Annotated in this window: 42 protein-coding genes, 2 tRNA genes and 2 pseudogenes; 16 read left to right on the top strand and 30 right to left on the bottom strand. The window is 68.1% G+C overall.

The features are described 5' to 3' along the window. Positions 1-1,081: pseudogene (locus ASJ79_RS08385) on the bottom strand (hypothetical protein); the annotation flags it as partial. A gap of 229 nt (positions 1,082-1,310) precedes the next feature. Next, on the bottom strand, positions 1,311-1,883 hold the full coding sequence (dcd, locus tag ASJ79_RS08380; protein ID WP_067954246.1) for a dCTP deaminase: 573 nt from the start codon (positions 1,881-1,883) through the stop codon (positions 1,311-1,313). Between the two features lie 84 nt (positions 1,884-1,967). Between dcd and ASJ79_RS08375 the strand changes: the two genes are divergently transcribed. Both ASJ79_RS08375 and ASJ79_RS08370 read left to right on the top strand, forming a co-directional pair. Beyond that, positions 1,968-2,041 (top strand) — tRNA-Gly (locus tag ASJ79_RS08375). 288 nt (positions 2,042-2,329) lie between these two features. Then, positions 2,330-3,436, top strand: a complete 1,107-nt coding sequence (locus ASJ79_RS08370; protein ID WP_156448337.1) for a Fic family protein — start codon at positions 2,330-2,332, stop codon at positions 3,434-3,436. On the opposite strand, the gene ASJ79_RS08365 is transcribed toward ASJ79_RS08370, so the two are convergent. Both ASJ79_RS08365 and ASJ79_RS08360 read right to left on the bottom strand, forming a co-directional pair. Continuing rightward, entirely contained in the window at positions 3,417-4,544 is a 1,128-nt protein-coding gene (locus tag ASJ79_RS08365; protein ID WP_067954245.1) for a zinc-binding alcohol dehydrogenase, read from the bottom strand. The genes ASJ79_RS08370 and ASJ79_RS08365 overlap by 20 nt on opposite strands. Further along, on the bottom strand, positions 4,537-5,496 hold the full coding sequence (locus ASJ79_RS08360; RefSeq protein ID WP_231750783.1) for a Gfo/Idh/MocA family protein: 960 nt from the start codon (positions 5,494-5,496) through the stop codon (positions 4,537-4,539). Before ASJ79_RS08360 ends, ASJ79_RS08365 begins: the two co-directional genes overlap by 8 nt. Before the next feature lie 120 nt (positions 5,497-5,616). Between ASJ79_RS08360 and ASJ79_RS08355 the strand changes: the two genes are divergently transcribed. The 4 genes from ASJ79_RS08355 (at position 5,617) to ASJ79_RS08340 (ending at position 10,478) form a co-directional block, all read left to right on the top strand. Beyond that, positions 5,617-6,804: a glycosyltransferase gene (locus tag ASJ79_RS08355; protein WP_067954243.1), complete on the top strand. Its 1,188-nt coding sequence runs from the start codon at positions 5,617-5,619 to the stop codon at positions 6,802-6,804. A gap of 87 nt (positions 6,805-6,891) precedes the next feature. Beyond that, positions 6,892-8,019, top strand: a complete 1,128-nt coding sequence (locus tag ASJ79_RS08350; RefSeq protein ID WP_067954255.1) for a serine hydrolase — start codon at positions 6,892-6,894, stop codon at positions 8,017-8,019. Positions 8,020-8,084: 65 nt separating this feature from the next. Next, positions 8,085-8,933 (top strand): family 16 glycosylhydrolase, encoded by an 849-nt coding sequence (locus ASJ79_RS08345; protein ID WP_067954242.1) that lies wholly within the window; start codon positions 8,085-8,087, stop codon positions 8,931-8,933. Positions 8,934-9,068: 135 nt separating this feature from the next. Beyond that, a complete protein-coding gene (locus ASJ79_RS08340; protein ID WP_067954241.1) occupies positions 9,069-10,478 on the top strand; it encodes a selenium-binding protein SBP56-related protein in 1,410 nt (469 codons plus the stop codon). Between the two features lie 12 nt (positions 10,479-10,490). Here the strand turns inward: ASJ79_RS08340 and ASJ79_RS08335 are convergent, their stop codons facing one another. Both ASJ79_RS08335 and ASJ79_RS08330 read right to left on the bottom strand, forming a co-directional pair. Continuing rightward, entirely contained in the window at positions 10,491-11,333 is an 843-nt protein-coding gene (locus ASJ79_RS08335) for a cytochrome c biogenesis CcdA family protein (protein WP_067954240.1), read from the bottom strand. Between the two features lie 4 nt (positions 11,334-11,337). Continuing rightward, a complete protein-coding gene (locus ASJ79_RS08330) occupies positions 11,338-11,808 on the bottom strand; it encodes a protein disulfide oxidoreductase (protein WP_067954254.1) in 471 nt (156 codons plus the stop codon). A 230-nt stretch (positions 11,809-12,038) separates the two neighbouring features. On the opposite strand from ASJ79_RS08330, the gene ASJ79_RS08325 reads away from it, so the two are divergent. Next, a complete protein-coding gene (locus tag ASJ79_RS08325) occupies positions 12,039-12,350 on the top strand; it encodes a DUF3303 domain-containing protein (protein WP_067954239.1) in 312 nt (103 codons plus the stop codon). Positions 12,351-12,366: 16 nt separating this feature from the next. On the opposite strand, the gene ASJ79_RS08320 is transcribed toward ASJ79_RS08325, so the two are convergent. Genes ASJ79_RS08320 through ASJ79_RS08295 form a run of 6 tightly spaced genes read right to left on the bottom strand, consistent with a single transcriptional unit; the run spans position 12,367 to position 19,459 of the window. Further along, entirely contained in the window at positions 12,367-13,449 is a 1,083-nt protein-coding gene (locus tag ASJ79_RS08320) for a citrate/2-methylcitrate synthase (RefSeq protein ID WP_197420128.1), read from the bottom strand. 29 nt (positions 13,450-13,478) lie between these two features. Further along, positions 13,479-14,588 (bottom strand): ABC transporter ATP-binding protein, encoded by a 1,110-nt coding sequence (locus ASJ79_RS08315; RefSeq protein WP_067954237.1) that lies wholly within the window; start codon positions 14,586-14,588, stop codon positions 13,479-13,481. Continuing rightward, positions 14,581-16,326 (bottom strand): iron ABC transporter permease, encoded by a 1,746-nt coding sequence (locus ASJ79_RS08310; RefSeq protein ID WP_082753724.1) that lies wholly within the window; start codon positions 16,324-16,326, stop codon positions 14,581-14,583. Before ASJ79_RS08310 ends, ASJ79_RS08315 begins: the two co-directional genes overlap by 8 nt. Positions 16,327-16,337: 11 nt before the next feature. Next, the gene (locus ASJ79_RS08305; RefSeq protein ID WP_067954235.1) at positions 16,338-17,495 is read right to left on the bottom strand and encodes an ABC transporter substrate-binding protein; all 1,158 of its coding nucleotides are present in this window, start codon (positions 17,493-17,495) and stop codon (positions 16,338-16,340) included. Positions 17,496-17,523: 28 nt separating this feature from the next. Next, a complete protein-coding gene (locus tag ASJ79_RS08300; RefSeq protein ID WP_197420127.1) occupies positions 17,524-18,723 on the bottom strand; it encodes a CaiB/BaiF CoA-transferase family protein in 1,200 nt (399 codons plus the stop codon). Beyond that, positions 18,710-19,459 carry a GntR family transcriptional regulator gene (locus ASJ79_RS08295; RefSeq protein WP_067954233.1) on the bottom strand — a complete coding sequence of 250 codons (750 nt, stop codon included), beginning with the start codon at positions 19,457-19,459 and terminating at the stop codon, positions 18,710-18,712. The genes ASJ79_RS08300 and ASJ79_RS08295 overlap by 14 nt, the downstream gene beginning before the upstream one ends. A gap of 122 nt (positions 19,460-19,581) precedes the next feature. Between ASJ79_RS08295 and ASJ79_RS08290 the strand changes: the two genes are divergently transcribed. Next, the gene (locus ASJ79_RS08290; protein ID WP_067954232.1) at positions 19,582-20,814 is read left to right on the top strand and encodes an FAD-dependent oxidoreductase; all 1,233 of its coding nucleotides are present in this window, start codon (positions 19,582-19,584) and stop codon (positions 20,812-20,814) included. Positions 20,815-20,825: 11 nt separating this feature from the next. Continuing rightward, on the top strand, positions 20,826-21,611 hold the full coding sequence (locus ASJ79_RS08285) for an SDR family NAD(P)-dependent oxidoreductase (RefSeq protein ID WP_067954231.1): 786 nt from the start codon (positions 20,826-20,828) through the stop codon (positions 21,609-21,611). Here the strand turns inward: ASJ79_RS08285 and ASJ79_RS08280 are convergent. Beyond that, the gene (locus ASJ79_RS08280) at positions 21,608-21,811 is read right to left on the bottom strand and encodes an excalibur calcium-binding domain-containing protein (protein WP_067954253.1); all 204 of its coding nucleotides are present in this window, start codon (positions 21,809-21,811) and stop codon (positions 21,608-21,610) included. The two genes, ASJ79_RS08285 and ASJ79_RS08280, sit on opposite strands and share 4 nt — an antisense overlap. 176 nt (positions 21,812-21,987) lie before the next feature. Here ASJ79_RS08280 and ASJ79_RS08275 point away from each other — a divergent pair, with 176 nt between their 5' ends. Continuing rightward, the gene (locus ASJ79_RS08275) at positions 21,988-22,698 is read left to right on the top strand and encodes a hypothetical protein (protein ID WP_156448336.1); all 711 of its coding nucleotides are present in this window, start codon (positions 21,988-21,990) and stop codon (positions 22,696-22,698) included. On the opposite strand, the gene ASJ79_RS08270 is transcribed toward ASJ79_RS08275, so the two are convergent. Then, on the bottom strand, positions 22,687-23,640 hold the full coding sequence (locus ASJ79_RS08270; protein WP_067954230.1) for an L-lactate dehydrogenase: 954 nt from the start codon (positions 23,638-23,640) through the stop codon (positions 22,687-22,689). The genes ASJ79_RS08275 and ASJ79_RS08270 overlap by 12 nt on opposite strands. Positions 23,641-23,808: 168 nt before the next feature. Further along, positions 23,809-25,551: an Hsp70 family protein gene (locus ASJ79_RS08265; protein WP_067954229.1), complete on the bottom strand. Its 1,743-nt coding sequence runs from the start codon at positions 25,549-25,551 to the stop codon at positions 23,809-23,811. Positions 25,552-25,623: 72 nt separating this feature from the next. On the opposite strand from ASJ79_RS08265, the gene ASJ79_RS08260 reads away from it, so the two are divergent. Further along, complete coding sequence (locus tag ASJ79_RS08260) at positions 25,624-26,082, top strand: nuclear transport factor 2 family protein (RefSeq protein ID WP_067954228.1); 459 nt, start codon at positions 25,624-25,626, stop codon at positions 26,080-26,082. Positions 26,083-26,085: 3 nt separating this feature from the next. Here the strand turns inward: ASJ79_RS08260 and ASJ79_RS08255 are convergent, their stop codons facing one another. From ASJ79_RS08255 to ASJ79_RS08245, 3 genes are read right to left on the bottom strand one after another with little or no spacing between them, the layout of a single operon-like run. Continuing rightward, positions 26,086-26,784 carry a L,D-transpeptidase gene (locus tag ASJ79_RS08255; protein WP_156448335.1) on the bottom strand — a complete coding sequence of 233 codons (699 nt, stop codon included), beginning with the start codon at positions 26,782-26,784 and terminating at the stop codon, positions 26,086-26,088. Next, positions 26,762-27,577, bottom strand: coding sequence for an SRPBCC domain-containing protein (locus ASJ79_RS08250; RefSeq protein ID WP_197420126.1), 816 nt, complete (start codon positions 27,575-27,577; stop codon positions 26,762-26,764). Before ASJ79_RS08250 ends, ASJ79_RS08255 begins: the two co-directional genes overlap by 23 nt. Before the next feature lie 4 nt (positions 27,578-27,581). Then, the gene (locus tag ASJ79_RS08245) at positions 27,582-28,178 is read right to left on the bottom strand and encodes a helix-turn-helix domain-containing protein (protein ID WP_067954249.1); all 597 of its coding nucleotides are present in this window, start codon (positions 28,176-28,178) and stop codon (positions 27,582-27,584) included. A gap of 63 nt (positions 28,179-28,241) precedes the next feature. On the opposite strand from ASJ79_RS08245, the gene ASJ79_RS08240 reads away from it, so the two are divergent. Further along, positions 28,242-29,729, top strand: coding sequence for a bifunctional phosphatase PAP2/diacylglycerol kinase family protein (locus ASJ79_RS08240; protein ID WP_067954227.1), 1,488 nt, complete (start codon positions 28,242-28,244; stop codon positions 29,727-29,729). Here ASJ79_RS08240 and ASJ79_RS08235 read toward each other — a convergent pair. Next, positions 29,683-30,345: a phosphatase PAP2 family protein gene (locus ASJ79_RS08235; RefSeq protein ID WP_067954226.1), complete on the bottom strand. Its 663-nt coding sequence runs from the start codon at positions 30,343-30,345 to the stop codon at positions 29,683-29,685. The two genes, ASJ79_RS08240 and ASJ79_RS08235, sit on opposite strands and share 47 nt — an antisense overlap. 42 nt (positions 30,346-30,387) lie before the next feature. Here ASJ79_RS08235 and ASJ79_RS08230 point away from each other — a divergent pair, with 42 nt between their 5' ends. After that, on the top strand, positions 30,388-30,870 hold the full coding sequence (locus ASJ79_RS08230) for a hypothetical protein (RefSeq protein WP_067954248.1): 483 nt from the start codon (positions 30,388-30,390) through the stop codon (positions 30,868-30,870). Here the strand turns inward: ASJ79_RS08230 and ASJ79_RS08225 are convergent. After that, complete coding sequence (locus ASJ79_RS08225; RefSeq protein ID WP_067954225.1) at positions 30,861-31,775, bottom strand: NAD(P)-dependent oxidoreductase; 915 nt, start codon at positions 31,773-31,775, stop codon at positions 30,861-30,863. The two genes, ASJ79_RS08230 and ASJ79_RS08225, sit on opposite strands and share 10 nt — an antisense overlap. A gap of 23 nt (positions 31,776-31,798) precedes the next feature. Further along, entirely contained in the window at positions 31,799-32,059 is a 261-nt protein-coding gene (locus tag ASJ79_RS08220) for a hypothetical protein (protein WP_067954224.1), read from the bottom strand. Between the two features lie 443 nt (positions 32,060-32,502). Between ASJ79_RS08220 and ASJ79_RS08215 the strand changes: the two genes are divergently transcribed. Next, on the top strand, positions 32,503-33,015 hold the full coding sequence (locus ASJ79_RS08215; protein WP_156448334.1) for a hypothetical protein: 513 nt from the start codon (positions 32,503-32,505) through the stop codon (positions 33,013-33,015). A gap of 36 nt (positions 33,016-33,051) precedes the next feature. On the opposite strand, the gene ASJ79_RS08210 is transcribed toward ASJ79_RS08215, so the two are convergent. Continuing rightward, positions 33,052-33,402, bottom strand: a complete 351-nt coding sequence (locus ASJ79_RS08210; RefSeq protein ID WP_067954222.1) for a hypothetical protein — start codon at positions 33,400-33,402, stop codon at positions 33,052-33,054. Between the two features lie 146 nt (positions 33,403-33,548). Here ASJ79_RS08210 and ASJ79_RS08205 point away from each other — a divergent pair. Continuing rightward, positions 33,549-33,625 (top strand) — tRNA-Ile (locus tag ASJ79_RS08205). 221 nt (positions 33,626-33,846) lie between these two features. On the opposite strand, the gene ASJ79_RS08200 is transcribed toward ASJ79_RS08205, so the two are convergent. Next, positions 33,847-34,059, bottom strand: coding sequence for a hypothetical protein (locus ASJ79_RS08200; protein ID WP_067954221.1), 213 nt, complete (start codon positions 34,057-34,059; stop codon positions 33,847-33,849). 545 nt (positions 34,060-34,604) lie between these two features. Between ASJ79_RS08200 and ASJ79_RS08195 the strand changes: the two genes are divergently transcribed. Next, positions 34,605-35,615, top strand: a complete 1,011-nt coding sequence (locus ASJ79_RS08195) for a P63C domain-containing protein (protein ID WP_067954220.1) — start codon at positions 34,605-34,607, stop codon at positions 35,613-35,615. Between the two features lie 66 nt (positions 35,616-35,681). Here ASJ79_RS08195 and ASJ79_RS30815 read toward each other — a convergent pair whose 3' ends face one another. The 7 genes and pseudogenes from ASJ79_RS30815 to ASJ79_RS30810 form a co-directional block, all read right to left on the bottom strand. Then, a complete protein-coding gene (locus ASJ79_RS30815; protein WP_231750781.1) occupies positions 35,682-37,049 on the bottom strand; it encodes a phage major capsid protein in 1,368 nt (455 codons plus the stop codon). Positions 37,050-37,319: 270 nt separating this feature from the next. Beyond that, complete coding sequence (locus tag ASJ79_RS08185) at positions 37,320-37,622, bottom strand: hypothetical protein (RefSeq protein ID WP_067954219.1); 303 nt, start codon at positions 37,620-37,622, stop codon at positions 37,320-37,322. After that, entirely contained in the window at positions 37,622-38,023 is a 402-nt protein-coding gene (locus tag ASJ79_RS08180) for a hypothetical protein (RefSeq protein ID WP_067954218.1), read from the bottom strand. The genes ASJ79_RS08185 and ASJ79_RS08180 overlap by 1 nt, the downstream gene beginning before the upstream one ends. A 760-nt stretch (positions 38,024-38,783) precedes the next feature. Further along, positions 38,784-39,080 (bottom strand): hypothetical protein, encoded by a 297-nt coding sequence (locus tag ASJ79_RS08175; RefSeq protein ID WP_156448333.1) that lies wholly within the window; start codon positions 39,078-39,080, stop codon positions 38,784-38,786. Positions 39,081-39,424: 344 nt separating this feature from the next. Next, positions 39,425-39,613: a helix-turn-helix domain-containing protein gene (locus tag ASJ79_RS08170; protein ID WP_067954216.1), complete on the bottom strand. Its 189-nt coding sequence runs from the start codon at positions 39,611-39,613 to the stop codon at positions 39,425-39,427. Between the two features lie 280 nt (positions 39,614-39,893). Continuing rightward, positions 39,894-41,429, bottom strand: a complete 1,536-nt coding sequence (locus tag ASJ79_RS08165) for a recombinase family protein (protein ID WP_067954215.1) — start codon at positions 41,427-41,429, stop codon at positions 39,894-39,896. A 160-nt stretch (positions 41,430-41,589) separates the two neighbouring features. After that, positions 41,590-42,660 (bottom strand): annotated as a pseudogene (locus ASJ79_RS30810) (DUF222 domain-containing protein); the annotation flags it as partial. Between the last annotated feature and the right edge of the window lie 130 nt (positions 42,661-42,790).

The following is a 42,790-nucleotide window of genomic DNA, read 5'->3' as shown; positions in this document are numbered from 1 at the left end:
TCCTCCGCATCCGTGGTCCGGGTCGAGTCCTGCCCGGCCGCGCCTTCCGTGCTGTCCTCGTCGACGGTGGCCTCCGCCTCGGCCGGGTCCTCCTCGGCCGCGTCCTCCGTGATGGCGCCTTCGCCGGGCTGGGCCGCTGGTCGGCGGTGGGCCGGATGCTGATCGCCAGCGACACCACCAGCGCGGCCACGCCGATCACGAACAGGGACGTCAACGCGCTGCCGACGAGCAGGAACGGTTTGCGGCCTTCGTCGGCCGGGCGCATCTCGGTCGGCGCGAACTCGTCGACGACGTCGTCGGTGTCGACCGGGGCCAACTGGGTCTCGGCACCGGCCAGCCCGGGCAGCAGCGATCCGGCCGTCGGGCCGTCGGGGTCCTGCGAGTAGGCCAGCCCGACGGTCGTCGCCTCGAACGCCGGGGCCGCCGCCGACGCCAGCGCGGCGCCGCGCGCGAGCGCCAACTCGGCCTCCTCGGGGGCGCTGACCGGCAACGAGACCAGATGTTCCAGATGCGCTCTGACCGAGCTGATGTCCACGCCGGAACCGACGACGAACATGCCGTCCGGTGGCGACTGCTGCGCGGCGACCGCCTCGGCCATCTCGGTGAGCACGGCCATCGCGTCGGCGCTGTGCAGGCTGCGGCTGAGCACCTTGACCACCGAGCCGTCATCGGTCTGCACGACCGACAGCGTCGCGGCGTCGCGATCGACGAACAGCAACGCGGTGGTGTCGTAGCCGACGGCGCGGCCGACGGCCTGGGCCAGCGACGCGGCGGCGTGGCTTTCGGAGACGAGCATGACGTCGTCGATGCCGTGGGCGGCCAGCGCGTCGCGCAGCGCGGTCGCCTCGGCGTGGTCGCTCCACGACACACCGATGGACTTGAGGTGATGACCCCCGGTGGCGGCGCTTTCCTTGGTGCCGAGCACCGCCGAGACGACCTGCTCAGGAGCGTTTGCTGAGCCCTCGACCGACGTGACGTCGAAAGAGTCGTGGTCGACGGTGACCCCGTCGGCCTTTTCGCCTTCGACCAGCACCATGCGGACCGTCGTAGGTGTCATCGACACACCTAGTACGATGTCCACTGACCCCTCCAAAACGTTTGCTATAGCTTTGCGGTCGGCACTGCTGCATCGGGCACGGCGAGCCGACAACTAGATACTTCATCGGCGCGATCAGCTGACGCGTTACATCCCGCGCTGTTAGCTGACAGCGGTTGAAGACCTGGCCGGAACGCGTCGGCACGAATGACCGGTGGCGCCGGTGTCCACGACCTTACTCGCGTTCCCGGCGATGCGGCGGTGCGGTTTCCGGTCAGCTGGTCCTGAGGAAATTCTGGTACGAGCGCGACGGGGTCGGGCCGCGCTGGCCCTGGTATTTGGAGCCGACCGAGGTGCTGCCGTACGGATGCTCGGCCGGGCTGGTCAGGCGCAGCAGGCACAGCTGGCCGATCTTCATGCCGGGCCACAGCGTGATGGGCAGGTTCGCGACGTTGGACAGCTCCAGCGTGATGTGCCCGGAGAAGCCGGGGTCGATGAACCCGGCGGTCGAGTGGGTGAGCAGGCCGAGGCGGCCGAGGGAGGACTTGCCCTCCAGCCGGCCGGCGAGGTCGTCGGGCAGTGTGCACCGCTCCAGCGTCGCGCCGAGCACGAACTCGCCGGGGTGCAGCACGAACGGCTCGCCCTCCTTGGGTTCGACGAGGCTGGTCAGGTCGTCCTGCCGCTGTGCGGGGTCGATGTGGGTGTAGCGGGTGTTGTTGAAGACCCGGAACAGGTTGTCGAGGCGGACGTCGACGCTCGAGGGCTGGACCAGGCTGTCGTCGAACGGGTCGACACCCAACCTGCCGGCATTGATCTCGGCCCGGATGTCGCGGTCGGAGAGCAGCACCGCACGAGCGTAACGGGATGTGGCCCGGTTGCGGCCACCGCGGCGCCGACGGACGGCGAGGTGTTAGCCTTCCTGATCAAACACGCCGGTGTAGTTCAATGGCAGAACATCAGCTTCCCAAGCTGAATACGCGGGTTCGATTCCCGTCACCGGCTCCACCGAAAGCCGACCTGCTAAGTGCTTGGCCCCGAGCCGCTCCAAGCACAAAGCCTGCGGCGGCCTGACACTTGCGCGGGCCCCACAGCGGCGTGATCGCGCCACCGGCTGCACACTTGCTTATTGGCGATTTGGCCTTGGAACGGCGCCGGTCGAGGACAGGGCCGGCTTAACAATCGGGCACAACAACGGTTGTAGGTTACGCCTCAACCTATAACAAAAACGCCGTTTTGTTATACCTTGTCGGCGTGGACCCAAAGAGGTTTGTAGCTTCCGAATGGGGCAGGGCGGTGTCGACCGGCGGATCTGCTGCCTACCACGCTTTTGACCCCATGCCCGTCCCCCGTGAGCTGGTCCTCAGGCCGAAGACGATCATGCTTTTATCGGAAGCAGACGCCGCCCTCGGCCGGCTGGCCGGTGCAGGTCGGCTCCTGCCAGACCCACATCTGCTCGTCAATGCATATATCACCCGAGAAGCTGTGGCGAGCTCTCGAATCGAAGGCACCCAGGCCTCGGTCACAGAGGTATTTGATGCCGCTGTAACCGGTACCTCCGCACGCGCCGACGTCCAGGAAGTCAGCAACTACATTCTTGCGCTACGCCACGGCCTAGGCCGCCTTGAAGAAGGCTTTCCCATCTCCTTGCGGCTGGTCCGGGAGATGCACGAGATCCTGCTGACCGGGGTCCGTGGCCAAGAACGAACACCTGGAGAGTTCCGTCAGACTCAGAACTGGATCTCGTCGCCGGACAATCAGCCGCGTACAGCGCGCTTTGTCCCTCCGACTGTCGACAACATGTGGAGAGCGCTCGACGATTGGGAGAAGTATCTGCATGACGGCGATCCCAAGCTGCCATTGCTGATTCGATGCGCGCTGATGCATTACCAGTTCGAGACGATCCACCCGTTCCTCGACGGAAACGGTCGCATCGGCCGACTTTTCATCATCTTGTATCTCGTGGACAGAGGACGGTTGCCGACGCCGCTCCTGTATATCTCCAGCTACTTCGACCAACGCAAAGAGGAGTACTACGACCGACTCCAGTTCATCCGCGAGCGCGGAGAGATCGACGAATGGCTCGATTTCTTCCTGCTCGGTATCGCCGGCCAAGCCAGCGACGCTGTCAGCCGTGCCGAGGAACTGGCTGACCTCCGCGAAAAATATCGGCTGGCACTTCAGGGAGGAAGGAGTCGAGCGATTGAAGTCGCAGACCTTCTGTTCGCAAACCCCATCATGACCGTTCGGGAAGTCCAAAAGCGCTTGGGTGTAAGCCAACCCGGTGCCACAAACCTACTTCGGACTCTGACGGCCGAGGGAATAGTCCGAGAAGTTGGCGAAGGACCCGGGACACGACATCGCTGGTTCGCAGACGACGTCCTCAGGGTTCTTGATCCGTAGCCCTCCACTCCGCTCCGGTGAACACCAGCTGGAGCCCGTCATGCCGGCTATCGGCCAGCCGCGTGAGAACTTCCGGCGCCTCGGACAGCGGTGCGTACTCGGTGATGACGTGCTCGGCGATGCCGTCACCCTCGGCGGCCAGCAGATCGAGTGTCTCGGCGCTGAGCCGGTCGCGGTCCCACACATGGCCGGTCCCGCGCGGCACCCGTCCGATCTGCGCGCAGCGCAGGCTCAGGCCGTTGTGGTGGAACTCCTCGCCCAACCGGACGTTCTCGCATCCCGCCGGGTAGAACGCCATGTCGATGACCGTGCCCTGGGGCCGCACGATGCGCAGGGCCAGCGCCAGCGCACTGTCCTGGCCGCGGCACTGGAACACCACATCGGCGCCGCGGTCACCGGCCCCGTGGCGCCACCGGCTTTTCAGCACCACCGCCGGATCCCCGTCGCGCGGATCGAGGGCTTCGAACCCGAGATCGGCCGCGATCCGGCAGCGCGCCGGGGTCGGATCGACCAGCACCGTCGACGCGGCACCGTGCAGCCGGGCGAACAGCGCGGTCAACAGGCCGACGACCCCGGCGCCGGTGACCGCGACGCGGCGGCCCCGGACACCGTCGCCCAGGCCTCGCACATCGGTCCCGTGGATGTCGGCGGCGGCGTGCAGCAGGCCGTTGGCGCAGATGGGTCCCATGTGGGCGGCGTAGATCCCCAACACCGGTTCCAGCGTCTCGGGCAGTTTCACGAAACGTTCGGTCAGCCCGTCGGCGCGGTGAACACTGCGGTGACCGTAGGTCATGGCCACCAGCTCGCCCGGCGCCACGGCGGGGGTGGCGCTGTCGGTGACGCGGCCGACCTGCATGTACCCGAACTTCTCGATCGGGTAGCCGGCATCGGGTTCTCCCGCGGTGAACAGTCCCAGCTCCGCGTCCCACCTGCTGTGCAGCGCCGGGTTCGAGCCCTTCACCCAGCTGAGGTCGGTTCCGGTCGACAGTCCGCTGAACACGGTCTCGACGTCGAACTGACCATCACGTGCGGGCCCCCACGGCGGTTCGTCGCGAAGCGTGACAACGCCGCGGCCCTCGACCACGACGGTGAACCGGCGGTCAGCCATCGAGTCTCACGACCCGGTGCTGCAGCGCCGAAGTCGCTATGGCGCAAGCCAATTCGTGCGTCTTCAGTGCCTCGTCGTAGTCGACCAGGATGCCGTTGCGGGCGGCTCCGTCACCGCGCACCGCGTCGATGAACGCACGGTCGGCGGCGCGCTTCGCGTCATCGGGTTCCACACTGCGCTGCACCGGCCCCTGCGCCGTCCGCGCGACGACGCCGTCCTCGTGAATCGTGACCGACACGTCGTCGGCGTGCAGGTCGAGACCCGCCAGCTGCTTCCAGTTCAGGCAGCACGCCGCCGCCACGGTGCCCACCGCACCGGAGCCGAAACGCAGGATCGCGGCGGTGGCTCCGTCGACATCCGCGCCCGGGGCGCACGGGGGTGCGGCGTTCGCGTACGCGCTGACTTCGACGACCTCACCGCACAGCAGCCGGATCAGGTCCAGGACATGCACCGCCTGCTCGACGATCTGACCGCCCGACAGCGCCCGCGTACTCCACCACGACACCGGCGGCACGCGGTCGATCCAGGACCCGGCGACCAGCCGGACGGTCCGGCCGTCGAGCAGTTCCCGGACCATCTCGATCGCCGGCGAATAGCGCCAGTGATGTCCGACCGCGGTGACGACACCGCTTCGGCGTGCCTCGCCGGCGATGCGCTGCGCGGTCGGAAGGTCCAGTGCCAGCGGCTTCTCGACGAACAGGGCGGTTCCGGTCGCGAGTATCTGTTCCTCGATGGCGCCGTGGGCATGCGGCGGCACACAGACGTAGACCGCGTCCGGCGACCCGGCCACCAACGCGGCGAGGCTGGGAACCGGGGCGGCGCCGGTCGTCGCGGCGAACGCCTGCGCGGCCGCCGTGTCGCGGTCGGTGACCGCGACGATCTGCACGTCGGGAAACCCGGCCAGATGGCGCGCGTGGCGCGCGGCGACGCCGCCCGCCCCGACGAACCCCACTCTGCAGCGCTGCAACGGCTGGTCTCCCGCCTCCCGCGACGGACCACGTGTACCCCCGGCCCGCCACCGTTACGCCGCGCGGCGGGAGATTTGACGCGCCTGCAAGGGGTACTCGGGGTCATGGGCGCCCTGACAGTGCTGATCAACGCCGGTCCGTGGCTGCCGGTCCCACCGGTCGGCTACGGCGGTATCGAGAACATCGTGGCCACGCTGATACCGCAGCTGCGCCGGCACGGGGTCCGTGTCGTCCTTGCCACCGTCGGCCGCAGCACGATCGAGGTCGACGAGCAGATCACGGTGTTCGACGAGCCGCAGTTCGCCCACCTCTCCGAGCCTTACAACGATGTCGTCGGGATCGCCGCGGCACACATGCAGCGCATCGCCGACGAAGTGCGGTGCCGTTCGGACATCGATCTGGTGCACGACCACATGGAGGTCGCCGGCCCGAGTGTGCTCAGCTCCCTGGGCGCCGACCGTCCGCCGGTGCTTCACACGCTGCACTGGGATCTGGCCAAACACCGCGCGTTCTATGGCAATTTCGACGGACGTGGACGCTTCGGCGTCAACGGTGTCTCCGCGGCTCAGATGTGCCGCGCCCCCGAACGGCTGAGCGCTCACAGCGTCGGGCACGTGCACCTGGCCACGCCGCTGGCCGACGGCGCCCACCGAAGACCCCTGCCGGACAAGGACGATCACCTGGTCCTCGTCGCCCGGATCACGCCCAACAAGGGCCAGCACATCGCCGCCCGCCTCGCGCAGCGCCGCGGATGGCGTCTCGTGTTCGCGGGTCCGGTCGGGCCCTACCCGACACTCGAGCGGATCGAGGCCGACCCGAACGCGGATCGCTACGGCGACGTGCGGTACTGGCGCGAGGCGGTCGCGCCGCACGTCGACGGTGATCGGGTGCGCTGGATCGGAAGTGCGACGGGGTCTGAGCGCGACGACGTCGTCGCGACCGCGCGAGCGACGCTGTTCCCGGTCTGCTGGGAGGAACCGGGCGGTACCGCCGTCATCGAGTCGCTGGCCCTCGGCACGCCCGTGGTCGGATTCCGCCGCGGGTGTCTGCCCGAGCTGATCGAACCCGGCACCGGTTCACTCGCCGAGTTCGGCGACGAAGCCACACTGGCACAGCTCATCTCCGAGGTCGACAGGATCGATCCCGTCCGCTGCCGCGAAGCCGCCGAACGCCGGTTCACCCCGGCCGTGATGGCCGCGGCGTACCTCAAGCTCTACGACCGGTGCGTCGCGGGCACCCACCCACGCCGAACGGCCTGCCTGCCCACGGTCGCGTCCACGGCGACCGGCTGACACCCGCGCCTTCCCGGGATATGCTCCGGCACATTCGAAGCCGGAGGGGTCGGGGTGGCCGTGAGCATCGTCCGCACAGTGCTCGCGATGACGTCCGTGATGTTCCTCGTCAGCGGGATCTCCGCGATCCGGGTCGCGGCGCAACCGGCCGACCTCACCGCCCGGCTGGACACCGTGATCGCGGCGAAGGTCGCCGAGATGGGCGTGCCCGGCGCGATCGTCTCGTTCGCCGTGCCGGGACTGCTCGACTACACCACCGCGGTCGGGGTCGCGGACACCGACACCGGCGCCCCGATGACCGTCGACGCCCACCACCGAATCGGCAGTGTCACCAAGACGTTCACGGCGACCGCGGTGCTGCAGCTCGTCGACGAGGGCCGGGTCCGTCTGGACGATCCGATCTCCCGGTACGTCCCCGGTGTCCCGTCCGGTGATGTGATCACCCTCGACCTCCTCGGCCGGATGCGCAGTGGACTGCCGGACTACTCCGAGAACCCGGCGTTCGTGGACCAGCTGTACCGCCTGGCGCCCACCGGCCCCGACGCGTTCGCGTTCACTCCCCGTGAGTTGATCGACGCCGCCTTCACGCAGCCGATGAACTTCGCGCCCGGAGCCGAGTACCAGTACTCGAACACCAACTACGTGCTACTGGGCATGGTGGTCGAGAAGATCACCGGACAGAGGTTGGGTGAGTACTTCGCGCAGCGGTTCTTCGGCCCGGGCGGCCTCACCCGCACCACGTATCCCCGGGACGGGCGGATGCCGCTGCCGTTCGCGCACGGCTACAACAAGGCGCCCGACGGCACCGTCCACGACGCCAGCCTGTGGAACCCGACATGGGCGGATGCCGCGGGCGAGATCGTCTCCACCGTCGGCGATCTCAGGAACTGGGCGCTCACGCTGGGCCGCGGCACCCTGCTGTCGCCGGCGATGACGGCCGAGCGCCTGCAGCGTCTCACGCCGGCGGCGCCCGGGGTGGGCTACGGCTTCGGCATCTTCGACTCGCACGGCTGGATCGGCCACAACGGCGACATCCCCGGCTACGCCACCGTGCTCGTGTACCTGCCGGCGCGGGACGCGACGCTGGTGGTCGCGGTCAACTCCGACGTTCCGGAGCAGCACTCGGCGGGCCAGCTGGCGCAAGCGCTCACGTCGATCGTCACCCCTGAACACGTCTACGACCTCGCCGACGCGTCGCCCGGTCAGCAGGGCTGACAATCCATCGGCGTTTCAGCCACCCAGATCACCGCTGTTCGATTTACCGTTCAAGGGTGCCAAGCATGGATCGCCGACGCGCAATGTTGACGCTGGGGCTCGGGGCGGCTGCTGCCGCACTGCCGATTCCCAAGGCCGGTGCCCAGCCGGTGATCGGGGACGCACCTCCCCCCGCCCCCGCCGCGCAGCCCGCACCTGGACTTTTGTTCGCCGACGAGTTCAACGGGCCGGCCGGTTCACCGCCGGACCCGGCATCGTGGTTCATCGTCCCGGTCCGGGAGACCATCCGGAACCCGGTCGAATGGGACAAGCCCTACAACATGGGCCGTTACGTCACCGACCAGGAGCATGTCTTCCAGGACGGAAACGGCAACCTGGTCATCCGCGCCACCCGCGGTGAAGGCGCGAACATCCAGGAGAAATACGCCAGCGCGAAGATCGTCGGCAACTGGCGCGGCGGTGTCGGGACGACCTGGGAGGCGCGCCTGAAGCTCAACTGCCTGACCGACGGCGCGTGGCCCGCGTTCTGGTTGATCAACGACAACCCGGTGCGCGGCGGTGAGATCGACATCGTGGAGTGGTACGGCAACCGGGACTGGCCGTCGGGCAGCACAGTGCACGCCCGGCTGGACGGCACGATGTTCCAGACCCACAAGCACCCGATCGACGGGGAGTGGCACACCTGGCGGATGACCTGGCAGCCGACCGGCATGTACTTCTGGAAGGACTACCAGCCGGGCATGGAGCCGTTTTTCACGGTGCGGTCGGACTCCCTGCCGGACTGGCCCTTCAACGATCCCGGTTTCACGATGTCCCCGGTGTTCAACATCGCCATCGGCGGCTCCGGTGGCCGCGAACCCGCCGGCGGCACCTACCCGGCTGAGATGCTGGTCGACTGGATCCGCGTCTTCTAGACGCTCATACCTGCGGCCCGCAGCAAACGGCTGCAGCCGATCCGTCATGCCACCGTGGATTTTTCCACCCGAAACCGAGGTTCAGATCAGTCACCGAGACTACGATCTGCACAGGCCCCATCGGGGAGGTGCCACATGGCTCATCCGACCATCGATCCGACGTTCTACCGGACCGCCGCCGAGGCGGCGGCGGCTCCCGACGAAAAGCTCGCCTATGTGGTGGCTTTCGACCGCGCCGCCCGAAAACCCGACGCGATGACCGTTGTCGACGTCGATCCGGCGTCGGCCACCTACGGGCATGTGGTCGGCTGGACCGACGTTCCCGGCCGCGGCGACGAGCTGCATCACTTCGGCTGGAATGCCTGCAGCAGCGCGCTCAAGCACGAAGGCCACGACATGCACGGCCTCGCCCGCCGGCATCTCCTCGTCCCCGGGCTGCGCTCGTCCAACGTCTACGTGTTCGACACCCAGCCGGATCCACGAAACCCCATGCTGGTCAAGACGATCGACGCGGCAAGCCTGTCCGCACAGGCGGGATACTCGCGTCCGCACACCCTGCACTGCGGTCCCGACGGCGTCTTCCTGACCTGCCTGGGCGGCCCGGCCGGCGACGACGACGGGCCCGGTGGGATCGCGCTGCTGGACCACACCACGTTCGACGTCCTGCGCGCCTGGGAGACCGACCGCGGGCCGCAGCACTTCCACTACGACGCCTGGTGGCACCTGAACCAGAACGTGCTGATCTCCAGCGAATGGGGCAGCCCGTCGATGATCGAGCACGGCATCGTGCCGGAACTGTTGCTGGGCAACAAGTATGGCCACGCCATCCATTTCTGGGACCTCGCCACCGGCGAACATCAGCAGCGTATCGAGCTGGGGCCCCAGCACCAGATGGCGCTGGAGGTGCGCCCGTCCCACGACCCGGAGGCGACGTGGGGCTTCGTCGGCGTCGTGATCTCCACCCAAGACCTCTCCGGCTCGGTCTGGCGCTGGTTCCGCGACGGCGACGAGTGGAAGGCCGAGAAGGTCATCACCGTTCCCGCCGAACCCGCCGACCCGGAGCTCCTGCCTCCCGCGCTCAAGCCGTTCGGCGCGGTGCCGCCGCTGATCTCCGACATCGATCTGTCGGTGGACGACCGGTTCCTCTACGTGTCCTGCTGGGGCACCGGTGAACTCAAGCAGTTCGACGTCTCCGATCCCGCGAGCCCGCGGCAGACCGGATCGGTGCGGCTCGGCGGGATCGTGGGCCGCGCCCCTCATCCCGCGATGCCCGACATGCCGTTGGCCGGCGGTCCGCAGATGGTCGAGGTCAGCCGCGACGGGAGCCGGGTGTACTTCACCAACTCGCTGTACGGGGCGTGGGACGACCAGTTCTACCCCGACGGCGTCGGCGCCTGGATGGCCAAGCTCGACGTCGAGCCCGACGGTGGACTGAGCATCGACCCGGCCTTCTTCCCGCACGGCGAGGAGTTCCGTGGCCGGCGCGTACACCAGATCCGGCTCCAGGGCGGCGACGCGTCGTCGGACTCCTACTGCTTCAGCTGAGTGAGGCCGGCGCTACGGGCGTCTGACCCGCCACGCCCAGGCCGAGGCCGCGGCGATCGCGAGAGCCAGCACGGTCAGCCACGGCCACGATCCGTGCGCGTGCACCCAACCGGCGAGCGCGCCCTGTATCCGGCCCGCCGCGGCGATCACCGGGTCGGCGGGGTCGCCGCCCGCGAACAACCGGAGCTCGTAGTAGCCGTAGTACGCCACGTACAGCCCGACCAGAACCAGCACCGCCCCGCCGATCCGGTTGACATACGGCAGGATTCGCCTCATCCGGTCCGCGAGCGCGGAGCCGGCGACGGCTGCCGTCACCGCGAGTGCGCCGACCACCAACGCGAACCCGCCCGCATATGCCAGGTAGATCCACACCGCGGCGACACCCCTGGCAGCGGTGCCGGCACCGGTGAGCGCCAGGAACGGTCCGACCGTGCACGACAGCGACGCCACCGCATACCCCACGCCGTAGCCGAACATCGAACCGAGTCGCGACGTGGGGGCCGACCCCGCGCCACTCCCTCGGCCCGGCCGGACCATGCTCAGCTCCCGCCCGGACGACAACCAGACGCCGAGAAGCACGAGCACGGATCCGATGGTCACCGTGACGTACGGCATGTACTGCTGCACCGCGGAGGCCACCGCGACCGTCAGCAGCCCGAACGCCGCGAACACCGTCAGAAAGCCCAGCGACATCACCACGGTCGCGGAAACGGCGCGACCCACCGCGGCCGGGACCCGGCTGCCGGTTCCCCGCACAACCAGCGCGAGGTAGGCGGGCAGCATCGCGAACCCACACGGGTTCAGCGCCGCCACCAGACCGGCCGCGAAGGCCAGACCGACCAGATCCGGCTGCACCCGGTTACGCGCCCAGCGCGGACACCCGCTCCTGCAGTTCCTGCTGCGGCATCGCCGAGGTCGGATTGTTCACGAACGTCGACGAGCCGTCGGCGCGGTAGAACACGTAGGCCGGCTGCCACGGCACGTTGTAGCGCGCCCAGATCGCGCCGTCGGCGTCGTTGAGGTTGGTGAAGTTCAGGCCGTACTTCGACACGAAGCCCCGCATGGCGTCGACGTCCGACCGGGCGGCGACACCCACGAACGTCACCCCCGGGTTCGCCGCGGCCACCCTGCTGACCGACGGCGCCTCCGCATTGCAGAACGGGCACCACGGAGTCCAGAACCACAGCACGGCGGGCTTGCCCTGCAGCGACGCGCCGTCGAACTGCGCACCGCTGAGCGTGGTCGCGGTGAAGTCGAGCCGGTCGTCGGCCAGCGCCGCCGGTGGGCTCACCGTGACCAGCAGGAGCACCGACGCGACGGTGGCTGTCATCAGACGCAGGAATCGGTGGATCATGAGGGCCTCCTCTTTTTCCACCAAAGCTACGCCCGGCGCCCGGCCCGCAGCGAGTTCACAGCTTTCCTCTCAGCTAAAACCCGTTGCGGCGGCTAACTTTTCAGGATTCAAGCAGCGGCCGGGGAGTCCTCCAATCGCCCTCGGACAGCGAGCGAGGCGAGGACACTGAGGGGCGCCCTTGTTCAGCTACGTGCTAGGAGAACCCCATGAAGTACGCCATGACCTGGACGTCGCGCCTCGGCGCTTCCGGCAGGGACAACGAGGAAGCACTGCGCCGCGCCCTGGAGCTGTTCTCCAAGTGGCAGCCGCCGGCCGGCACGACCTTCCACCAGTTCGTCGGGCGCCTCGACGGCGAGGGCGGATTCGCTGTGGTGGAGACGGAGAATCCGACGGAGTTGCTCACCGAGACAATGAAATTCGCCCCGTTCAACTCGTTCAACATCCACCCTGTCGTCGACATGAACGACTGGGCGCAGGCCGCGCAACAGGGCATCGACTTCCGGGGTTCGATCGACTGAGCCCGCGTCGGCACCCTCAGCCGGTGCGACCGACGTAGAGGTCGTCGGGGCGCAGCAGCGGGCCGCCGCCGGCGACCTGCTCGACGATGTGCGCGCTCCACCCGCCGATCCTGGCGCCGGCGAGGAACGCGTCCATGAACTCGTCCGGCACGCCGATACCGTCGAGCACCACCGGCAGCCACAGGTCCGGGTTCGCCGGCAGGCGGCGGCCAGACCCTTTGCGCCGGACCAGCTCCTCCTCGGCGGAACGCTGGTAGGCCTCCGCGACGGGGATCAACGGCGCATCGACGGCTTCGGCCAGGCCGCGCAGGATCGGGACCCGGGGGTCACGCTCGCGATACACGCGGTGTCCCATGCCGGGAAGACGTCTCCCGTCGTCCAACAGCCGGCCCACATATGCGGGCGCCTGCGTCGGGTCGGCGGCCAGGTCGCGCAGCAGCGCCGTCACCCCGCGTGTCGCCCCGCCGTGGCGCGGTCCGCCTATCGCGCACAGCCCTGCCGTCACGCATGCCGCGGCGTCTGCCCCCGTGCTGGCGACCACCCGGGCCGTGAAGGTCGACGCGGACGTACCGTGCTCGGCGACCGTGGACAGCACCGAGTCCACGACGCCGACCACCCGCGCGTCGACATCGCCACGCCAGGCACGAACCAGCCGCGCGGCCACTCCGGCTTCCGCGTCCCCGTCGCCGCCCGCGTGTGGGGGCCGTCCGCTCCTGCGGGCCAACAACGCACCCAGTCCCACCGCGTAGGCCATCGTCAGCACAGCCAGATCGTCGCGCAGCGCGTCCGGATCAGCACCGGGGGCCGGTTGCATCGCGCGCATGGTCCCCAGCCGAAGGATCATCCGCTGCAGCGCGATTCGGGGCGTACCGGCGGCGTCCAGTTCCGCCATGACCTCCTCGTCGGTGATCTCGGCCAGCGGTCCTGCACCGAAGTAGTCGTCGACCAGCAGGCGCCACACGTCGTCGTAGGGCCGGATGCCCACGAGGTCGACGATGTTCACACCGCGGAAGCGCAGTTCGTCACCGACACTCGACGGCCGGCAGATCTCGGTGGTGAACGCCGAGACACCGACGAAACCGGGGTACAACGTTGTCACGGACACATCTCCTCGGTGGCGCGATCGAATCAGGGGTTGACGCGGTCGAACATCGGCAGTGCCCGCGCGGTGACGCGGACGACGCATTCCTGCCGGTCGATGCGCACGGCGCTGTGGACTTCCAGCTCGCTGTGGCCCGCGGCGAGCCGGTAGAGGTAGCGGCCGCCGAGATAGCACACCGACAGCACCCGGCACAGGAATTCACCGCCGCGGGTGGCGATGTCGGAGTCGACGATCTCGACCTGCTCGGGACGGATCGCGACGGTGACGCGGTCTCCGGGCTGCCACTGTCCCGCGACGGCCTCGGTCCTCAGTTCGGTGCCGGTGCCGTCGTCGCGTCGGTCGGCGCCGTCCAGGGCGACGGCGTGCACGGGGCCGTCCCGATGGGTGACGGTGCCGTCCACGAAGTGGGTGGTCCCGATGAAACCTGCCACGAGCCGCGAATCGGGGCGCTGGTACAGCGTTTCCGGGTCGGCGACCTGCTGGACGGAGCCGTTGTCCATCACCGCTATCCGCGTGCTCAGGGACAGCGCCTCCTCCTGGTCATGGGTGACGTACACCGTGGTGAGCTTGGTCTCCTCGTGGATGTCGCGCAGCCAGGCCCGCGCCTTGGTCCGCAGCTTGGCGTCCAGGTTCGACAGCGGTTCGTCGAGCAGCAGGACCTTGGGCGCGGCGACGATGGTGCGCGCCAACGCCGCCCGTTGCTGTTGCCCGCCGGACAGTTCGTGCGGGTACCGCTGCGCGAGCTGTTCCAGACCGACGAGTTCGAGGGTGTCGCGGATGCGGACCTTCTGCTCGTCGCGCGGCACCTTCTTCAACTTGAGCCCGTACCGCATGTTCTCGGTGATGTTCATGTGCGGCCACAGCGCATACGACTGGAACACCAGCCCACAGTCCCGCTTCTCGGGCATCACGAAGACCTTGGCGGAGGTGTCGGCGACCACCTTCTCCCCGATCGCGATCCGCCCGGCATCGGGTTCGGCGAGCCCGGCGATCATCGACAGCAGCGTCGACTTGCCGCACCCGCTGGGGCCGAGCAGCGTGAAGAACTCCCCGTCGTGGATGTCGAGGCTGACGTCGTCGACGGCGGTGTAGTCGCCGTACCTCTTGTACAACCCGTCGATGCGGATGTCAGCCATGCGCTTTCACTCCTGTCAGGCGCTTACCGATGAGGACGACGACCGTGCCGAGGACGATCTGGATCATGGCGAAGGCCGCCACCGCCCCGACGATTCCCTGGTCCCACAGCTGCAGCATGGATGTGCCGATCACGTTGACGCCGGGCGAGATCAGGTAGACCGCCGCGGCGTACTCGCGCAGAAAATGGGAGAACAGCACGATGTACGCGCCGGCGATCGCGGGCGCCGAGAGTCGGAGCGTCATCGCCGACGTCGCCCGTAGCCACGAGGCTCCCGCGACCCGGGCGGCATTGTCGAGATCGCGGTGCACGCCGATGAAGGCGGGCACCACCACGCCCATGCCCAGAGGCAGGAACCGGATGATGAAGGCGAACACCAGGATCCACAGCGTTCCCCGCAGCGGGTCCATGAACGGGAACAGGAACATCGCCCAGAACACCCCGATGCTGACGACGATGGCCGGGAGCGCCCGTGGGGTCACCGACAGGAAGTCCAGCGCGCGGCGCAGCGGGAAGTCCGACCGGTAGGCAACCAGCCCGATGACCGCGGCCAGCGCGGCGGCGATCGCCGCGCCGACGAGGGCGACGACCAGGCTGGTCTGGATGGACGACATGTAGGACGGCGTGTTGAGGATCTGCTCGAAGTTGCCGGTGGTGAAGGACTCGGCGAGCGGGACGAACGGGCTGAGAATCTGGGTCAGCGACCGCAGCACGATGCCGAAGATCGGGATCACCGAGACGATCAGCACGAAACCGCCCACGGCGAGGGACAACGGCCACCGCAGTCCGCCGAGGCTGAGCCGTCGCGGTTGCGTCGCCTTGCCGGTGACCGTGACGAACCGCTGCCGGTCGCCGAGAATGCGCGACTGCGCCCAGATCAGCACTGCTGCAACACCGATGAGCGCTATGGAGGCCGCGGCCAGCAGGCCGTAGTCCGGGTCGGGCCGGACCAGACCCTCCATGTACAGGTAGCTGGCGAACATCTCGATGCCCGAAGGTTTCCCGAGAATCAGAGGGATGGACAGAGATTCGAGCGCCGCGATGAACACCAGGATGATGCTGTAGAGCATGGCCGGACGCATCAGCGGGAAGGCCACGGTGCCGATCACCCGCCACGGCGTGGCTCCCAACGTCCGGGCCGCCTCCTCCAGCGCCGGGTTCAAGGATTCCAGCGACCGTGCCGCGAACATGTACACCAGTGGCGCTTCGGCGATTCCCGCGACCAGCGCCATGCCGGGCAACGTGTAGAGCCACGCCGGCGCCTGTGACATCCCGAAAAGGTTCGCGATGCCGCTGGAGACGTAGCCGGCCGGCCCGTAGACGATCACCCAGCCGAACGCCAGCACCAGCGCCGACGTGTACAGCGGCCAGTTGAACACCGCCGAGATCACCCGGCGCCCCGGCAGGTCGGTCCGGATCACCAGGAACCCCACCCCCAGGCCGAGCGCCACCGCGATCACCGTCGTCATGACGGCGAACCCGATGGTGTTGAGCAGCATCGTGCGCACCTCACCGGAGATGATCAGCTGCGCATAGTTACCGAGGGTGAAGGAGCCGTCGTCGTACAGCGGTGCGTCCAGGAACGACTGCCACACCACGGGAACCATCGGCCCGAGCACGATGAACCCGGTGACCGCCAGCACCGCCCACTGGAAGAGCCGCTGACGCGGGCCCGGCGGCGACCCCGCGACGTCGGACCGGGGGCGCGGCCGGCGAACCAGAGTGCTCGACGTAGCCATGGCTGTTCTACTCAGCCGCGCTGCAGTTGCGCGAACCCACCGATGATCCGGTCGTACTCACCGTTGACGAGAATGTCCGGCGTGGGGCCCATCTGGATGATCGCGTCCTCGCCCACGTCGTCGATGATCCCCGACAGGTGCCACCAACCGGTTTCCTCGACCGCTGCCTGCACGCTCGGACGGTAGGGCACCCGCTCGGTCAGCGGGATCAGCTTCTGTCCCTCTTCCGACAGCAGGAAATCGATCAGCAGCTTGGCCGAGTTCGGGGAGTTCGCCTTCTTGGTGATGCCCACGATCCGGTCGCTGATCGGCTGGCCGTCGTCCATCAGCGCGAACTTCAGGAACGAATCCGACCCGCGCGGGATGGTGCTCAGCGGGACATAGAACGCGAGCGCATACTCGCCGCTGACCATCTTCTCGCCGATCGCGCCGCCGGACGCCTCGAAGCGCAGGGCCGGGCCCATCGTCTGCATTCCGTCCCAGAACTTCTCGCGCAGCTTGCGGTCGATGAACCAGAACATCCCCCACTGCGCGTCACCCGAATAGGTGGCGACGCGGCCCTGGTAGAACTCCGGGTCGGAGTTCACCATCTCGACGACATCGGCGAAGCTCTCGGGCGGTTCGGTGCCCTCCGGCAGCAGTGTCTCGTTGTAGACGATCGAGAACGGGTCGGCCGACATCGCGTACAGGCCCTTGCCCGCCCACTCGTGGGACCATTCCGGCAGTTCGGCCAGCTCGGGCGATTCGTATGCCTGCAGTTCCCCGCGGTCCATGAAGCGCTGCCACCCGTCTGCGGCGATCGACACGATCGCATCCGCGGTCGGCGCCGAGGTGGCGGACTCGGCGTAGTAACGCTCGAAAACCTCGGTGGTGCCGAGGTCCACGGTGCGCACCTGGACCCAGGGGTAGACCTTGTTGAACCCCTCCAGCAGCGGAGCCCAGTCCTCGGCGGCCATGATGCTGTAGACGTCGAGCGGATCTTCGTCTCGCGACGCTTCGACGATCTGCGAGTATTCGGCCGGATAGTACTCGGGATAGGTGCCCTCGGAGAGATTGGCGCCCGGTTCGGTCTCCGACGACGATCCGCATCCCGCCAGGACGAGGCACAGTGTCGCGGCAGAGGCGATCAGTGGAGTGGTGACTCGCCTACCTGGTGAATGAAGCTTCATTGCTTGTCCTTCTTCGTGATGGGCACACCTAGATGACGCCGCTCTCCCTGAGCCGCTGAAGTTCCTCCTCTCCCAGGCCGAGGGTTTCGCGGAAGATCTCGTCGTTGTATCTGGCCTTGGGGGGACCGGCGTGCGTGATGCCACCCGGTGTCCGGCTGAAGGTGATCGCGACGTTCTGCATTCTCACCGAACCGAGTTCGTCGTCCTCGACGGCGACGACATTGCCCCGGGCCTTCACCTGCTCGTCGGTGAACATGTCGGCCACGTTGTTGACCGGGCCCATGGTGGCCTGGTGCTTGCGTGCCAGTGCCACCAGTTCGTCCCGGTCGCGGTTCTTGATCGCGTCGCGCAGCAGCGCGGTCAACGTCGAACCGTTGGCGATCCGGGCGGCATTGGTGGCGAACCGTTCGTCGGTGATCAGTTCGTCGAGTTGCAGTGCGCGGCAGATTCTTTCGAATGTCGCTTGGGTCGATCCCGAAATCGCGACCCAGTGCCCGTCACGGGTCAGGTACGTTCCCCGGGGTGCGACGAACGGGTTGTCGGCACCGTAGCGTTCCTGGATCACGCCGAGCTGGTCGTAGTTGACCACCTGCGGTCCCAGCATCGTGAACAGTCCCTCGTAGAGCCCGAGGTCGATCTCCTGGCCGCCGTAGCCCTGGTCGCGGTTGTACACGGCGACCATCACGGCGAACGCGGCGAAGATCGCGGCGGAGCTGTCGCCCAGACCGAACGGCTGGATCAGCGGCTCCCGGTCGGCGTGCCCGTTCACGTACGCCGCGCCGGAGAACGCCTCGACCAACGAGCCGAACCCGGGTTCGTGTGACAGCGGTCCGGTGCGCCCGAAACCGGTGAGATGCAACATGATCAGGCCGGGATTGACGGCGACGAGATCGTCGTAGCCGATCCCCCACCGTTCCACGGTGCCGGTGCGGAAGTTCTCGACGACCACGTCGACCTCGGCGGCCAGCTTGCGGACCAGGTCGCGGCCCTCCGGATGACCGAGGTCGATGGTGACCGTGCGCTTGTTGCGGTTGATGACCTTGAAGAACAGCCCGATGCCGTCCTTCTGGAGTCCCCAGCGCCGCATCTCGTCGCCGCGTGCCGGGTGCTCGACCTTGATGACGTCGGCACCGTAGTCGGCCAGATGCATCGTCGACATCGGGCCGGCGAGCAGGTTGCTCAGATCGAGCACCCGCAGGCCCTCGAGGGGGCGTCTAGCTGTAGTCATCATCGGCCTCCGGCGCCTCGTGGTAGAGCTCCGGTGGGACAGGACGATTCAGCGCGATCAGCAGGGTCCGGGCGATCTCGAGCTTGCGCCCCATCGACACCGCACCGGCGCGCTCCCAGTCACCGGCCTTGAGGCAGTCGACCAGCCGGTTGTGGTGACTCGACGACCGGCTCAGCTGGCGGGTGTCGACGCCGAAGATCATCGCGTAGTCGAAATGCCCCTCGGTGAGCTCCTCCACCTCGCGGCGGATGTTGGCGTAGGGGCAGCGCGACAGGATCAGCGCGTGGAACTCCTTGTTCAACGCGACGTAGCCCGCGGTCTCGTCCTGCATCGCGAGCAGTTCCATGTCCTGAGCCAGCGACGCCAGGCGCGCGAGGTCGACCTCGGTCAGGTGCGGCCCCGCCAGCCGGGTGGCCAGCGCCTCCACCTCGCCGCGGAGCAGGTAGTAGCCGGGGATGTCCTCCGCGGTGATCGTGGTGACGCAGGCGCCACGGTTCTTGTTCACCACGCACAACCCGTCGCCCTGCAGCATGCGGATCGCCTCGCGCACCGGCTGGTCGCTCACGTTGTAGGTCCGGGCGATCTCGCGTACGACCAGCCGCTGCCCGTTGATGAGTTCGCCGCTGAGGATGCGTGACCGCAGCGCGCCGTGGATCCGCTCGGCCGCACTCACCTCTTTCGGTGGCTCACCCGCAGCGCCGGATGGCGTGCCACTTTCGATCTGATCGAATTTCACAGCGCAGACTGTAACCCGTATCACAGCGCGATACAACGAATTCGATCAGATCGGATCCATCGCGGAGGCGTCAATTTCAGTGACCCGCCCTACCGACGCCGACGGTCGACCACGATGTCCTCATGAGCACCGACACCACCACCTGCGCGATCGTCGGCGGCGGACCGGCCGGAATGGTGTTGGGACTGCTGCTGGCCCGGGCCGGTGTCCAGGTCACGGTGCTGGAGAAGCACGCCGACTTCCTGCGCGACTTCCGCGGTGACACCGTGCATCCGACCACGTTGCGTCTGATCGACGAGCTCGGACTGTGGCCGAGGTTCTCCGCGCTGCCGTTCAGCCGGTTGCAGCGTGCGACCGTGGACGTGGCGCCCGGCCGGCGGGTCACGATGGTCGATTTCGGCCGGCTGCGGCAGCCGCACCCGTACATCGCGATGGTGCCGCAGTGGGATCTGCTCAATCTGCTCGCCGAGGCCGGCGAAGCCGAACCGGCGTTCACCCTCCGGATGCGCACCGAGGCCACCGGCCTGCTCCGCGACGAGGGCCGCGTCACCGGAGTCCGGTACCGCGGTGACGACGGCCCGGGTGAACTCCGTGCCGATCTGACCATCGCCTGCGACGGCCGCAATTCCGTTCTGCGGCAACACGCCGGCCTGCAGGTGCGGGAGTTCCCGGTCAGCTTCGACGTGTGGTGGTTCCGCCTCCCCCGACCCGACGACGACACGATCTACACGCTGTTCCCCCGGCTGGCGCCGGGCAGGGCCATGATCGTGATTCCGCGCGAGGGTTACCTGCAGATCGCGCTGCTGATCCCGAAGGGCACCGACGCCCGGCAGCGGGCCCGCGGCCTCGACGCGTTCCGCGCCGACGTGCTGGCGCTGCTGCCCGAGGCGGGTGCCGCCGTCGAGACGATCACCAGCCTCGACGACGTCAAACACCTCGACGTGCGCCTGAATCGGTTGCGCCGCTGGCACGTCGACGGTCTGTTGTTCCTCGGCGACGCCGCCCACGCGATGTCGCCGGCCGGCGGCGTCGGCATCAACGTGGCCATCCAGGACGGGGTGGCCGCAGCACGGCTGCTCGCCGATCCGCTCCGCGCCGGCGTGGTGCGGAGCCGCCACCTGGCCGCGGTGCGGCGCCGGCGCGTCATCCCGACCGCGGTGACCCAGGCACTGCAACGCCTGATCGACAAGCGGTTGCTCGGCCCGATCGTGCACGGTGATCTCGCGGGGCCGCCACCGGGGCTGGTCCGCACAGTCGAACGGGCGCCGTGGCTGACGGTCGTTCCGGCCTATCTCGTCGGCGTCGGGGTGCGGCCCGAGCGTGCACCCGGTTTCGCGAAACGGCGGCCCACGTAGGGTCATCTCCCATGACCGACACCGCCTCCCCCGCCAACCCGTTCGACCTGACCGGCCACGTGTCCGTGGTGACCGGCGGCGGCTCCGGCATCGGGCTGGGCATGGCCGAGGGGTTGGCGCGGGCCGGAGCCACGGTCGCGATTCTGGGCCGCTCGACGGAGCGCCTCGAGTCGGCGGCGGCCATGCTGCGCGGTCACGGCAACCCGGTCTTGCCGGTGGTCTGCGACGTCACCGACGAACCGGCCGTCACCGATGCGATGGCCCGAATCCGTAGCGAATTCGGTTATCTCGATTCATGTTTCGCCAACGCCGGGGTCCGTGGCAGGTTCACCCCGGTGCTCGACACCTCGCTGGCGGAGTTCCGCGCGGTGACCCGGGTGGATCTCGACGGCGTGTTCCTGACGCTGCGTGAGGCCGCCCGCCAGATGATCGAGGCCGGACGCGGCGGCAGCCTGGTCGGGGTGTCGAGTCTCGGTGCGCTACAGGGCATGCCGCGTCAGCCCGCCTACGCGGCGTCGAAGGCCGGGGTGACCTCCCTGATCGACAGCATGGCCGTCGAACTGGCCAGATACGGCATCCGCGCCAACACCATCCAGCCCGGCTGGTTCGACACCGAGATGACCGCCGAGGGGCTGGCCGACGAACGGTTCAGCGCGCGGGTGCTGCCCCGGGTACCGGTGCGCCGGTGGGGCGCCGCCGCGGACGTTGCCGGTGTCGCGGTCTACCTGGCCGGGCCGGCCAGCGCCTACCACACCGGCGACGTGCTCCGCCTGGACGGCGGTTACCTGAAGTTCTAACTCTCGCAGCCGATGCCGTCGCGGTCGCGGTCCAGCCAGGGCCCGTAGTACGGCGAGCTCGACGGGATGTCGACGATGCCGGCGGCACGCGCGGCCGAGCAGTTCGGGAACGGCGCGGCCGGTTGTGCACCGGCAACACCCACCGTGACGGACACCGCGGCGGCGGCGAGTGCTGCGGCGGGGAGAAGCCTGCGGAACATCTGGAACTCCATATCGTCGTGAGCTGGTGAAACGTAGCGTCACGACCGTATGGAGAACCCGTGGCCGGACGAATCGGGGGATTCCCTACACTTCCCCCTCGATGGGCGTCAGCAAAGGGCCGCTCGGTGCCGACGTTTGAGCCCGGGGTTCCACGGACAAAAAAGGGACCGTGGGCATGCTGATGACTCCGTTGCCGCCGCCTGATGTGCAGATCACCGACGCCGGCGTGGACGCCGCGCTCACCGAAGCCGTGCGGATCATCAACCCGCTGCTCGACGCGCTCTGGCACACGGATCCGCTGGCGCTGAAACGTCGCGACGACGGCATCGGCCGGCTGCTCAACGCCGTCGACCTTCCGGGCACCGCCGCGTGGGACGACATGGACGCCCAGGACCGGATCGACTGGTGGGTGTGGCGGGTCGGCGCGCTGAACACCGTCGCGGTCGCGTTCCCGGGGGCGCTCGGAATCCTCGCCCGCCGCCTGCCGATCCAGGATCTGCTCGGGTTCGTCAGCCAGGCCACCGTGCTGTGCGCGGTGGCGCGCGAACTCGGCGTCACCGATCACCGCGCCCAGGTGCGCATGCTCGCGTCCGTGTTGTGCGACCGCGACCTGTCGGTGATCGTCTACGAGCCGGCCACGCGACGGCGACTGACCCGGATACCGCACCACCCCGGGGGCGTCGTCAAAGCGGTGTGGAATCTCGTCGGACTCTTCGACGCGATCGGCGACGAGTTGGCCAAGCGCCCACAGCCACGGGCACCGTTCCGAATGGTGGGCCTGCTGCCGGGGCTCGGTGCGCTCGCCGCGTACTTCGGTGAGTGCGGCGCCCTGTCCCGCGCCGCGAAGATGGGCCGGCAATGGATCCAACGGCGGTCACAGCCCTAACGACTGCTGAGCCTCCCGCAGCGTGCGCGCCGAGGCCTGCAGCCCCGAGCGCTCCGCGTCCGACAGCGCCACCTCCAGCACCTGACCCGCGCCGTGCGCTGTCACGACCGTCGGCAGCGACAGCGCCACTCCGGAGATCCCGTGCGCGCCCTGCTGCACGGTGGACACCGGCAACACCCGGTGCTGGTCCCCGAGCACCGCTTCGATGATGCGGGCCGAGGACAGTCCGATGGCCAGGTTCGTCGCCCCCTTGCCGGCGATGATCTGGTGGGCCGCGCCGACCACCTCCGCCGAAATGCGGCGCCGGTTCTCCTCGTCGAACACCAGCACGCCGTCGCGGCGGAATTTCGCGGCGGGTACTCCGCCGATCGACACGCTCGACCACAGCGAGATCTCCGAGTCACCGTGCTCGCCGACGATGAAACCGTGCACGTTACCGACGGCCAGGCCGGCCTGCTCGGCGATCAGATAACGGAACCTGCTGGAGTCCAACAGGGTTCCGGAACCGAACACATGGCCGGGGGCGGCGTCGACGGCGCGGGCCGCGGCGAGGGTGACCACGTCGACGGGGTTGGTGACGAACACGACGACCGCGTCGGGTGAGTGGGCGAGAAGCTGCGGGGTGAGTGTCCGGGCCATCGCGACGTTGACCGAGGCGAGGTCCAGCCTGCTCTGCCCGGGCTTCTGCTTGGCGCCCGCGGTCACGATCACCACCGCCGAATTCGCCGTCACGGCGATGTCGTCGGAGCCGGTCACGCGGCAGTGCGGGACGAACTGGCTGCCGTGGTTCAGGTCGAGCACCTCGGCGCGCACCTTGGCGGCGTTGACGTCGTACAGCGCGAGTGACCCGGCCGAGCCCCGGATCAGGCACGCGTAGGCGATCGCGGTACCGACGCTGCCCATGCCGACGATCGCGACCTTGGTGTTTCGTTCGACTGGCATAACCCGATTCTGGCTTGGCCGGCGCGAGAGGCCGGCCCGATCGGCTGTCCCCTCCGCAGCCGATCGAACCGACGTTGCCAAACATATGTGTGGGGTGCCCCGGGGAGGAATCGGGGAAATCCCTATTTCTTGCCGTGGCAAAAACCAAGATCACGGCGAAGGGCCAGGTCAGGGGCTGTCGGGGACGGGGACCGGGATGGGGATCGGGACGAACGGCACGTCGATGTAGGTGGTCGTCATCGGAGTGGTCGGCGGCACCGTGGGTTGCGTCGTGGCCGGTTGCGTCGTCGTCGGTTGTGTGGTGGTGGTCGTCGGCTCCGTCGTCGTGGTGGTGGTCGGCTCCGTCGTCGTCGGCGTCGTGGTGGTCGTCGTGGTGGTGGTGGTCGTCGTGGTGGTGGTCGTCGTGGTCGTCGGCGACGTGGTCGTGGTGGTCGGGGCCACCGTGGGCGGGGTGGTCACCACCGGCGGGGCCACCGGTTCCGGTGGCGGCGGCTGCACAGGCTGCTCGGAGATCGTGACCGTCTGGGCGGGCGGCGGCTCGGGCGAGGGCACCAGCGCACTGCTCAGCGGAACGTTGCCGGGTGTCGGCGTGGTCGGCTCCGAGGTGTCGACGCTGGTCAGTGCGATCGCCGCGCCGCCGACGGCGAGCAACGCGACCGCGGCGACCACACCGGTGACCGACAGCGGCAGACGCGGTCCGGCCCCGGCCCGGTCGTCGTCGTCCGGTGGAATGACCTCGGTCTCGTACGCCCCGGACAGCGCATACGGGTTGGGCCGCTGCTCCGGAATCTCGCCGGTGAACGGGACGACGTCGTCGGTCGAGTCGTCCTGTGACCACGCCAGCGCATACGTGCTGTCCGCCTCGGGCGTGGCCACCGTGGCCGTCTCGGCGCTACGTCCATACGCGGCCACCAGCGCCGCCCCGGCGGAGGCATCGAGACCAGGCCGTGGAGTCGTCACCACCGGTACCCGCAGTCGCTGCGAAACCTGTTGAGTGACAAAAGGAATAGCGGAACCTCCGCCGACGAGCGCCACCGAGGACACGCTGTTCCAGCCGATGTCGTTGCGGGCCAGAGCGTGCTCGAGAGCGGTGAACAGCCCGTCCAGCGGCCGCGCGAGGAGTTCGTCGAGCTCGGCCCGGGTCAGGCGGATGTCCCCCCGGTAGCCGGGCAGATCGGCGCTGATCTGGGTGACCGTCTGCGCCGACAGGCGTTCCTTGGCGGCGCGGCACTGCTCACGCAGTGCGGCCAGCGATCCGACCGCCGCCGTCTGCTCGGGGTCGACACCTCCGACCGCACCGTCGAGTACGTGGCTGAGGACCGCCTGGTCGATCTGGTCCCCGGCGAACTCGGCGTACCGCTCGGTGCCGCCGATCACCGTCAGCGCTGACGCAGCGTCGGCGAGCGTGATGCTGGTTCCACCGCCACCCAGGTCGAGCAGCACCACCACGCCGCGCCGGTCGAGGCCCGGATCGGCATTCAGCGCGGTGAGCGCGGCCTCGGCGTCGGGGACGAGTCGGGGAAGCGCGCCGGCCGGGGTGAGAACCTCGCTGGCCTGCAGCGTCTCCGCCAGCGCGGCGGTCGCGCCGGGGCCCCAGTACGACGGCACCGAGATCGCCACCTCGCTCGGGGCCTGCGGAGCGGCCAGCCCGGCCATCACCTCCAGCGCCTCGACCACCAGCTGCGCAGCGGGATACGACGAGCCGTCGGCGGCCACCAGCGGTACGGGATCCCCGACACGTTCGACGAACCCGGACAACACCACCCCACCGGGTCGGTCGCCCGCCGCGCCGACCTCGGGGGCGGCGTGGCCGTACACGGTGAGAACCGAACGCCGGATCACCGGCTGCCGGCCGACCGTCGCCGCCGCGAGGTTGGTGGTTCCGATGGACAGCCCCAACGCATCGCTCATGATTCAGGCCACCCTAAACGATTTGGCGGCCGCCGCCACGAAGCAGACGTCTCATGTGCTGCAATGACGCCCATGAGTGACATCGATGACATCAAGCAGGTCAAGTATCGCTATCTTCGTGCCCTGGACACCAAGCACTGGGACGAGTTCGCCGACACTCTCACCGAGGACGTCATCGGTCGCTACGGCGAGTCCATCGGCGAGGAGCACCACTTCACCACCCGCGACGACCTGGTGAACTTCATGCGCAACTCCCTGGGCCCGGAGATTCTCACGGAGCACCGGGTCAACCACCCCGAGATCACCGTCGACGGCGACGAGGCCACGGCCACCTGGTACCTGCAGGACCGCGTGATCGCGCCGGACTTCAACTTCATGCTGATCGGCGCCGGCTTCTACCACGACCGGTACCGCCGCACCGCCGACGGCTGGCGGATCTGTGAGACCGGCTACGACCGCACCTATGACGCGTCGATGAGCCTGGAGGCGCTGAACTTCAAGGTCAAGGCCGGCCGCGCGCTGAACATCTGATCCTCACTCGGTGATGGCGATCATCGCGCCGGGCCGCAACCAGCGCATGATCGTCACCAGTGTGGCGTCGTCGATCGCCACGCAGCCCGCGGTCGGCCCGCCGTCGGTGCTGTGCACGAAGAACGCCCCGCCCTTGCCCGGGATGCGCTCCTTGTTCACACCCATCACCACCGCGTGCGCGTACTGCGGGATGTCGAGGTTCTCGGTGCCCGCGCTCAGCGACGTGTCGAACGGACAGTTCTGCTTGTCGCACACCTGCATGGTGTTGTAGGTGGGGCTCTTCATGTCGCCGTCCCACCAGTGGTTGGGGCCGACCTGGATGTAGCGCAGGCCGCCACCGGGGTCGGGTTGGGTGCCGAACGCGAAGTCGAGCGTGTAGATGCCCTTCGGCGTCATCATCGACCCGTCGAAGTGGTTCGGCGACATGCCTTTTGCGCCGATCTTGGCGGGGATACCGACACCGCCGGCCACCGGTCGCCAGCCCGCCGCGGTGCGTTCCCACACGTCGAGTTTCGCGTCGGAGCCGCCGGTGCCGGTGACCGCCAGCACCTGGGTGGCCGGGCCGACCGAGTTGGCGAACCACGGCGAGAAGTCAGCCGCCGACGGTGGAGCCGCCAGCAGGCCCGCCGCCGCCACGGCCAACGCAACGGTCAGGCGGCGCAGCACATTTCGAAGACGGTCAGGTCGCGGCGCTGTCGGCATGCACCAACTGTGCCATCCAGGACCGCCATCGCGGCGCTTCTGCGGCGGCGGTGTCGGCCGCGGTGTCGCCGTAGAGGTACAGGCTGACCGAGATCATGGCCCGTCCGCCGGGCAGGCACCCACCCACCAGTGCGACGCCGGGGGCCGGGGATTCCAGCCGGACCATGACGTTGCGGAACTCCGCGGTGTGGTGCACGCATTCGACGGTGCCGGCCAGGCTAGGGACGCCCGGCGGCGTCTCGTACCGGTGGCCCACGTCGAGTCCCGTGATGCCCACCGCGGACGAAAGATCGGCCCACGCCCGGACCATGTCCCCTGGATGGCCGGTTCCGGCGAAGACGTTGGCGGCGCTCTGCCCGGGGTGGTCACGCAGGTACACGCGCAGCACATCGAAGAAGCCGGGCCAGCCGGTCTCGAAGGTCTCCATCTCGTCGTCCCAGTCGTCGCGGTCGGTGAACAGGCTCTGCACCATGCGCACCACGCAGCGGTCACCGGAGTGACTGGTGACGACGACCTCCGTGGCCAGCGGCGGTGCGTCGCCGCTCCAGCCGCGCTCTTCGTACCCGAACCGCGCGGGCGGCTGCCATTCGGTGACCACCCCGGAGCTGATGTCACCGTCGCCGAGATCGAACTCGATTGCGCCGCCGACGCGTTCGTCGACCGACGTGGGAGTGAACCATGCGCTCATCCCGGGGCCGGTGGCGATGGCCTGCCACACCTGCTCGGGCGTGCCCGGCACCAGGAACTCCATCTCGACCCAACGGCGTCCGTCGCCGTCCTTCTTCAGCGGCATGTCACTACTCCCTCTCCTGCTCGGTGGCCGGCATCGGATAGGCGGCGAGCACGACGCGGTGCGCCCGGCCGCGGGGGTCGGTTTCGTCGTGATACCGCGCGACCAACGCGGTCACGGCGTCCGCCAGCTCGTCGGTGAACGCGGCGCGGTCCGCGGCGGACCGAAACCTCACGGCGGTGTCGATGGTGAGCGTCGCGAGCCGCTTGCGACTGTCGCGGGCCGCCCGACACAGGTCGCCGACCTCCCGAACGACGCGGGCGGCGACCGCGATCAGGTAGCTCGCCGACATCCGGTCCCGCGTCCTGCCCGGATCGGATGCGACAGGACCGAGTGCGCCGGGCGAGACGACGTAGGACGCGGCCGTCGCGACGAGGAGACGTTCGGTCAGTCCGCCCCAGCGGCGTTCGCCGGCGACCGCCACCAGTCCGTGCTGCTCCAGCGCGCGCAGGTGGTAGTTGACCTTCTGCCTGGCGATACCGACCCGGGTGGCCAGGGCGGCAGCCGAGGCCGGTTCGGACAGTTCCGCCAGCAACCTGCTGCGCATCGGATCCAGCGCCGAGGCCGCGGCGGACGGATCGGCGATCACCTCGACTTCCAGCACGTCCGCCATCGTCACATTGACAAATTTATTTGTCAACGGACGTCGACACGTACGTTGGGCGTCATGGACCTTTCGCTTGGACGACTGCGCGGCCTTCGCCAGATCGGGGTCGGCCTCGGGACGCTGGACCGCGAGGTGTTCGAGGCCGTGGCGGAGTCGCCGAGCCCGTTGATCGACGCGGTGATGCCGCGGTTGACCAAGGCGGCCGACCATTCGAAGCTGTGGTTCGCCATCGCCGCGGGACTGGCGGCGTTCGGCACGCCGGCAGCGCGGCGCGGGGCCACCCGCGGCGTCCTGACCCTGGGGGTGACGAGCCTGGTCACCAATCAGGTGGCCAAGCGGATCTGGAAGCGGGACCGACCGAACTGGATCCTCGTTCCACTGTCGCGTCAGACGCACAGGTACCCGACGTCGAATTCGCTGCCGTCGGGGCATTCGGCCAGCGCCGCCGCGTTCGCCGTCGGTGTCGGGTTGGAGAGCGCCCCGCTGGGACTGGTGCTGGCGTTGTTGGCCGGGCTGGTCGGCATGTCCCGGATCGCGACCGGCGCGCACTATCCGGGCGACGTGCTGGCAGGTCTCGGTATCGGCGCCGGCGTCGCGGTGCTCGGCGCCCGCGTGGTTCCTCCGGTCGTCGAGACCCGACTGCCCACCGCGGAGCCGTTGCGGGTGGACACGCCGGCCCGCCCCGACGGCAGGGGCGTCACGCTGGTGATCAACCCGGCGTCGGGCAGCGGGACGGGAGCACGCGTGCGCGACGAGGTGCGGGAGGCGCTTCCGCGGGCCGAGATCGTCGAGCTCGGTGAGGACGACGACGTGCTGGAGGCGCTGAAGTCGGCCGCGCAGCACGCCGAGGTGCTCGGCGTCGGAGGGGGCGATGGGACGGTGGCCGCCGCGGCGGCGGTCGCGACCGAGGTCGGCATTCCGCTGGCGGTGTTCCCCGCGGGCACGTTCAACCACTTCGCCAAGGACATCGGCTGCGACACCGCGGCCAGGACGGTGGAGGCCATCCGGCAGGGGTGGGTGTCGTGTGTGGACTTGGTGTGCCTGAACGAGAAGCACATGGTGGTCAACACCGCGAGCATCGGCGCCTATCCGCAGTTCGTGAAGACCAGGGAGAAGCTCGAGCACAAGATCGGCAAGCCGCTGGCCGGTATCTACGCGATGTTCCACACGCTGCGCCGTGGAGAACCGGTACGGATCGCGTTCGACAACACGACCCTGCAGACGTCGCTGTTCTTCCTGGGTAATTCGACGTATCTGCCGTCGGGTTTCGCGCCGTCGCGCCGCACCCGGATGGACGACGGTCTGCTCGACGTCCGGATCCTGGAAACCGGCCGTCGGCTGAGCCGGTTGCGCATCCTGACCGCGGTCGCGCTGGGCCGGCTGGAGCGTAGTCCGCTGTATCACGAGCTGCGGGTGCCGGCGTTCTCGTTCCGTTCGGTCGACGGGCCGACGGTGCTCGCGCTCGACGGGGAGATCGGCACGGAGGTGACCGAGGCGACCTTCACCGCGCGGTATCGGGCGCTTCCGGTGTTCCGGCCGCTGGCCTGACGGGCGGGACCAGCAGCAGGCACGCGACGAAATAGGCGTAGCCGAGGGCCCAGCCCGCCACGACGTCCGAGGGGTGGTGCACGTTGAGCACCACCCGGCCCGCGCCGATGGTGAGGATGACGACGACGCCGAGCGCGACCAGCCAGCCGCGCCACGGCGCCCGGACCTTCGGCAGTACGACGGTGAGCAGGGCCGCGACCGACACCATGACGCCGAGGGCGTGTCCGGACGGAAACGACGTCGACAGCGCCCACACCATCGCGGTGTCCGGGCGCGGCCGGTCGGCGATGAACTTGGCGAGTTCGGTGAGCAGGCCGCTGAATTCGACGGTGAGCAGCAGGAACACCGCGAGCCGGAACCGGCGGCGGATCAGCGCGACGACGATGACGACCAGGACCGCCAGCCGGAACGCGCCGGGGCCGAGCACCGTGCAGAAGACGTCCCAGGCGGTGACCCAGCCGGGACGGGTCTCGCCGAAGCGGTACGCGGGGTCGAGCACGTCGGCGTCCACCCCGGCCAACCACGGCCACCCCTGCACGTAGCCGACCCACATGAGCAGGTACACGCCGATGGCCGCCGCGGCGCTGCCCAGCAGCCATCCGGTGTGCAACCTCACCTGACCAGCTGTACCACCGGCGTGCTGAGCTACCGTTCGGACATGGCCGTATTTCTGCGGAAGCTGTTCCGAATCGGCAAGCTTCCCAGCGCGTTGCGCGCGGAGGTCGAGGCCGAGGGGGTGCTGTTCCTCTCGGAGTACGTGGCTGTCACGCGCCGGTTCCGGGGCGCCGTGCCCGGCCTGCGGTCCAGCGGAAGCATCGCCAGCTATGTCGGCTCGCTCGTGGTGACCAACGAACGCGTGCTCGGGACGCTGTCGTCGGTGCCGAAGCTGGCCGGCCGGACCATCGACGTGCGCTGGGACGCCCCGCAATCGGGCGCGGTCAAGGCCGAGCTGTCAGAGGCGGGGCTGCTGCTCGACGTCGACGTGGCCGCCGTGGACCCGCGCTGCTCGGGCGAGCTGTCGCTGCACTACAAGGAGCGCATCCCGCCGGACGTGCTGGCCCGGCTGCCCCGCACGACGCTGGCCTACGACGTGCCGCCGGAGTTCGTGTTCCGGGCGGTCGGCGTGCCGTATCACCCCTGAGCAGTGGCGGCCATCGCCCGGTACCCGTCCCAGACGCTCGGATACCGCGGCCGCCACCCCGCGGCGTCACGGAAGCGGGCATTGTTCACCCGCAGTGACCTCGTCATCGACGTGGACCGGTCGCCCATCAACAGTGCCGCCCGTCCAGGAAGGGCGGCCCACGGTCTGACACCCACGGCGGCCGCCATCGCGGCGCTGTGCTGTCGCGCGGTCACGGGGCAGTCGTCGGTGACGTTGTACGTGCCCGGCGCGACGTCCAGGGCCGCGACGACCGCGTTCGCCGCGTCGGCGAGGTGGATCGAGGACATGTAGCTGTCGGGCCTGCCCGCCTGGAACGCGATGCGGCGGCGGGCCAGCCGCATGATCATCTCGCTGTGTCCGGCGCCGGACCCGTAGAAGAATCCGAACCGCAGAATCACGGCGTCCCCGCCGTTTTCCGCGAACCGCCGGTTGCTCGCCTCGGCGCCGTGATTGCCCACGGCGATCGGATAGTGGTCGACCGGCCAGGTCTCGTCGATCCACCGGGTGCCGCCGTCGCGGTAGACCATCGCCACCGACTCCTGCACCACCCGCCCGACGCCGGCGGCCAGCGCCGCGTCGACGAGGGCCGCCGACCCTTGTATCCGGATGCGGTGGCACTCCTTCCACGCCGATTTCTGCATGAAGCGCGTCGGGGACGGCAACGCCGAGGCCAGGTTCACCACCGCGGCATGGCCACGGAAGGCCTCGCTGAGCGCGGTGCGGTCGAACAGTGACACCTGCACCGCCGCGGCGCCCTGGCGTTGCAGCACCTCGGCTTTCGCGTCACTGCGCGCCAGGGCCGTCACGTCGTGCCCGGCGGCGACCAACGCCGGCACCGCGTAACCACCGATGGCTCCGGTGCCGCCGGTGACGAAGACCCGCATACTCCCCACGCTAGCCCCACCCCTCAGAAGGGCGGATCCTCATCGCGGGGTTCCAGTAGTGCCTCGTTCTCGCGGCGCTGCTCGGCGATGCGGCGGTCCCGCGCCTGCGCGCGGGTCTGGGTGCGGCGCGGCATGCCCAGACCCGAAGGCCGGCCCGGCTGGGCGGGAAACCGTGCGGCGGGATCGACGACGACCGGAGCCGTCGGCCGGCACAGCGCGGGGAACAGCACCCTGCTGCCGGGATGCGTCGTGACGACCTGACCACCCGGGGAGGTCCACACCACCGTGCCGTCCGGGGACTGGACATCACGCCAACCCCAGAACGTCTTGAGTAGGTGATGTCACCGACTGGCTTTATGACGCTTATAGGTGCGTAGACAAATTCTCAGGTTGACCAGCGAGTGCATCTCAAGCCGGGTGTCTGGACGGGGAGCCCCAGTTCCGACGCATCGCGCCGTCGGCAACTGCCTTACCCGCGGCGGTCGGCCGAAGACTTGCCCGCTACTCTGTGCTGCCCGGGGCAGGTTTTGAATGGGAGGTAACCGGCGTGACGCTTCTTCGTAGCATCGCTTCAGTCGGCATTGTCCTACCGCTAGCGGTGGCTTGCGGTAGCTCGGGCGGAACAGGTGCCGAATCCTCAGCCGGCGGGAATTCGTCGACGGCGGCCCCGGGGACGGCCGCGGTGATCGAGCGGTCTGGGTTCGGCGGCTCCGATGACTACCTGTGGGTGACCTCGACCGTCCGCGACGTGCCGGTCGGTCAGTACGCCACGGTGTCCTTCAATCTCTACGGCGCGGACGGAGCGCTGCTGAGCACCGAGTCGCAGACCGAGCAGGGGGTCAATCCGGGTGCCGTCATCACGGTGGGTACCCAGGTCACCGCGCCGGAGGGCGGGCCGGTGACGCGGATTGAGCCGACCCTGGATGTCAGCCAGCACGACCCGGTTCAGACCCCTGAGTTCAGCGACGTTGTGCTCGAGGTGGGGCCAGTGACGGTCGGGCAAGACAGCACCTTCGGCACACCTACCGCTGAGGCGGAGCTAGCCAACCCCTCCGATCAGCAGATCCCCGCCGCTCGTGTGGGTGTCGTCTGCTTCAACCCACAGGGCGACATCATCGGCGGCGGGTCAGAGTTTCCCGATGTCGTGCCCGCCCAGGGCAGAGTCAAGGTGTCGGCACGTCTTGTTGTGACGGGGATACCCGATCGCTGTGAGATGACCGCTCAGCCCTCCGACTTCTGATTCCGATAAACCTGAACGGTTGTCGACCACCGCGCTTTAGATGGCGTCCAGGACAGTTGCAGCAGTCCGGAGTGCGTATGCGACAGCCGCCGGGTGGTCCCAACCACCCCAGGATCCACGGGTGATGGCAGCGGAGCGTTCCCGCAGACCTCGGGCCTCATCTCCCAGGCACACGTCCCACGCGATGGTGGCGGCGACCGTCCGGGCGTCGTTGGCTGTCAGGTCGGCGAACGCCCCGGCGGCCACCAGCCGATTGGCGTAGCCGCGCAGGATGTCACGCACCGCGCCGGGGCGGGTGGCCCCGGAGGTGACGATCAGGTCGGCCGCGATTTGTGACGGGGTGGGATCAGCCGGGTTGAACGGTGGGCAGTAGTTGTTGCTCGTCATGTGGGTGACGGTAACTCGACCGCATCGAAATACCAAGTGGCACAGCCGAATTACGAATACTCGCAACCAGGTGCATATGTGCTGCTCGACGCATATGCGTTAACAGAGGCGGCGCGACGACGACGGCGGTAGGTTCCACCCCGACGGGGGCGGTAGCTCAGTCGGTCAGAGCCACGGACTCATAATCCGGAGGTCGCGGGTTCAAGCCCCGCCCGCCCCACCAACGCACGGCCCCCCGGTGCTGGACCACCCCGCCGATATGACAGAAGCCCGGCCCCACAGTTGGGACCCGGCTTCTGTCATACCGCACGTGTTGCGGGAACCGTTGGACCACAAAGGAGCCCGGCCCCAACGGGACCGGGCTCCTTCGCTAACGCCATCAACTAGAGCCTCACCGACCGCCGAAGCGGAAGCTGAGAAACCTGATGGTAGCGCGCGTGACGCCTACTGCTGCTTGGCTACAAAGTAGTGCCGCGAGTTGGGGTGTTGCCCCCGGCCGTCCGGGGCACCCGGTGGCCGACCCAGTGCCTTGTGCACCCCGGCCGGGCTCAGCCCGACGGCCTGGGCGATGGCCCGGATGGTCCACCCTTTGGCGCGGAGTTGGTGCACCTGGTGCTGCCGCTCCAGGTAGGTCAGGCCGGTGTTGTTGGTGCTCACGGGGTCTCCTCCCGATCGAGGTGGTCAGGGGATGCCGGAAGGACATCACCGTGACGGTCAAAAGGTGAACAGAATGTGTAGCCGCAGGGGTGGTTCCGCGGCGGGGGCGAAATGTTATGTGACCAGCGGCTTTCGGTCGCTCTGGCGGCGATGCACCGAAGGTATTGGGACCGAGGCGAACTCATCCGTTTGGCGGGGTGTTGTGTTCACTTTCGGCGGCGGGGGGAGAAGACCCCTACCGGGTGGCAGGGGCGGCGACCTGGGGTTCAAGAGGCAACACCCCCCCCGGTCAACCTAACCATGATGACGGTGACGATCGTCGTCGCGGCGTCGCTCCCGGCTGCCGTTGGCACGACGCCGTGGCGAGTGTGCGTCCTTTCGGAGAAACTGATGCTAAGCTGGCTACGCATCGCCAGTCGAGCTTAAGCTGCTTAAGGTCGCTTAGCGATACGCCATAGGCGCTGACGTGCTGTTTTGGGGATGTCAGCGGAAGGGTCATCGACCTAAGAGGGGTCGATGCTAAGCGAGTTAGGCATTGAATCGACATGGAGAACGCCTCCAACAATGGCCGCAAGGGCGGCAAGGTCCGAGCCGAGCGTCTGACACCCGCGGAACGGTCCGAATCGGCGCGCCGCGCCGCTGAGAAGCGATGGGGGAGGAACTGGGTGCAGGCAACGCACGCGGGCACGCTGGTGGTCGGCGACATGGAACTGGAAGTCGCGGTGCTGGAGGACGGCACCCGAGTGATCAACCAAAAGACCATCATGGGCGCGCTCGGCAGGTCGCTGTCGACCGGCCGCCACCAACGAACCGAGGGACGCCCACCATTCGTTGCCGCAGGCAACTTGGTCCCCTACTTCCCAGAGACGTTGCCGGACATGTTCCAGCCCATCGAGTTCCGCGTACCGGGACAGAACGTGTCGTCCACGGGTTTCCGTGCCGAAATCCTTCCACTGGTATGCGAGACGTACCTGGCGGCCAACGACGATGAGGCGCTGCTAGATTCGCAAAAGAACGCCGCCGAAGCAGCAGCCAAGCTGGTACGTGGCCTGGCGCGGGTCGGCATCATCGCGTTGGTTGACGAGGCAACGGGCTACCAGGATGTCAGAGCTCGCGACGAACTGGCTGCGATCCTCAACGCCTACATCGCGCCCGAGCTGCAACCCTGGACAAAGAGATTCCCGGACGAGTTCTTCCGCGAGATCTACAAGATCCAGGGCTGGGAGTTCAAACCCGGCACCTCCAGGCGCACGCCCTACGTCGGCAAGCTGATCAACAAGTACATCTACGAACAGCTGCCGCCCGGTGTGCTCGAAGAACTGCAGTCGCTGAACCCCCGTACACCGCAGGGTTACCGACGGCACCACCACCATCAGTACCTGACTGCTGAGACGGGCAACACTCATCTCGATCGCCAGATCTCAACCGTGACAACGCTAATGCGCATCTCCGACAACAAGCAACAATTCGAGCAGCTGTTCGAACGTGCGTTTCCACCGGCACAACCTCAGCTGCCACTCATCGTGGAGTTGGAGGACAGCCCATCGGAGCAGTAGGCGTTCTGAGTCGGTGGCCGCGCGGCATACGACCAGGATGCCGCGCGGCCAACCGTATTCGGGTGGTCAGAAGGTGGGTGCCGTCAGGCCGGTGATCTCCACGATGGACTGCGGGTACCGCTCGGCGGTGAAGGCGATGTAGCCGTACACCTGGAGCCGCACCGTCAGGGTGCCGCTACCCACGTCGGGCAGGACGCGCGACCGGATGCCCGATTCGAACAGCAGCAGGTCACTGGACCGCTGGACGTACACCAGGTCCTCGTTGGTCCCCTCGCCGTAGGTGGTGCCGATGTTGGGGTCGGTCACGACGGGCAGGCCCTGCAGCTGTCCCACAACCTGCTGGGAGGCCACAGCGTCGAGGGTGGCGACTCCGTTGGTGCCGTTGGCGGCCGGCAGAACAAGGGGGCGGCCGTCGTCGCCCAGCTCGGCCGTCATCCACGCCCACCGACGCGGATGCATCACGATGTGCTCGGGCGGCAGGAACCGGCTTGTCGACACCCGCTGGATGCCGTCGGCGATGGCGGCGTAGAAGGCCCCCACGCTGACGGTCGGCACCTCGATGGTGCCGATGCCCGGAGTGCCGTGAACACCGAGGACCTGGCCGTTGGTGCCGCCCCCCACCAGTACCTGCAGGTCCAGCTTGGAGCTGAAGTCCGCGATCAGATCCTGGAAGATCACCTGGTCGAAGTTGACCGGCGACTGGTCCAGCAGCTGGATCGCCACGTCGGTTTGACCCGCGATGGTGCGGACCTTGGCCTCGATCGAGGTGTCATCCATGTCCTGCTCGGTCACGGCGGTGTTGTCGGCCGCCTGGATGCCCGTGGCGGTTCCGGTCGCCACCTTCGGAATGTTGATGCTGTTAGTCCCGGCAGGCAGGGCCAGCTGGGTGCACAGATCGGCGTACGCGCGACCGGCGCGGGCCTTGGGCACGAACTGATCGACCAACCATGCCGGGGGCACGAAGTACCCACCGTTGCCGTCGGTGGTGTCCATGTCGCGGCGCTCCAAGCCGGATTCCTGCGCATGACGACGCAGACGGGCAATCGCGTCGCCCGTGTCGTCCAGGCCCCGGTGATGGCGCGCCAGGTCCTGAAAGTAGCTGCGGCCGTTGCCCTTCTGGTAGGTCCTCGGTTCGTTGACCTCCAAACCTCCGTGCGCGCGGTGGATTGCTTGTGCTCCGGGGTTGTCCTGGCCGGACCGCTGTCGTTGGTTGGCGCGCTCCTGTTCTGCATTCGGTCGCCCGCCGCGGGTGGGTGCGATGTCGCGGCGTTCCAGCTCGGCGTCCAGCTGGTCGATCTGAGCCGTCACGTCGCTGTGGGCGCGCCGCTCGGCGTCTGTCATGTTGCGGTTGTTGGTCCGGGCGGGTGCGGTGATGGCGTGCCGCTTTGCGCTGAGATTGGCCTGCCACTGCTGCAGGGTGTGGGTGTCTGGCACTTGTTGCCTCCTGGCAAACATGCTGTGGCGCAGACGAATCCATCACGCACAGCGCGTTGATAAGGGGATTCGGCTGGTCCGTCAGTGCCAGATACGGCAGGCCCGGTCATCGGGCTGCCGTAGCCAACCAAGCCGGGGCGTGGTTGGCGCGGGGCCTAAGTGAGATACGTGCGCTTCCTCGGGATCCGGGGTCCGCTGGGTATCACCTGCCAGGGAGTGTAGCTCAGACACACTGCGAAACCCCAGGTTCGGGGTGTCGGGCAACCTGTGTCAGTCGCCGGTCAGTCGGTCGTTGGCCTGACCGGCGGTGTCGAGCGCGTCCATTGCTTGCCGTTCCAGGAACCCACACAGGTCGGCCGGGTCCAGTCCCGTCATCACCCCCAGGGCCGCGACGTGCTCACGGGCCGCTGCCGTCAGTGTCAGCTGCCACGCCGCCGGGTGCAGACACAACAGCTCGGCCAGCACGTTGGTCCTACCTTCCTCGCTCCCAGCGGCCAGCGCGGCACACAGCCGCAGGAACGCGGAGCGACCGGCGGCCAGCTCATCGGGAACCGCGTTGGTGGGGTTGGTCATCATTTCTCCTCGGTTGTGATGATCCGACCGGCCAGGACGCCGGTCGGAAGTTTCTGTGGCGGTAGTGATTCGACCCACGACGTGCAGGCGGTCAGCGCGGGGCACTGCTGGCACAGCGCGATGGCTTCCGCGTGCCTGGTCTCGGGTGCGCGGTGGTCGCGCCCCTGGTCCAGGTCGAACAGGTCCCACTGACCCCGGCACAGCGCCCCGGGTAGCTCGGGGGTGGTGAACAGGTCGGCCAGCGGAATGGCCGCCGCGGACTTGGCTTCGCGCGGGCCGCGTTTCTTGGGCACCACCAGGCCGTCACGGACCCGCTGACGGTAGCGGGCGTCCCGTGCTCGGGCGGCCTCGCGCTGCAAGCATTCACGGCAGCCGCATGTCTCGGTGTGGGCGACCGTCACTCGGTGTCCTTCGGGTGTCGCGGTTCGGAAGGGTCGACGTAATCGACCGGGCGGTGGCGTGGTTCCGGCCGGGGTGCCACTGTGGGGGCTACTGCCGGGTCAGAGCACGCTGCCGGGTCCAACCACCCCGGCAGGGGGCTGCTGGCGCGGCAGCGGTCCACGCACGGTGCCCTGCGGACCCTGCCGTCGGAGCGGGTGCAGTACGTCCCCGCGTTGGCACCACAGTGCGGGCACTTGACCGACAGCGCACCGGACTGCCGGTATGCCTCCGCGATCGGGCCAGGGAACAGGATCACAGCGGCACCCCGCTAGTCGGTCGGTAGCGGAACGCTAAGCGCCAAGCTAGGTTCCAGCCAATAGTGCCGTACCCACCCAAGGTGACGATGGCTCGCGCGGACGCTTCGCGCCCTTGCAGACGAGATGGTGTGGTCAACCGGCGTGGGTGGTTGCGTAGATCCGCGAGTGGGGTGCGCGTTGTTCCGCTGGTCGGGTGGTCGGATCGTTCCATCGGTTGGCTGCACGCGCCGTCCGTACCGATGAGATACGACCATCGGGGGTTCGCGTAGCGGTTCCCCGATGGGCTGCAAGCGAAGCGCGCTAGCACCGTTCCGTTGGTCGGGTACCTCACCCAGATGTGCCGTGCCCCAGAAACGTAACCCATACCTCCCCCCGGGGAGTTGTGTAAGTCACTGCTGGTCAGCGCATTACGCCGAAAACTCCTTAGACATTTCACAGGCTGACCTGGCACCCCAACTCCCCCCTATACCTCCCCCGGGGGAGTTGAGTACAACTCCCCCGGGGAGTTCGGGAAGTCAGCAAACCGTTTCCGTGCCTGCTTGCTGTCCCACTTGTCGCGCTCACGCTTCCGCAGCGCACGTAGCCTGTCCGGGGTGTTCTCCTTGCGGATCCAGGCGTACCGGTAGCCCCCTGGCACGCGGACCCACAAGCCCGCGCGGACCAACGCAGCGGCGGCCTTCGCGGCCCCCCACCCCCGCACCAGGTAGTCGGGAACCTCCCACTGATCGGGCACATAATGCTTGCCCCGGACTTGGGCCATGCACCAGCTACCAGCCATCGAATACAGTCCAGCACCCGACATCCCGACCTCCAAGAATCGGGGATCCTGATGCTCCTCATCGCCGGTGTACCAAAACGCCATCGGTCCACCACCTTTCGCGTGGATGGCCCCTTTGCCGCGTCCCGGAGCCGGGGGTGGTCGCTGATGTGTGAATCGTGGTGTTACGGGCGGGCGGGGTGGTCACCCCGCCGCTTTGCGCCGGACGGGTCGCAGTAGCTCGGCTAGCTTGTCCCGTTGGTCGACCGTGAAACGTGGTGCGCGTTCGACTTGTGCTGCGATCCATTCGCGGTCAGCTCGGGTAAGTGGGTTGGTGTGTGCGGCGCTCATCGAGACTGGCCGATCCCCAGGGCGTCCAGGTCCGCCCGCCGGATGCGCCACTGGTGGCCGATCCTGTAGGCCGGGATAGTGCCCTTGCGGATCAGCTCGAGCGCGGTCCTGTAGCCGATTCGCTTTTCGGTCGCGAACTCTCGGACTGTGAGATCAGGTGCGGCCGTCTGGCTGACAACGGACATGCAGACTCCTATCGGGGGTCTGCCTGTCCGCATAGTCGCCCGTTGGCGTGTGGACTGGCCCAGGTTGGGTCAGTAGTTCGATCGGTGGTCGATGGTAGTTCAATGTCGATCAGCGACGATTACCGTGGGTGTCGAATTACTCTCTGGTAGTCAGTAATTCGGTATAGCGGGCTAGACGCTACGGCCATTGCCGCCTCCAGGTTCCGAATCTGCACTAGGCGCTCCGTTGCAGTAAGAAACACCCCCGGCACCGGAGTGTCGGGGGTAGGTGTCAGTGGGGTCAGAGCCAGTCAATCGCCAGGCGGTCGCGGTGCTGGAAGTCCTTGCGCCGACCCTTCCCGATGGGCAACACCCGGATGGTGCACACGACGTTGAGCACCGCACGGAACCGATCGGGCTCCCGGGCCGCCAGGTCCCCCAGCGCCGCTTCAACCTCGTCACTGCCCAGCGGAATGCCGTCCAGGATTCTCATCCGTTCCTGGTCGGTATCCTGAATGTTCAGCGCCGCCAACTTGTCCTTGGTTCGGGCCGTCGCGCGGGCCGCCTGCTCGCGGGTGAGCTCGCCGTCGGCCAGCATGTCAGCGATCTCGTCCAGCCGCGCCATCAGCACCAGCCGGTCTTGGCGTAGCTTGGCCGCCACCTCCGCATCATGCTGGGTGCTCCTAATCAGATCCACTGCATCGGGGCGAGACAGCCGCGCTGCCACCATCCCGAACACCAGCGGCTCGACGTGCTCGGCCCGCATCGTTGACCCGCGGCACACCCGGCACCCGTACGTGATGGAGTACCCCACCGCGCGGGGAGGCTTCGACTCTCCAGCCTTCGGCCGACCCGGCTGCCCACCCGTGGGTCGCGCGACCCACTTGGCCACCAACTTGCCCCCACACTCGGGCTTGCCACACACCAGCACGCCCGTCAGCAGGTGTTTGGCGACACTCTTGGGCCCAGGACGGCGACGCTCCGACGACGCCAAATATGTCTGCGCGGCGTACCACAGCTCCTCATCCACCAGCGGCGGCCACGTCCCGCGCACTGGCTTTCCGTCGCCGTCGAGGACTAGCACGTCGTTGTGGGACCGCAACCCTGCGTTGCGTGCCGACCGCAGAAACAGGCTGACAGTTGAAGGGCTCCAAGGCGTTCCGGTAGCGCCGAGATGTCCGGCGTCGTTCCACTTGGCCGCGATGCTGGTGATGGTGCGCCCGTTCATCAGGTCGCGGTAGGCCTGACTCACCAACGGGGCCACAACGGGGTCCACTTCACGCACGCCAGTGTCTGATTCCTTGGAGCCGGTATAGGGGAGGTACCCAAAAGCTCTGCGCCACTGAGGGAAGCCACGGTCGGCTTTCTGCTTGGCCGCTCGTAGCTGACGAACCCGCATCATCGCCACCTCATGCTCTGACACTGCCGTCTTGACTTGGGCCATCATCACCCCGGTGGGTGAGTTCAGGTCAATGTCACCCTGCCCGGTCGTGGCCAACTTGATCGGGCGGCCCACCGACGCGAAGAACCGGCGTAGTTCCTCCAGTTCGTGCATCATGCGCCAGCCGCGATCCTGGTCCCAGGCGGCAATGGCATCGATCCTTCCCGCCTTGATGTCGGCAAGGAGTCGGTCCCACTCGGGCCGCTCCTTGCCGTTCGACGCGCTGCGGTCGTTGTCCGGGTAGAACTCGACGGGGGTCCACCCCTTCACCTGACACAGCGCGGTGGTGTCCTCGCGCTGGCGGTCGACGCCGGCCCGCTTGTCGGTCCTGTCGCTGCTGATCCGTAGATAGCAACCTGCCCTGACCTGCTGCGTCTTTGCGTTCTCCCTGTCCACAAATTAAAGGTAACAAAGCCAGTCGGTAATGTTTTCGGCACAGCGCCTTCAGGTTCGACGCCTGCGTCGGCCCCACCGGATAGGCGATCGTATGGTCGAGGTCGCAGCGGTCGGCGGGCACGTCGCAGCCCGGGAACCGGCACGTCATGTCGCGGCAGCGGACGAAATCGGCCAGCTTCGCCGACGGTACATAGCGCGGCTCCGGCGGTGACTGCCCGGGATGGATGAGGCGCCGGATACTCGCCGTACCCGCCAGCACGGCAGCAAGCAGCGGCGCCGGCAGCATCGCTCCGCCGAGGATCATCGCGGGCTTGGTCTTCGCCGGCCCGGTCGCCGGAGGAGGAGCGAGCAGATCCTTACGCCGTCCAGGTTCCGGCGCGGGATCCGGTGGGCGTTCACCGTGCCCGGCGAACGGTGTGTCGTCGGTCAGGCTGTCTTCTTGGGCGATCACGTGCACCACGACCGCACTCGGGGCGCGCTCGGCGGCCGGGCAGTCGTCGGCACCGCACAGGCACGTCAGGCGGTCCGCTTTGGCCGCCATCGCGCCCATCGCCGCTGACCGGCGTTGATCCGCCGTCCGGGGATCGCGGTGGCAGACGCTGCGCTCCATTTCGTCCAGCCGCCGGTCGAGGGCTTCGCCGTCGTGGGAGTGCAGGACCGCCTCGACGTAACACACGCCGGAACCGTTCTCGCCCGGCGTCACGTCGACGTGGCACGACCGCGATGAGGCCTCTGCCCGCACGACCGCCGCGGGGTCGAATCTGTCGACCCAGTAGTCGATCTCGGCTTCCTGCTTGGCAATCGACAGCGTGCCCCATGCGGTGATCTGTGCGGCGATCTCGGTGTCGACCTTTGCCCTGGCATCAGGGTCGACGACCAATCGGGTGCGCTTCACGACTGCCCTGGCCAGCCGGTACGAGATTGCACCGGAGGCGAACACCTCTGCCACCCGGGGCAGCCGTTCGCGCAGCGCCCACGCGTCGAGAAGCTCGTTGGACGCCACCCCGGGCGACACGTTCTCAGCCGCGGCCACCTCGGCCGACACCGCATCCCAGTTGTCCAGGCACCACTGTTCACGTTCACCGCTGTCCATGTCGGCGAGCTTGGCCTCCAGCAGATCCGCCATCGCGGCGAGCCGGTGCGCGGCAGCGGCGTTCTCCACGCGGGCCCACGCCCCGACGGCCGCCGCACCGCGCGACCGCGACGCCTCCGACACCAACCGTTCGAACATGCTTGCGGCTCCTCAGGTTCTTGTGGGTAGCTGAGGGTGCAGTCCGCCGAGGCAGAGATAGATCATTGAGGTCAGTGTTCGGGCTGAGTGGTGGCCGTAGCCGCGGGCGTTGATGAGGCGGATTTTGGCG

This window comes from Mycobacterium sp. NAZ190054 (assembly GCF_001545925.1).
Classification (GTDB): Bacteria; Actinomycetota; Actinomycetes; order Mycobacteriales; family Mycobacteriaceae; genus Mycobacterium.
This window is presented reverse-complemented; position numbering and strand designations above follow the sequence as displayed.

Coding starts and splice junctions, on each gene's coding strand:
- ASJ79_RS08365 (WP_067954245.1), bottom strand. CDS start 4,544: ATGGCTGACCGCCGGTTCACCGTCGTGGTCGAGGGCCGCGGCGTTGTC.
- ASJ79_RS08355 (WP_067954243.1), top strand. CDS start 5,617: ATGGGCGCCCTGACAGTGCTGATCAACGCCGGTCCGTGGCTGCCGGTC.
- ASJ79_RS08350 (WP_067954255.1), top strand. CDS start 6,892: ATGACGTCCGTGATGTTCCTCGTCAGCGGGATCTCCGCGATCCGGGTC.
- ASJ79_RS08345 (WP_067954242.1), top strand. CDS start 8,085: ATGGATCGCCGACGCGCAATGTTGACGCTGGGGCTCGGGGCGGCTGCT.
- ASJ79_RS08340 (WP_067954241.1), top strand. CDS start 9,069: ATGGCTCATCCGACCATCGATCCGACGTTCTACCGGACCGCCGCCGAG.
- ASJ79_RS08330 (WP_067954254.1), bottom strand. CDS start 11,808: ATGACAGCCACCGTCGCGTCGGTGCTCCTGCTGGTCACGGTGAGCCCA.
- ASJ79_RS08325 (WP_067954239.1), top strand. CDS start 12,039: ATGAAGTACGCCATGACCTGGACGTCGCGCCTCGGCGCTTCCGGCAGG.
- ASJ79_RS08315 (WP_067954237.1), bottom strand. CDS start 14,588: ATGGCTGACATCCGCATCGACGGGTTGTACAAGAGGTACGGCGACTAC.
- ASJ79_RS08310 (WP_082753724.1), bottom strand. CDS start 16,326: ATGGCTACGTCGAGCACTCTGGTTCGCCGGCCGCGCCCCCGGTCCGAC.
- ASJ79_RS08305 (WP_067954235.1), bottom strand. CDS start 17,495: ATGAAGCTTCATTCACCAGGTAGGCGAGTCACCACTCCACTGATCGCC.
- ASJ79_RS08300 (WP_197420127.1), bottom strand. CDS start 18,723: ATGACTACAGCTAGACGCCCCCTCGAGGGCCTGCGGGTGCTCGATCTG.
- ASJ79_RS08290 (WP_067954232.1), top strand. CDS start 19,582: ATGAGCACCGACACCACCACCTGCGCGATCGTCGGCGGCGGACCGGCC.
- ASJ79_RS08285 (WP_067954231.1), top strand. CDS start 20,826: ATGACCGACACCGCCTCCCCCGCCAACCCGTTCGACCTGACCGGCCAC.
- ASJ79_RS08280 (WP_067954253.1), bottom strand. CDS start 21,811: ATGTTCCGCAGGCTTCTCCCCGCCGCAGCACTCGCCGCCGCCGCGGTG.
- ASJ79_RS08275 (WP_156448336.1), top strand. CDS start 21,988: ATGCTGATGACTCCGTTGCCGCCGCCTGATGTGCAGATCACCGACGCC.
- ASJ79_RS08270 (WP_067954230.1), bottom strand. CDS start 23,640: ATGCCAGTCGAACGAAACACCAAGGTCGCGATCGTCGGCATGGGCAGC.
- ASJ79_RS08265 (WP_067954229.1), bottom strand. CDS start 25,551: ATGAGCGATGCGTTGGGGCTGTCCATCGGAACCACCAACCTCGCGGCG.
- ASJ79_RS08260 (WP_067954228.1), top strand. CDS start 25,624: ATGAGTGACATCGATGACATCAAGCAGGTCAAGTATCGCTATCTTCGT.
- ASJ79_RS08255 (WP_156448335.1), bottom strand. CDS start 26,784: ATGCCGACAGCGCCGCGACCTGACCGTCTTCGAAATGTGCTGCGCCGC.
- ASJ79_RS08250 (WP_197420126.1), bottom strand. CDS start 27,577: ATGCCGCTGAAGAAGGACGGCGACGGACGCCGTTGGGTCGAGATGGAG.
- ASJ79_RS08240 (WP_067954227.1), top strand. CDS start 28,242: ATGGACCTTTCGCTTGGACGACTGCGCGGCCTTCGCCAGATCGGGGTC.
- ASJ79_RS08230 (WP_067954248.1), top strand. CDS start 30,388: ATGGCCGTATTTCTGCGGAAGCTGTTCCGAATCGGCAAGCTTCCCAGC.
- ASJ79_RS08225 (WP_067954225.1), bottom strand. CDS start 31,775: ATGCGGGTCTTCGTCACCGGCGGCACCGGAGCCATCGGTGGTTACGCG.
- ASJ79_RS08210 (WP_067954222.1), bottom strand. CDS start 33,402: ATGACGAGCAACAACTACTGCCCACCGTTCAACCCGGCTGATCCCACC.
- ASJ79_RS08195 (WP_067954220.1), top strand. CDS start 34,605: ATGGAGAACGCCTCCAACAATGGCCGCAAGGGCGGCAAGGTCCGAGCC.
- ASJ79_RS08185 (WP_067954219.1), bottom strand. CDS start 37,622: ATGACCAACCCCACCAACGCGGTTCCCGATGAGCTGGCCGCCGGTCGC.
- ASJ79_RS08175 (WP_156448333.1), bottom strand. CDS start 39,080: ATGGCCCAAGTCCGGGGCAAGCATTATGTGCCCGATCAGTGGGAGGTT.
- ASJ79_RS08170 (WP_067954216.1), bottom strand. CDS start 39,613: ATGTCCGTTGTCAGCCAGACGGCCGCACCTGATCTCACAGTCCGAGAG.